The following is a 54,632-nucleotide window of genomic DNA, read 5'->3' as shown; positions in this document are numbered from 1 at the left end:
TACGGCTGCGCCGTCTGCTGGGACCGGCGCTGCTCATCACCGTCGGCATCGAGATCCTCAAGACGCTCGGCCAGTTCTTCCTCAACCTCACCGCGGCCAACCCCGCTTACCAGGTGGTCGCCGGCGCCGTCGGCATGCTGTTGTTCCTCAAGGTCGCCAACCAGCTCGTCCTGTTCGCCGCCGCCGTGGCCGCCACCAGCAGGCGTGGCCGCGTCGTCGACCTGGCCATCCGCTCGTCGCGGCTGTGAAACCGAAACGCCGGCACCGTGACGCGAGCCTGAGAGCGCACCCGTCATCGTCTCCGGTGATGAGGCTTGCTGCGATCGGCCGTTTCCGATAGCTCCCGTCCAGCCTTCACTGGGAAGTGACCAGTCGGCGCACACGGCGTCGACGTCACCGTGAGGGGGTCGTCATGACCCTGAACACAGGAGACCTGACCACGGCCGCCACCGGCGTCCGTTCCAACGGGCAGGCCCCACGCTGCACCCACGCCGACGAACTCCCGCTCGTGGACCGGGGAGCGCCCGAATGCGCGGCGTGCCTCAGTCTCGGCTGGACCTGGCGGCGGCTGGTGGCCTGCCTGATCTGCGGATGGGTCGCGTGCTCCGATGACTCACCCGGCGCCCACGCCCGGGCGCACTACCGCGAAACCGACCACGCCGTGGTCGGCTCGCTGGAGCCATGGTCGACATGGCGCTGGTGTTACGAGCACGACCGAGTCGTCTAGGAAGGCGAAAGAGACCGATGACTGTTTCCGAACCACCGGTGAAGAGCCGGTCCACCTACGACGGCGAATCCCCGTTCCCCGGGGCCCAGGAGCGCGACCCGGTCGGCAGGACCCAGGCGGGACTGACCGCCTCGATCGTGGTGGTCCCGTTCCTCGCGCTCGGCGTCGCGATCTTCCTGGCGTGGGGGAGGGGGATCACCCTCCTCGACCTGATCCTGGCCGCGGTCTTCTACATCGTGACCGGGCTGGGGACCACCGTCGGATTCCACCGGCTGCTGACCCACGGCTCCTTCGTCGCCCGGCCGTGGTTGCGAGTGGTCCTCGGCGTGGCGGGCTCGATGAGCTTCCAGGGCAACCTGACCGACTGGGTGGCCATCCATCGCCGCCACCACGCCTTCACCGACCGTCCGGGCGACCCTCACTCGCCCTACCGGTACGGCACCAGCCTGCGCGGGCAGTTGCGGGGACTGGCCCACGCCCACCTCGGCTGGCTGTTCATCGACGATCGGACCTCGGCCGAGCGCTACGCCCCCGACCTGCTCGCCGACCCGGCCCTCGTGCGGGTGACGCGCGCCTTCCCCCTGCTCTGCGCCCTCTCCCTGGGCTTGCCGTTCGTGGCCGGCTGGGCGATCAGCGGCACCCTGTACGGCGGGCTGACCGCCTTCCTGTGGGCCGGTCTGATCCGGGTGGCGCTGCTGCAGCACGTCACCTGGAGCGTCAACTCCCTGTGCCACCTGATCGGCCGCCGGCCGTACAAGACCAGACAGCACGACCGGTCCACCAACCTGTGGCCGCTGGCCCTGCTGTCGTTCGGTGAGAGCTGGCACAACGGCCACCACAGCGAACCTGGGTGCGCGCGGCACGGCGTCGCCCGTGGCCAGCTCGACCCCTCCGCCGGGCTGATCCGGCTCTTCGAACGGCTCGGCCTGGCGACCGATGTGCGCTGGCCCGACCCCGCCCGCCTCCAGCGACGCAGCACCTCCGGCGGCCCCGGGACGTACGGCGGGGCGAGGACCTAGGCTGGGTGAGGACCAGCCGGCAAGGTGGGCCGCCCGGCGGGGAAGGGGTGGCGTCCATGGAGATCCGCCAGCTCCGCTACTTCGTCGTCCTGGCCGAGGAGTTGCACTTCGGCCGGGCGGCGGCGCGCGAACACATCGTGCAGTCCGCGATGAGCCAGCAGATCCAGCGGCTCGAACGCGAACTCGGCGTGCGGTTACTGAACCGCACCACCCACCACGTCGAACTCACCCCCGCCGGCGCGGCCTTCCTCGTGGAGGCCCGCCAGATCCTCGACCATCTCGGCCGGGCGGCCCACGCGGCACGAAACGCCGCCGCTGCCCCGCCCACCCTGCGGGTCGGCATCATCGACGCCGGCTACGACTCCATGCCGCAGATCCTGCGTGAGGTCCAGCGACGACACCCCGAGCTGACCATCCACCAGGTGGAGGCCGGTACCCCGGAGCAGTACCGGCAACTGGCGGACGGCCGCCTCGACGTCGGGATCGGCCGGGCTTCGCAGGTGCCGGCCGGCGTGGTCTCGGAGTTGATCAGGCTCGATCCCCTGGGCGTGCTCATCCCGGACGAGCACCGGTTTGCAGGCCTCGCCGCCGTCCCCGTCAGGGACCTCGCGGGCGAGTCGCTCCTGATGGGCGAGGACACCGAGACGCCGGAGTTCAACCAGTTCGTCGTCGAGCTGTGCCGTGAGGCCGGGTTCAGGCCGACCATCTACGAGGGGACCGTCGAGAGCACCCGGGCGGCAGCCGATCTCGTGCTCCAGCACCGATGCGTGCTCTGCGTCCCCTCCTCGTTCCGCACCTCCACCCGCCCCGGCACCACCTGGCGACCCCTGACCGAACCCGCCGCCACCTACCCCTGGTCCCTGCTGTGGCGCTCCGGAGAACCCACGGCGCACGTGGCTGCTGTGCTCGACGCCGCGAGACGGCTGGCCGACCACCTCGGCTGGCTGACCGTCGGCGGCTCGCACCCTGACCCTCCCTCCAGGCAGGAGACTGCCGAGGATCAGGCTCGTTGACCGCGTTCCATGAGTGCGTGATCGGCGTCGCTGCAGACCAACAACGCCGTGGTGGTGGACCAGCCGGGTTTCCGGTGAGTGAGCGTGTTTGAGCTCGCGCTAAATCATTGGACGCGTCCGGTGTGGCCGTGTTTGATCGCGGGATGACGGTCTTGTTGAGCACGCCGGGTGTCGGTGACCTGGACGAAGTGGTGCGCGCGCTGGCGGAGTGGCGGCGCGAGGGGACCTCGATGCAGTTGCATCCGGGGGATGTCGGGTTCTACTGGCAGTTCGGCCCGGAGAGGACCGCCGCGGCATTGCGAACATGGAGTCGTGAGGGCAGGATCCTCGGGGTCGGCCTGCTCGACGGGTCAGACCTGGTACGGCTGGCGGTCGACCCGGAAGCGCGCATGGACGAAGACCTCGCGCGGCAGATGGTCGACGACGTGTCGCGAGGCGAACGCGGCGTCCTGGCGGCGGGCAAGGCCCACGTCGAAGCGCTGTGGGGCGGCCGGTTCCGGGAGTTGCTGCTGGAGGGCGGCTGGGAACTGGATGAGCCGTGGATCCCCATGGCGCGTGGGCTGAGCGAATCCGTGGAGGACTGCGGCCTGCGCATCGAGGTGGTCGGCCCCGAACTGGTCGACGAGCGGGTCGCGGTGCACCGCGCGGCGTTCCAAGGGTCGAAGTTCAGCGCGGAGCGATGGCATGCCATGGCGGCCGGCACGCCGTACACCAGTGCCCGATGCCTTGTGGGGTACAACGACCAGGGCGTCGCCGTCGCGGCCACGACCGTCTGGTCCGCGGGTCCGGGCAGGCCCGGCCTGCTTGAACCCCTTGGCGTGCACGGCGATCACCAAGGGCACGGGTACGGCAAGGCGATGGCCGTCGGTGCCGCGGCGGCTCTGCGGGAGATGGGTGCGTCCAGCGCGACCGTGTGCGCCGAAGGCTCCAACGCCGCGGCCGTGGCCGCCTACCGCTCCGCCGGTTACCAGCCGCAGGCCGAGGTGCGGGACCTGCGCCGGGTGGAGTAGGGCGTGGCGGTGAGGGCGCCGTGGTGCGGCTTTGGAACGACTTCAAGGGATGGACTCGCTTTCCGTCGATGAGCTTCCCCCCGGAGCCTTCTTCGCCAAGTAGGTCCGATATGCGCTGGAGCACCCACCTTGATCAGACGGGATCCCGTCCATTCAGGCCCAGCCGTTCCAAGTGCAGCTCTGCGTGAAGGTGTTGGCCGATCTCCGGGAGCCCGCGCCCGTGCAGGTGCGTGAGTTCCGGAAGGCTTCCGCTGATCCCTCCGGACTGGCCGGCTTCACAGCGACCGCCCCGCCCCCTGCGATTGCGTGGTTCGCGCTACGAGCTCGTCAAGCATGAGGGCGACATTCTCGGCCGGATCGGCGCCCGGACATGGTCCTGGAAGTCGTCGACGAGGGTCAAGGCGACCGTCGCCGGTATGGCGACGACTTCCAGGTCGCCGAGGACCTGCCGCAGGTGCTGGTCGGCGCGGATGCCGCCCTGGATGCCCCTCGGCCAGGTCGCCGCGACCCTCGCCACCACCGCCGAGCGAAGCCTGTGCCGAAAACAGCTCAGCCCGCCGCCCCGACTCCGAGCTGCCCCGGCCGCCCAGGCGGCGGGGGGCCTGGGCGCGGTGATCGCGTTACGCCGTACTCCATCCCTGCCGCCACCTCGCTCCCGGTGACCGGACAGTCACGCCGACCAGCGGGTCCCACGTCGGACCGCCCGTGGACGGACGCGCGCACCGCTCCTGCTTCGACGGAGGTGAAACGGCAGGTTTCGGGATCTGGCCGAGGGGGAATCGTTGTCCGAGAAGTCCAGCAGAGGGCTTCGTCTCCGTTGAAAAACGGGAGGCGGGCCGCTGCGTGGGCGTGGTCGGCTGCGCCTCCTTCCCCCATAGAAGGAGCAGTCGATGGCTGCACACGACACGATCACTCCGGGCCTCACCGCTGAAGAGCTGCTCGCCGAGCTGGCGCAGCCGGATCTCGCCGATGCCCGCCGCGAGCAACTGCTCGAGCAGCTGACGCGGATGCACCGGGGCCTGATCATGGAGGCCGCCCGCCGCTACCGCTACCGCGGCGAGCCGTTCGACGACATCCTGCAGGCGGCCTACCTCGGGCTGATGAAGGCCATCCGCGGCTACGATCCGTCCCTCGGTCACGCCTTCAGCGGGTACGCGATGGTGACGATCAACGGCGAGGTCAAGCGGCACTTCCGCGACCGCACCTGGGCCATCCGCGTACCGCGCGTCTACCAGGACCGGCGCGCCGAGCTGAACGCGGTGACCGGCGAGCTCACCCAGGACCTGGGCCGATCGCCGACGGTGGCCGAACTGGCGCGGCGCATGAACATCTCCGAAGAGGACGTGCTGCTGACCATGGACGCCTCGGCGGCCTACCGGACCCTGTCCCTGGACGTTCCCACGGGCATGGACGACGACAGCACTGTGCTGGCCGATCTGATCGCCGCCGACGACAACTCCGTCGACCTGGTCATCGACAAGCACGCCCTGCGCCCCCTGGTGCGCGCCCTCCCCGAGCGGGAGCGGACCATCCTGAAGCTGCGCTTCTTCGACGACCGCACGCAGAAGGAGATCGCCGACGAGCTGGGGATCTCGCAGATGCACGTCTCGCGCATCCTCAGCAAAACCTTCGCGCACCTGCGGACCGAACTCCTGGCTCCGTGCTGACGAAGGACGCCCTACCTGTTCGGAAGTGCCGGTAACCGATGATCTACTCCGGCTGGGTCCCAACAGCGTCAAGGGTCTGGCCACGCTCGCGGGGCAGCAACCGTAAAGCAGCCCCCGGACGAAGAAGGCCCTGCGGCTAGTCCGCCCCAGCCAGTGCCGCCTCAGCATCGGTCACCTTTGCATAGTGGGTGAGAGCACGGTCCACTCCGGTGCGGTGCAGGAGCTGCCGGCAGATGCCCCGCGCGCCGCTGAGCACCAACCGCCCGCCCGCTTCATGGGCCTGCTTCCACACCCACACCAACCCGCCCAACCCGGACGATCGCAAAAGTCCACAGCGGACAGATCCATCACCACCCTTGGCGGCCGAAGACACCGCGCCAGGATGCGACTCACCTCCCGAACCATGCGCGCCGTGGTATGCGAACTCAGCTCGCCCGCCAACCCCACCACCACGCCACCCTGTAAGTCGCGCACCGTGACCAGCAAAGGCGGCGGCGGAGAGCTCTCCATAGGCTCCATCAAGCATTCCTCCCCTGCTGCCCCCTGCCCGCCACCGCCGCCATGATGCGAGCTAGCTGCAGTAATCGGGACGATCACGGCTTTTCGTGCCACCGCCGGTGGCTCGATGATCACCGAGGAGTTCGAGCCTTCGGTTCTCAACGCCCGCGCATCGAGGGCCGAAACCGCAGTTCAAGCCCGATCACCCAGTCCCGCTCAGGGGAGTCCGGCGCCGGCGGAGGCCGTCGGCGCCGGAGGCGGTCCTTAGTAGACGTCCGCCGTGAGGAACTTCCACGGGTCAGGGGTGCGGCTCTGGCCAGGGGTCCAGGTGCCCGCGCGCTGCAGGGTGACCGGCGTGCCGTCGGCGGTGCCGGTGGCGGCGATCAGCCACGTGGGGTCCTTCCGCGAGGCGTACCCGCCGCCGGTCGCGTTCCAGCGCATCGAGTTCGAGTACTGCCCGATGGCCGCCGAGCAGTTGGCCACCTGGATCGGCCGGCCCTGGGCCATCGTGCCGCCCTCGACGTCGGCGCACAGGCCGGGATCGGCCAGGTTGTGCACCTGACCGGAGACCGCGTTGAACGCCCAGAACTGGTCGGCGTTGCCGTCGCAGGTGTACAGGACCAGGTTCGCGCCGCCGGACGGCTTGGTGCCGGGCACGTCCAGGCACTTGCCGCCCAGCTTCAGCTGCGTGTAGGTCAGCGCCTGCTTGGTCTCCCAGGTGAACACCTGCCGCTGGTCCGCGCCGTCGCACGCGGCCAGGACCAGACCGTCGCCGAGGGCGCGGGCCGTACCCGGAAGGGTGGCGCACAGGGACGGCGCGTTCGCGGCGTGCAGTCGCGCGCCGTCATAGGTCCAGCGCTGGGCGGCGCCGGCGTTGCAGTCCCACACCTGTACGGCGGTGCCGGCGGTCAGGGCGCCGCCGTTGATGTCGGCGCAGCGGTCCTGCGACAGCTCGGTGTGCACGGCCTGGGTGGCCGGGTCGTACCAGAACGCCTGGTTGCGGGTGCCCTCGCACGGCCAGGAGACCAGCTTGCGGCCGTTGCGGGAGGAGTTGCCGTCGACGTCGAGGCAGTTGCCGGTGGCGGCGTGCCTGAGCTGCTTGAACTCCGGCAGTCCCGCGTACAGCTTCGGCGTGCGCGTGCCCGCCGGGTTCATGCAGGTCGCCTGGGCGGTGTCGGCGTGGAAGAACTGGGTCAGGCAGGCGCCGAACGCGGCGTGCCCGCTGCTGTTGGGGTGGAACGACTGGCGCACCGCGTTCGGCTCGAAGAAGTTGCCGTCGACGGCGTGCAGGCCCGTCACCCAGGTGGTGTCCTGGCAGACCTCGGTGCCGTGGTAGAGCCGGCTGGCGTCGAGGTAGCGGGCCCCGGCCTGGAGCGCGGCCCGGCGGATGCCCTGCTCGAACAGCGGGACGGCCTTGTTGCGCGCGAAGGCGAGGTCGGCCAGGTATCCCAGGCAACCGCCGTTGTACCAGCCGGGGAAGCTGGGGTTGTCCTCGACGTCGGGGCTGGCCGGGCCGGGGTAGGACATGGCGACGAGCTGGTAGTCGCCGGGCGCGTAGCCGGCCTCCGCCATGATCTGCTTGATGTCGGTCAGCGCCTTGGCCACCCGCGGCACGATGAAGTCGACGCGCTGCGCCCAGGTGGGGCTCTGGGCGGGCCAGCAGGCGCCCTGGAACAGCACCCGCCGCTGCACGCAGCTCGTCATGGTCGGCGCGAACTCCGGGCCGCCGGTGTCGTTGGCGCCGACCACCACGGTGATGAGCTTGATCCGGGTGTTGCGGGCCTTGACGGCCAGGTTCTCGCCCTGGTTGAGCTCCTGGTACTGGTGGGTGCCGCCGATGGTGATGTCGTTGGTCTGGGCGCCGGAGCAGGACAGGTTGTAGGTGAGGTCGGCGGGGATCGTGGTGACGTGGACCGCGGCCTTCGTCGAGCGGTGGCACCAGTTGTCGGGGCCGTCGGTGCCGGGCTCGTACAGCGAGCGGTCGACGGCGCCCTCGCCGGAGATCTCGCTGTCGCCGAGGGAGGTCAGGGCGGTCTTGCGCTGGTTCAGGGGGCGGATGGCGGCGTCGCCGTACAGGGTGACGGCTTCGGCTTGGCGGATGGTCTCGAGGTGCGGGGGGAGGGGGGTCGGGTCGCTGGTCCGGGCGGGGGTCGTGAGGAGGGTGAGCGCTGTCAGGAGAGCCAGGGGTAAGTGCACGGGGGGTGCCTCTCTCGCGTTTTCTGAGCAGTACTCATAAGTAACCCAGTTTTCGCGAGATGTGAATAGGGCTCATGTTGGGAGCTTGTGGCCGCGCAAGGTCCGGAGCGTAGGTCGGGGGTGCCGGCGGTGTCAACGGGTTGACATCGTCCGATCTATGGGACTACTAAATGCATTGAGTAACTCGGCAGAGAGGCGGAGAACCATGGACGGTCCAGGAGGTCCCGCTTCGGACACGCCGGGGAATCCTCCGACTATTGGCGACGTCGCCCGCCGAGCCGGGGTGTCCAAGGGAGCCGTTTCGCTGGCGCTCAACGGCAAGCCGGGCGTCAGCGAGGAGACCCGGCGACGCATCACGGAGGTCGCCGAGCAGCTCAACTGGCGGCCCAGCATCCACGCCCGGGCCATGCTCCGCTCCCGGGCGTTCGCGGTCGGGCTGGTGCTCGCCAGGGACACCCAGCACCTGGCCGTGGACCCGTTCTTCGCCGGGTTCCTCGGCGGGGTGGAGAGCGTGCTGGCCGGCAGCGGATCGGTGCTGGTCCTGCAGGTCGTGGGCGAGGATGCGGAGACCGAGGCCGAGAGCTATCGGCGGCTGGTCCGCGAACGCCGTATCGACGGAGCCTTCCTGCTGGACATCCGGGAGGGCGACCAGCGGCTCGACCTGCTGCCCCGCCTTCGGCTGCCCGCGGTCGCCGTCGGCCCGGCGGGCATGGACTGCGGGCGGATCCCCGTAGTCGGCATCCGCGACGGCGACGGCATCGGCGCGGCGGTCGAGCATCTCGCCGGGCTCGGTCATCGCCGGATCGGCTTCGTCGAGGGGGCGCCCGCCTACCGGCACTCCACGTCCCGCCTCGACGCCTGGCGGCAGGCGATGCTCTCCCGCGGCCTGCCGGCCGACCTGCACGACGCCGGGCACTTCACCGGCCAGGGCGGCGCGGCCGCGACCCGGCGGCTGCTGGACGGGCGGCCCACCGCGATCATCTACGCCAGCGACCTGATGGCCATCGCCGGCATGTCCGTCGCCCGCGAGGCGGGCCTGGAGCTGCCCGGCGACCTGTCGGTCACCGGTTTCGACGACAACCCCGAGGCGGCGCACCTGCACCCGCCGCTGACCACCGTCAAGCAGGACCCCGTCGCCGTCGGCGCGCTCGCCGCCGAGGTGCTCCTGGCCCAGATCGACGGCCGGCACATCACCCCGGAGCCTCCGGCACCCCAGCTGATCGTGCGCGCCTCCACCGCGCCCCCATCACCACGGCGCTGACCCCGCCGGGGCGCCGACCCCCATCCCCCCACCAACGGTAAGGAACGACACATGTCCAACAACCGTGACTTCGCCATGTCCCGGCGCAGCCTGCTGGCCGGTCTCGCCGGCGTCGGAGGACTGGCCGCGCTGACCGCCTGCGGCAGCCCGGGCAGCGGCCCCGCCTCCCCGGCCCGCAGCCCTCGCTGCGCAACCCGGCCACCATCCACGTCGTGCCCAAGCCCGTCACCCCCAGCTTCGAGGACATCTGCACCGGCCTGTACACCGGCCAGATCAAGGACATGCGCGCGGCGCTCACCAAGCTGAACGAGGACCTGGAGAAGGAGTTCGTCAAGGCGCTGGACAAGGCCGTCCAGGAAGGCCACAAGGTCAGCCGGGACGACTACGTCTTCGCCGACTGGGATCTCGGCAAGCCGTACAAGTGGGACATCCCCGAGTACCTCGGGGCCTGAGCCGCGATGCCGACCACGCAACTCGACCGGGCCCGTCCGGCGGGCCCGGCCGCCGAACCACCGCGCCGCCCTTCCGTGTGGCGCCGCGTCCGCGCCAACGGCTGGTCGTATGCGTACCTGCTGCCCTTCGCCGTGCTCACCGGCGCCTTCACCGTCTACCCGATCCTCGCCTCGCTCGGCTACACCCTCTACGACTGGGACGGGATCGGGGAACCGACCGACTTCGTCGGCCTCGCCAACTTCCAGGAGGTCGTCGCAGACTGCTACTTCTGGAACTCGCTGGCCAACGCCGCCCTCTACACGGTCGTCCTGGTCCCGGTCCAGCTCGTCCTCGCGCTCGCCCTGGCGCTGGTGCTGAACAACCCGAAGCTGCGCGGCTCCACGTTCTACCGGGCGATCTACTTCCTGCCGGCGGTCACCTCGATCGCGATCGTCGGCATCGTCCTCAAGCTGATGCTGGCCAACTTCGGCGACGCGCTCAGCGCGCCGCTGGCCGGGCTCGGCCTCATCGACCAGCCGCTGCAGTTCCTCGGCGACCCCGACACGGTGTTGTGGACGGTCATCGCCATCGGCATCTGGAACACCCTCGGCTACAACCTGATCTACTTCCTGGCCGGGCTGCAGACCATCCCGAAGGACCTGTACGAAGCCGCCCAGCTCGACGGCGCCGGCCGGTTCGCCCGGTTCGCGCACGTCACCGTGCCGGGGCTGCGCAACGTCGGCGTGGTGATCGTCTTCCTCGCGATCATCGGCAGCCTGCAGGTCTTCGACCTGGTCATGGTGCTGACCGGGGGCGGCCCCTTCTTCGCCTCCGACGTGGTCAACACCTACGTCTACCGCCAGGCGTTCGGCCAGGTCGGGACCGGCGTGGTCACCGAGCCGGACATCGGGCTGGCCTCGGCCGCGTCCTTCTTCTTCGGGCTGCTCCTGCTGGTCCTGACGGCCGGACAGATGCTGGCGATCAAGAAGCTGCGGGCCCGCAAGGAGCGCACATGACCACCTTCCGTACGGCTTCCGCACGCCGCGCGCTGACCCACATCCTGCTGCTCGGCTTCGGCTTCGCCTACCTCTACCCGTTCCTGTGGGCCGTGGGCAGCTCGCTGAAGTCGAAGCTCGACTTCCTCGACGGCGGGCTGAGCCTGATCCCGCCTGCTCCACGCTGGGAGAACTACACCCAGGCCTGGCAGGAGGCCAGCTTCGGCACCTACTTCATGAACACCCTGATCATCTCGGTGGTCAGCGTGTTCTTCACGCTGCTGTTCACCGCGATGGCCGGGTTCGCCCTGGCCAGGACCACCTTCCCGGGCAGGAAGATCGTGATCGGCGTCATCATGGTCACCTTCCTGCTGCCGCACGGATACACGATCATCCCGGTGTTCGACCTGGTGAACGCGCTCGGGCTGCTCAACACGCTGTGGTCGGTGATCATCGTGCAGGTGGGCGGCGGGCTGGTGTTCGGCACGTTCATGTTCATGGCCTACTTCTCCACCATGCCGCGCGAGCTGGAGGAGGCCGCGCGGGTGGACGGCGCCGGCTTCAACACGTTGTTCTTCCGCGTGATGCTGCCGCTGGCCAAACCGATGGCGGCGACGCTCGGGCTGTTCACCTTCATCAGCTCGTGGAACAACTTCTTCCTGCCGCTGGTGTTCACGCTGGGCAAGCCCGAGCTGCGCACCGTCGGCGTGGGCCTGTACGCCTTCACCAACCAGACCACCACCAACTGGACGCTGCTGTGCGCCGGGGCGATCATCTCGCTCGCCCCGATCGTGATCGTGTTCGTGGTCGCCCAGCGCTACATCGTCGAGGCCATCGCCGGGGCGGTGAAGGCGTGAGGCGGAAGGAGGTGGGCGAGCGAGGTGACGCCCACCGGCGACTCCACGGTGACGCACACCTGATCCGCGACCTCTACCTGCACGCCGACCGGCTGTCCGCCTGATCTGGAGGCACTGTGCACCTCATTCCCCGTCCCGCCCGCCTCACCACGACACCGGGCGTCTGGCGGCTCACGCAGGCCACCGGCCTCGTCGCGGACGCCGGCGCCGGCGAGGCCGCTGAACTCCTGCGCGAACTGATCGGCGGACCCGCGGGAAGCAAGCTCCTTCCGGCCACCGAGCCGGGCCCGGACACCATCCGGCTACGGGTCGGCCCGCAGCTCGCCGACGAGGCGTACCGCCTCTCGGTCTCCGCCGCGGGGGTCGTGCTCACCGGAGGCCGGCGCGGGCTTCCGCTTGCCGTACAGACCCTGAGACAACTGCTGCCGCCCGACATCTTCGCCGGTGGCCGGCCGGCCCGGGCCGAGTGGCCGGTGCCGCATGTGGAGATCGAGGACGCTCCCCGCTTCGGCTGGCGCGGCGTGCTGCTGGACGTGGCCCGCCACTGGTACCCGGTGGAGTTCCTGCATCGCCTGGTGGACCTGGCGGCGCTGCACAAGCTCAACCGCCTGCACCTCCACCTGACCGACGACCAGGGCTGGCGGATGGAGATCGAGCGCTACCCGCGGCTGACCGAGGTGGGCGCCTGGCGCGCGGAGACGATGCTCGGCCACTACACCGAGGGCCGCTACGACGGCGTCCCGCACGGCGGCCACTACACCAAGCGCGAGCTGCGCGACCTGGTGGCGCACGCGCGGGCCCGAGGCGTCACGATCGTCCCCGAGATCGACATGCCCGGGCACATGCGCGCGGCCATCGCCGCCTACCCCGAACTCGGCGACGACCCCGATCGCGCGCTGCCGGTGGCCACCGCCTGGGGCGTGCACGAGCAGGTCCTGAGGCTGTCGGAGGAGACACTCGAGTTCTGCCGGAACGTCCTGGAGGAGGTGCTGGAGGTCTTCCCGGGCGAGTGGATCCACCTGGGCGGCGACGAGTGCCCGACGAAGGAGTGGGAGCAGTCCCCCTGGACCCGGGCGCGCGTGCGGGAGCTGGGCCTGCCCGGCGTCGACGCCCTGCAGGGCTGGTTCACCGCTCGCATGGCCGCCTTCCTGGCCGGGCACGGGCGGCGGCTGATCGGCTGGGACGAGATCATCCAGGGCGGACTGCCGCCCGGCGCGATCGTGATGTCCTGGCAGAGCGAGCAGGGCGGCGTCGACGCCGCGCGCGCGGGACACGAGGCGGTGATGTGCCCGCACACGCCCACCTACTTCGACCACTACCAGGCCGATCCGGCCCGGGAGCCGCTGGCCATCGGTGGGCTGACCACCCTGGAGGACGTCTACGCCTACCGGCCGGTCCCCGCCGGGCTCGACGACGACGACGCCGAGCGGATCCTCGGCACGCAGGCCCAGTTGTGGAGCGAGTACCTGCCCACCGCGGCGCACGTCGAGTACATGGCCTTCCCCCGGCTGTGCGCCCTGGCCGAAGTGGCCTGGGGCACCGCGGGGGAGTACCCCGAGTTCGCCGCACGCCTGCTCGGCCACCGGGAACGACTGGATCACCTCGGCGTGGCCTACCGCCGCCCGGTGGAAGCGGAGGCAGGACGATGACGACGGTGCTGGTCGACGTGCGCTTCGCCGGCACGTTCACCGCCGAGGAGCGCTACACCCCCGCCACCGGCGAGGTGGGCGCCCTGCGCAGGCTCACCGGGCGGGAGGTGATCCGGCCCGGGCGCGGACTGCTGCTCGGCGGGGGCGACGAGGGCGTCGCCGCGGCGATCGAGCCCGATGGCCGCGCGCTGGCCGTGGAGGCGCGGTTCATCCCGCACGGCCGGACGGCCGAGCGGGTGCTGCTGCTGACACCGGAACAGGACCCCCCGGATGGGGTGAGGGTGAGCGGGGGAGAGGTGGTGGTGTCCGGACTAGCGGGCCTTCTCCTGCGGCTGCGTGTGGTCGCGTTCACCGGCGCGTTCGATCCCTCCCTGCTGGAGGAGTCGTCACCCGGCTGGCGGGTGCCGATCGGCCCGGGCGACGACGTGGTGGCACGGGCGGCGCTGGTACGGCCGGCCGAGCGGCAACTGGCCTGGCAAGCGCTGGAACGCACCGCGTTCCTGCACTTCGGCGTCAACACCTTCACCGGCCTGGAATGGGGCTACGGGGACGAAAACCCCGACCTCTTCCAGCCCGAGGATCTCGACACCGACCAGTGGGCACGCGCACTCAAGGCCGCGGGCTTCACCTTGGCCATCCTGACCGTCAAGCACCACGACGGGTTCGTCCTCTACCCCTCGGCCCTGACCCGGCACAGCGTGGCCTCCTCCTCGTGGCGCGGCGGCGAGGGCGACGTGCTGCGGGAGTTCGCCGACTCCATGCGGGCACACGGCCTGAAGGTCGGCGTCTACATCTCACCGGCCGACGAGCACGAGCCGTCCTACGCCAACGGCAGCGCCCGCACGCCCAGGCGGATCGGCGCACTGACCTTGCCGGCCACCGACTACGGCGCCTACATGCTGGGCCAGCTCCACGAGGTGCTGACCGGGTACGGCCCGATCGACGAGGTGTGGTTCGACGGCTCGCAGGGCCGTATCCCCGCAGGCCAGGTGGAGGACTACGACCTCGACAGCTGGTACGCGCTGATCCGGCACCTCGCGCCCGACGCGGTGATCGCCAACTGCGGGCCCGACGTGCGCTGGGTCGGCAACGAGAACGGCCTGGCCCGGCCGGACGAGTGGAACGTGGTCCCCGTCACCGTCGAGCGCGGTCGCGTCGACGTGGCCCAGTACGATGCCCCCGACCTCGGCGGGCGCGACTTCCTCGCCCGTACGGCAGGCGAGGTCCTGCAATGGTGGCCGGCCGAGGTGGACGTGAGCATCCGCCCCGGCTGGTTCTTCCACGCCGAGCAGGAGCCCAAGTCCGTCGACGAACTGATGACGATCTACTACGAGTCGGTCGGCCGCGGCGCGGTGCTGCTGCTGAACGTGCCACCGGACCGGCGCGGCCGGCTCGCCGAGGCCGACGTGGCGGTGTTGCGCGAGTGGTCGGCGCGGATCGATCGCGAGGTCGGCCACGACCTGGCCGCCACGGCCGTCCGGACGGTCCACGGCGATGGCCTGACGCTGGACCTGGGCAGCGCGGTCCGGGTCGAGCGGGTGATGCTGGCCGAGGACCTGCGCCACGGTCAGCTCATCGAGTCGCTGGTGATCGAGGCGGAGGAGGCCGGCGGCTGGCGGCGGGTCGCCGCCTGCGGGACCGTCGGCGCCAAGCGCATCCTCGCCCTCCCCGCCCCGGCCGAGGCGCGCCGCTTCCGGGCACGGGTGCTGCGCTCCCGCGCGCCGTTCCGGCTGCGGGAGTTCCGCTTGTTCGCCTCGCCGCCCCCCGGTCAGTCCTGAGACGGGAGGGGGCCGAGGTCGGTGCTGTTGCGTTCGAAGAGCTGGCGCCGATCTGCCGTTCCTGCTTCTGGATCGCCTGGGTGACGCGCGCGGTCGAGACGTGCAGCCGGGCGGCGGTGCGGCCGAAGTGCAGCTCCTCGGCCAGGGTCAGGAAGATCTCGATGTCGCGCAGTTCCAACACGGGAAGAGCCTTCGCGTGGGTCAGCTTCGCCGGTACGTCAGCCGGCGCAGGGCGGCCTCGGCCGGTTCCCGTAGCCAGCCCGGGTCCGCGCGCTGCCCCAGGCCGACGAGGAGTCCGATGATCGCCGCGTACGCGAGCCCGCCGGCAAGGCCGGTGGCGCGACGGACATGGCTGACCTCTCCCATTGAAGGGTGCTTCCGCGGATTTAAGATGACACCGGGGTCGAACAAGGGGCGACGAGTGGGAGAGCACAGCGGCCGGACGCGGCGGAGCGCCGAAGAAGTGGCCAGCGCCATCCACGCCGCGGTGCTGGAGGAGGTCTGGGAGGTCGGCGTCGGCCGGCTGACCATGGAAGGCATCGGCAGGCGGGCGGCAACCGCCCGCACCACGCTGTACCGTCGCTGGTCGGACCCGATCGAAGTGCTTCTCGACGCGCTCTACCACGCGCATCCGGTCGAGGAGCCCACCCCGGGAGCCGACGATCTGCGCGGCGACCTGATCCGGTCGCTCCAACTGATGCGGGCCTGGATGCTCAGCCCGGCCGGGCGGGCGGTCGCCGCCATCCTCACCGATCCCCTGGGCGCCGCGCAGGTCTCCGAGGCGCTCTTCGAGAAGGTCTTCGCCCGGCGGGGAGGCACGTTCACCAGCACGGTGCTGCGGCACTACGCCGACCGCGGCCACTTCCCCGCCGCACTGGTCACCCCCGTGGTCGCCGATATCGGCGAGGCACTGGTCACCAAGCGCCTGCTGGACGGCCGGCCTCCCAGCGACGCGGACCTGGCCGACATCGTCGACCAGGCCATCCTCCCGGCCATCGGGCTCGCCGCTGACAGCGGTTGACCCGCTGCTCGCTCCATCCGCGCACAAGTGGTCTCCAAGCGTGACCGATCACCATGCAGTCATGCACGCTCGCAAGATCCTTCAGTCGGCGGCGGTCCTCGCCCTCAGCGCCGCCCTCACCCTCCCCGCCGGTCCCGCTCAGGCGGCCGCCGGTCCGAACACCGACTTCAACGGCGACGGTTACAACGACCTGGCCGTCGGCAGCCCGAGCTATCCCGGCTATCCGGGCACCAAGAACTCGGGTCTGGTGGCCGTCCTGTTCGGCGGGCCGGACGGGCTGACCTACAACCGGCACATCATCCGCCCCGCGCCCGGCTGTACGGCAGGCGGGCTGCCCTGCGAGGCGTGGGGCGTGAACCTCAGCGCAGCCGACGTGGACGCCGACGGCAGGACCGACCTCATCTCCCGGGGACACTACGACCTGCAGGTCGACTCCTGGACCTCCCAGGGGACCGCCACGCTCGAGCGCCGCGTCTACGGTCACCGTACGGCTCCCTGGAGACTGATGAGCGGCCAGTTCGACGACCAGCCGGGAACCGACATCGTCGGACCGACGAGAGGCGGCTACTGGTTCAGCGTCGGCGGCTGGTACAACAGGTCCGCGAATCTTCTCTTCACCGACTTCGCGGATGACAGCTACCTCACCAAGGAGACGAGCGCCGCCTCCGGTGACCTCGACGGCGACGGCAAGCTGGAGATCGCGGTCGTCGCCGGCCGACACTCCGGCGCAGGGGAGCTGGGGCCCCACCTGTGGCTCATCGACGATCCGCACCGGCCCCAGGTGCAGCTCACCACGCTGGGCTCGCCGTCCACCTGCACCTCGCCTCCCTCCTACGGCCAGGGCTGCCCCAAGGCCGACTCCGAAGTGGCGATGGGCAACGTGAACGGCGACGGGCACGACGACCTGGTCATGCTCACCCCGAGCACGGCCTCGCTGCAGGTCTGGTACGGCAGAGCCACCGGCCCGTCCTCCGCCCCCGGCTACACCGTCGACCTGTCCTCGCTCGCCACCAGCGCCGAGCTCGGCCCAGGCCTGGCCGTGGGCGACGTCAACGGCGACGGCTGGGCCGAGATCGTCATCGGCGCCTCCAAGGCCACCGTCTCCGGCCACAGCGAAGCCGGCGCCGTCATGGTGATCCCCGGCTCCGCCACCGGCCCCGTGATCAAACGAGCTCAGCTCGTCACGCAGGACGGCATCGGGCCCGTCGGCGGAACCGCCCTGGCCGACCCGATCGCGGAGCAGTCCAAGCCCGGCGACCGCTTCGGGCAGGCCATCACGATCACCGACCTCACCGGCGACGGCAAGGGCGAGGTCATCGTCGGCGCACCCGCCAAGAACGGCGGCAGCGGCATGCTGGCCGTCCTGTTCGGCTCGGCCACCGGCGTCTTGACCAGTACGGCCCAGGCCGTCCACCCCAGCCGGTACGGCCTCAACTCGACTCAGGCCTACTTCGGCGGGGTTTTGCTGAAATAGGCGGCAGCCCAAGGGCCTGTTCAGCCCCCTCTCGCCCCTGAAGGACGACGCCTTCCCTGCCGTCATCGCCGAAGGGGAGGGGCAGACCTCGCCCGGATCGAGCAAGCTTCCATGACCGCAGCTTCAGACGCCCGCTCTGCTCGTGATCCCACAGGAGTCGGCGCGGCGGGGTGGTCGCCCTCGTCCCGTGAGGCGGTCCGGTGCTAGGGCACATTACTCCGGACGGCCGGGGGCCGCAGGGGTCACAGGTAACTGACGCCGGTAAGTTCCTCGGCCGCCGCCCAGAGCCGCTTGCCGACGGCCGGATCGGCCGCCTCCCGGCTGAGCCGGGCCTCGGCGACCGGCCCCCACGTCTCCCAGAGCCTGGACGGCCCGAAGAACTGGCCACCCCGCACGTCGGGATCGGTCGCGGCGCGCAACTGCGGCAGCGCGCCCTGCTCCACCGACTGGGTGGCCAGCAGGCCCAGTCGCGCGATCAGCTGCCCGAACCGGCCACGATGCTCCCAGGCACGTGGCGTCAGGTTGGTGCGGGTGACACCGGGGTGGGCCAGCGTGCTGGCGATCGGCGATCCGGCGGCGCGCAGGCGGCGGTCCAGCTCGACGCCGAAGATCGTGGTGGCGAGCTTGGACCGGCCGTAGGCGGCAGTGGCCCGGTAGTCGCGTTCGGACATCAGGTCGTCGAAGTCGAGGTGCGCGTTCTTGTGGGTGATCGAGCTGAGACTGACCACCCGGCTTCGCCTCGCCGCGGCGAGCGTGTCGAGCAGCAGGCCGGTCAGCGCGAAGTGGCCCAGCATGTTGGTGGCGAGCTGCAGCTCGAAGCCGTCGGCGGAGGTACGGCGCGGCCCGAGGAGCACCACGCCGGCGTTGTTGACCAGCAGGTCGATCGCCGGGTGGTCGGCGGCCAGCTTCGCGGCGAACGTGCGTACCGAGTCGAGGGAGGCCAGGTCCAGCTCGCGCACCTCGACATCGCCGCCGATCCGGCGCGCGGCCTCCTCCCCGGCGGCGGTGTTGCGTACGGCGAGCACGACCTGGGCGCCGCGGCGCGCCAGCTCGCTCGCGGTGATCAGGCCGAGGCCCGAGTTCGCGCCGGTCACGACGGCGATCCGGCCGTGCTGGTCGGGGATGCGGTCGGCGGTCCATCCGGTCATCTGCGGCTCCTGCGGTATCGGTGCGGTAGACCGGCGACGCTAGGCGCAGTGCGGGCCGCTTCGATCGTTCTCGGCCGCCTAGGTCTGCGGGACCTACCTTGGGCGCCCAGCGAGGCGGCACACTTACGGCATGAGCAATCCGTACGCCCGTGAGCTCGGAGATTTCCTGCGAGCCCGGCGCGGCAGGCTGCGTCCGCACGACGTCGGACTGGAACCGGGCGGCCGGCGCAAGGTCACCGGGCTGCGGCGCGAGGAACTGGCCTTGCTGGCCGGACTGAGCACCGACTACTACCAGCGGATGGAGCAGGGCCGGGAGGTGCGCCCGTCCGACGACGTCCTGGACGCGCTCGCCGGCGCGCTCGGCCTCGACCCCGATGAACGCCGCCACCTGTTCGCCCTGGCCCGCGCCGCCCGGCGCCCGCTACCCACCCGGGTGGACCGTGGACCGGAAAGCGTGCCGGACAGCACCCGGCGGCTGCTGCGGGTGATGCACACCCCGGCGGTCGTGCTCGGCCGGCACCTCGACCTGCTCGACTGGAACCCGATGGCGGAGGCGTTGCTCGGCTCCCCGGACGCTTACCCGCGCCACCGGCTCAACATGCTCCTGCTGATGTTCGACGACACGATGACCGGCGAGCGGAGCTGCCCGGACTGGGAGCGGCAGGCCCTGGACTACATCGGCATGATGCGTGCCGCCGTCGCCGCCGACCCCACTCACCCACGCGCCACCGCGATCGTCGGCGAGCTGAGCATCCGCAGCGCCGAGTTCCGGCGATTGTGGGCCCGGCACGACGTCCGCGCGTCGGTCAGCGGCACCAAGACCTTCCGGGTCCCCGCGGTCGGCGACATCGTCCTGGACTGGGACACCTACCCGCTGCTCGGCAACCCCGGCCCGGTCATGCTGGTCTTCACCGCCGAGCCGGGCACCGCCGACGCGGACCGGCTGCAGCTCCTGGGCTCATTGCACGCGACCCGCTCGTCGCTCCCCAACTAGTTCCACATCAGGCGGCGTAGGCATGGCGGTTGCGCTGGATGACGTGCGTCTCGGCCGGTCAGCGTGAGGCGGAGCAGCCCTCCGGTCAGGCGTACTGGAAGTGCTCGGCCAGCACGGACCCGAGCTTCTCCTTGATCGCGGCACCGTGTGGGAGCGCGACCGGTGTCGCATCTCGTCGTGTCCGCACCCCCTCTCCGGCCAGAATGTAGAGAACTCGCAGCGTGCGAATGGTGTTGGCAGCGTGGGCGGGGATCGGCCCTCGTGGCAGCGCGGCCAGGTCCGCCGCCACCGTCTCCAGCCAGCCGAGCGCCTCCACAACCGTCAGCTCCGGCCGGGTCAGGCATCGCGCGATGGCCTGCGCCAGGCGCTCGTCCTCCTGCTGCGCGAACACGTATGCGGTCGGAGCCAGGAGCCTCGCCGCCGCCAGTTCCAGCATCGCCGCCGGCCGCACCGCGGGATGCTGCCCGAAGGTGCCGAGCAGGTCGGCGCCGTGCGCCACGGCGTGCAGCCAGCCCAGCCGCTCGTCATACCCGCGCACGTCGGCTTCCGCGGGGAACCAGCGGGTGAAGGCCGCTTCCCAGCCGGAGGCGTAGTCGCCCTTGGAAACGATCATGTCGAGGATCAGCGGGGCGAAGGTTCGAGCCTGGATCTCGTGGTCGTCGAACCGGGCCGCCATCACCGACCCGATCTTGGCCCGCCGCTCGGCGTCGATCACATCCCGCTCGATCCACGTGGACAGCACCGCATACGCGTGCCCGTCGCGGATGATGGGATCGGGGTCTCGTACGGCCTGCACCAGTTCTTCCACGAGCTCGTCGAACGGCCGGTCAGCGGGGACGACACAGTCATTCGCGCGAACGGCTTCCCAATCGGTCATACGAGCATTGTCCCTGATCAGCGGTATGTCATCGCTGCCCGCGCGCGAACTGCCCCGGGTCGCGGCTGCCGTACAGGAAGACTCACCTCGGCGAGGATCGGATCGGCTTTTGGCGCTTGGCCTGACAGGGAGGTCCTTGTCCGCCAGTCGCCGGCGTGGCTGGTCGAGGGGCATGATGGTGGCGTGCTGATCCGCATCGAGGCGTCCGATCTGCCGGGCCGCGTCTGTGGGCGGGAACCCGGATTTCCCGGCTACGCCAACATCCACGTCGGTGTGCAACGGCGCCAGCGGCGCGAGGAATTGCTCGGGCTGACGCCCGGCGACGCCTCCTCGGCGGTCTGGGAGCTGGAGGTGACGCCGACCCGGACGGAGCCGGGTTGGGATCTGCGTGGCCCGTTCGTGCAGGGCGGACCCGGCGGCCGGTTCGTCTACCTGTCGTGGGGGACGGTCGATGATGCCGGGGCGATCGCGATGTTCCGGCGGGCCAAGCTGCACCTGGACGCGGTTCCCGCCCCGGTGCTGGAGGACGCCGTGGCCGGCGGTGTCCTGGTGGCGCGGCTGGGGTTGACCGACGCCAAGGGGCAGCCGTTGTGCGCGGCGGTCCGCCCGCCGCTGGTGGAGTGGTCGGCCCGCTCTGGTTGACGGCCGCCGTTCGCGGTGCGGGGTGGACGGGCCGGTCGGGATGTTGCACACGCAGCCCACGTTTGACCTTCCAGCGCACTCCGTCCCACCGTGAACGGAACCATCCAGGACCCGATCCCCGCCGCCCTCCGACAAGGGCAAGCGGTGCGGCCCTTCGGTGGCCGGCGCCTCCTGGGTCCTCGCCGAGGGCCGCGCGGGGTGTCGTCAGGCTCCGCCCGGGCTTGCACCGGTTCCTTGGCCCGGCTGGTTCAGGTCGAGGTCAGCGAGGAAGGCCAGGATCGCCTTGGTGGTCTCGCCGGGGTGGGTGAGCAGGCCGCCGTGTGCGGCGCCGGGGATCTGCGTGAACTGCCCTCTGGGGAGCGCGTCGGCGGCGATCTGCCCGCAGGAGGGCGGGAAGTACAGGTCGTGTTCGTAGGCGAGCACCAGCACCGGCGCGGTGATCTGGCCGAGGGCGGCCATGCGGTGCTCGTCGCGAAGCCATCGGTCCGAGGCCGCCGACTGGCCGTTCTCGCCCTCGGTGGAGGTCCACACCGCTTCCTGGGCGCCGAGGAGCGTCTGCAGCCGCATGAAGGCGGGCGAGAGCCGGCCGGTGGTGGCGATGAGCTCGGTCTCGGCCTCCAGCACGGCGTCCAGCACGCCGGTCAACGGCCCGGCCCCGGCCAGCAAGACGGCCGCACGTACCAGGTCGGGGCGGGTACGGGCGAGGAGCTCGGCGGTGAAGCTGCCCAGGGAGTAGCCGACCACGACGCTCGGGCCCAGTTCGAGTGCCTCGATCAGGCCCGCGACATCGGCGGCCAGGTCGTCGACGGTGTAGGGGGCGGCCGACCAGCACCACCGCGGGCCCCGAACCGGCCCGCTCGTAGCCGAGCCGGACGCCGTTCACCACTACCGAGTCCATACCGTCTCCCTGCGCGCCGCCCGCCGCGCGGAAGTTCCACGCCCGGGTCTGCTGGATCAACGCACCATGTGGGGCGATAGATCCCCGACGGCTCCTCGTCGACGCTAGGAGATCCGGGCGAGCGCGATGGCCGCCACAGCGGGGATGCACTCAGGGCCGCCGCCTTCGGAGCCCTCATGGTGGTCCGAGAAGCCGGCGCTCCCCGGCAGTGCCACAGGGCTCACAAAAGCGCAGATGTCACACCCCTTACTCACCAAACGGCAAGACTCGCCTTACCTCCGATACCCCTTATGAAAGACATGCGGAAACCCTCCAGCCATGGGGCCAGAGTGTGCCTTGTCATGACCTCAAGGCGAGCTGAGAGGCGATATCCGGATGGCGCGAGCTGAGGGCATGCCCCTGGGCGTGCGGCCGCTCACGGTGGGAGATCCGGTCATCATCGGCCGGTACCTGCTGCTCGGACGGCTCGGTTCGGGCGGCATGGGTGTGGTGTACCTCGCCGAGCATCCGCGCGGCGGGCTCGTGGCGCTGAAGACGCCGCACGCGGTCCACTTGAACGACGCGACGCTGCGGGCGCGGTTCGCCGAGGAGGTGACGCTCTCGCGGCGCGTGGTGCCCTTCTGCACGGCCGCGGTGATCGAGGACGGGGTGGACAACAACCGCCCCTACCTGGTGAGCGAGTACATCCGCGGGCCGGCGCTGTCGTCGGTGGTGGCCGCGCGCGGGCCGCTCACGCCGGATCTCGCCTACGGGGTGGCGCTGGGCGCGGCTGCCGCGCTGGTGGCGGCGCATGACGCGGGGCTGGTGCATCGCGATCTCAAGCCGGGCAACGTGCTGTTGTCGCCGCAGGGGCCGTGTGTCATCGACTTCGGCATCGCCCGTGACGTGGACACGGCGACGGCGCATACCCAGGCTGGGCAGGTCATGGGCAGTCCGGGGTGGGTCGCGCCCGAGCGGTTGACCGGGGGGCCTGCCGTACCGGCGTCGGACATCTTCGCGTGGGGCTGCCTGGTGGCCTATTCGGCGACCGGCCATCACCCGTTCGGGTCGGGCGAGGCCGATGTGGTGACGCGGCGGATCCTGCTGGAGCAGCCGCGGCTGGAGGGGGTGCCGGCGCTGCTGCGGCCCGCGGTGGCCGCCGCGCTGGTCAAGGAGCCGGCCGAGCGGCCCAAGGCGGCCGACCTGCTGCGGGCGCTGCTGGCGGCCGGTGGCGTCGGGGACCCGTGGGACCTGCGCGAAGCCGTACGGCGGGTGCTCGACGAGATCTGGACCGCCGTGCCGTACCCGCCGGCGGGGGAGCGGCGGCCCGAACGCCGGCCGCCGCCCGAGACCTCGCCCCGGCGGCGCCGCGCCCGCCAGGGCGCGCACCTGTCGCACGCCAGCTTCGCGGCGCTGGCGACGGTGTCCATCGCCGCGCTCACCGTGGCCGCCGCAGGAGGGGGCGGCACGGCCTTCGGCGGCGCTCAGGCGCCGGAGACCGTGCCGATCATCCGCAACCACGGGAGCGCGGCCTCGACCATCCGGCCCACGGTGGCCGGGACCTCCGGGGTGGCCACGCCGCCGGCGGTCGAGCCGACGCGGCCGACCGTGATCGTCACCCGGACGCGGGAGGCCAAGCCGCCGAACGTCGCCGCAGTGCGGACCACTCCGCCGCAGGTCACCGAGGAGATCCGGCCCGACCCGCCCGGGTCGAGGCCCGGCGACTGCGTCAACCCGGCCGGGCGCAAGCGCGGCAAGTCGAAGCACTGCCCGGAGCCGTCGTCGGGGATCTCCACGATCCCGCAGGAGGGTCCGGGGGAGACCGAGACGCCGACGCCCACGCCGAGCCAGACGCCGACCCAGATCCCGCAGGAGGGGCCGGGCGAGGAGCAGCCCAGCGCGTCACCGTCGACAAGCGGCGCTTAGGGCCCCAGGAACAGGCTGAGAGGCCGGACCCGGGAGAGGTCCGGCCTCGATCAACAGGGTTCGCCTGTTGCCTTCCCGCCGGCCCGTTCCCTGGAAGAGCCCGCGGAAAGCGTCCTAGTGGGCCGTGGCGAACTGCTCCTCCTCCGTCGAGCCGCGCAGCGCGGTGGTCGAGGAGTCGGGCGAGATGGCCGTGCTGACCAGGTCGAAGTAGCCGGTGCCGACCTCGCGCTGGTGCCGGGTGGCGGTGTAGCCGCGCGACTCGGCGGCGAACTCGGCCTCCTGCAGCTCGACGTAGGCGGTCATGCCCTCGCCGGCGTAGCCCTGGGCCAGGTCGAACATCGAGTAGTTGAGCGAGTGGAAGCCCGCCAGCGTGATGAACTGGAACTTGTACCCCATGTGCCCGAGTTCCTTCTGGAACTTGGCGATCGTGGAGTCGTCGAGGTGCTTCTTCCAGTTGAACGACGGCGAGCAGTTGTAGGCCAGCATCTGGTCGGGGTACTCGGCCTTGATCGCCTCGGCGAACTCGCGGGCGACGTCGAGGTCGGGCGTGGAGGTCTCCATCCAGAGCAGGTCGGAGTGCGGCGAGTAGGCCAGGCCGCGGGCGATGCAGGCGTCGACGCCGTTGCGCACCCGGTAGAAGCCCTCGGCGGTGCGCTCGCCGTTGGTGAAACGCTGGTCGCGGGGGTCCACGTCGCTGGTCAGGAGCGTCGCGGCCTGGGCGTCGGTCCGCGCGATGATCAGGGTCGGGACGCCGGAGACGTCGGCGGCCAGGCGGGCGGCGTTGAGCGTCTTGATGTGCTGCCCGGTCGGGATGAGGACCTTCCCGCCGAGGTGGCCGCACTTCTTCTCGGAGGCGAGCTGGTCCTCCCAGTGCACGCCCGCCGCGCCCGCGGCGATCATGCCCTTCATCAGCTCGAAAGCGTTGAGCACGCCGCCGAAGCCGGCTTCGGCGTCGGCCACGATCGGGGCGAGCCACTCCCGCTCCTCGCCCTCCGACCAGGTGATCTGGTCGGCGCGCAGCAGCGCGTTGTTGATGCGGCGCACGACGGCCGGCACCGAGTTGGCCGGGTACAGCGACTGGTCGGGGTAGGTCTGCGCGCCGAGGTTGGCGTCCGCGGCCACCTGCCAGCCGGAGAGGTAGATCGCCTTCAGCCCGGCCCTGACCTGCTGCACCGCCTGGTTGCCGGTGAGCGCGCCGAGGGCGTGGACGTAGTCTTCGGTGTGCAGGAGGTCCCAGAGCCGCTCGGCGCCTCGGCGGGCGAGCGTGTGCTCCTCCTGGACGCTGCCGCGCAGCTTCACCACGTCTTCGGCGGTGTAGGTGCGCTCCACGCCCTTCCATCGGGGATTGGTGTCCCACTCCTGCTGCAGCTGCTCGGCAGCTCCCTTGAGGCGATCGCTCATCGTTCACTCCTTTTGTCGTCCCCTGGGTGCTTGTGCCGAGTGTGTGCCCGGAATCAACCCATGGGCAGCCCCTCTGCGGCAGCGAAGAACGAAGAAAATTCGCTATGGGAAAATACTGACAGGTATTCCAAAGAGAAAATTTCGCAAGTTTTCCAGTTGGCCTAGACCAATCCGGTACGGCAGGCGCAGCCGGGCACCCCGGCCGACACGGGCTGCCGCAGGGAGTAGAAGAAGTACAGAATTTCTGTCTAAGATGCCGACATGGCCTCCTTGCTGAGCGAAGAACCGCTGTCTTTGACGCAGGAGCTGGATCTGATCGCCTTCGGGCAGCGCCTGCGCCACCTGCGCAAACAGCGCGGGCTGACACTCTCCGACCTCGGCGAGCGGGTGGGCCGCGCCCCCTCGCAGCTCTCGCTCCTGGAGAACGGCAAGCGCGAACCGAAGCTCACCCTGCTCAAGGGCCTGGCCTCGGCCCTCGGCGTACCGGTGGAGGAGCTCCTGCGCCGCCAGGCGCCCAACCGCCGCGCCCAGCTCGAGATCGAACTGGAGGAGGCCCAGCGCGATCCCATCTACGCCGCGCTCGGCCTGCCCAAGCTCAAGGTCTCCGCCCGCGTCCCCAACGACGTCCTCGAACACATCCTCGGCCTCTACGGCGAACTGCGCTCCCGGCAGGCCAGAGGCACCGCCACCCCCGAGGAGGCCAGGGCGGCCAACGCCGAGCTGCGCCGCCGCCAGCGCGAGCTGGGCAACTACTTCCCCGACATCGAGCAGGCCGCCGCCGAGGCCCTGGCCGCCGTCGGCTACCGCACCGGCGCCCTGTCGCAGTCGACCGTCCAGGCGCTGGTCACGCACTTCGGCTACACCGTGCACACCGCCCAGGACCTGCCGCGCTCGGTGCGCTCCATCGCCGACACCCGCAACCGGCGCATCTACGTGAAGAACGAGCAGCTCGGCATGCACACCCCGCGCACCATCCTGCTCCAGACCATCGGCCACCTGGCCCTCGGCCACGGCAAGCCGCGCGACTTCGCCGACTTCCTGCGCCAGCGCACCGAGGCCAACTACTTCGCCGCCGCCGTCCTGGTGCCGGAGAAGACCGCCGCGACCTTCCTCCAGGAGGCCAAGCAGGCCCGCGCGCTGTCGGTCGAGGACCTGCGCGACGTCTTCGCCGTCTCCTACGAGATGGCCGCCCACCGCTTCACCAACCTGGCCACCACCCATCTCGGGCTGGTCTGCCACTTCGTGCGCAACGACGCCGGCGGGATCATCTACAAGGCCTACGAGAACGACGGCATCGTCTTCCCCGCCGACGAGCAGGGCGCGATCGAGGGCCAGCGGATGTGCCAGCAGTGGTCGGGCCGGCAGGTCTTCCTCTCGCCCGACCGGTTCTCGGTGTTCTACCAGTACTCCGACTCGCCGACCGGCACGTACTTCTGCGTCGCGCACGTGGACCCCTCGCGCGAGCGCGACTTCGCCATCACGCTCGGCGTGCCGTACCGGGAGTCGCGCTGGTTCCGCGGGCGCGAGACGACCAACCGCACCAAGTCGGGCTGCCCGACGGGGGACTGCTGCCGCCGCCCGCCGACCGAGCTGGCCCAGCGCTGGGACGGCTTCGCCTGGCCCTCCGCCCGGGCCAACTCCCACGTGCTCGCCGCGCTGCCGCCCGGTTCCTTCCCCGGCGTGGACGAGGCCGACGTCTACACCTTCCTCGAACGGCATGCCGTACGGGGCTGAACTAGGCTTTCGGGGGAACGATCGTGACGGGGGAGACGAATGGGTGAAGCCATGCTGCCCGCGGTGGAGGCCTGGCTGACCAGCCGTACCTCGTCGGCGGGGGACTGGCCGCCGGCGCGGCTGCTGGAGTTGAAGCAGGACACCACGGTCAGCGTCGTGCTGCCCGCGCGCGACGAGCGGGAGACCGTGGGGGAGATCGTCCGGGTGGTGCTGGACGAGCTGGCCGGGCTGGTGGACGAGGTGGTCGTCATCGACTCGCGCTCGGCCGACGACACCGCGGTGGTCGCCGCCGAGGCGGGGGCCGCGGTGTTCGCGCAGGACGAGATCCTGCCCGGCCTCAAGCCGCTCGACGGCAAGGGCGAGGCGTTGTGGAAGTCGCTGGCCGTGACGTCCGGGGATCTCGTGGTGTTCGTAGACGCCGATATCCGGAAATTTCGGGCGGAGTTTGTCAGTGGCCTGCTCGGGCCGCTCCTCGACGACCCTTCGGTGGTCTACGTGAAGGGCTGCTACGACCGCCCCCTCGACGGCGCCCCCACCGGCGGCGGCCGCGTCACCGAACTCGTCGCCCGCCCGCTCATCAACCTGCACTGGCCGCTGCTGTCCGGCTTCATCCAGCCCCTGTCCGGCGAGTACGCCGGCCGCCGCAGCGCCCTGGAGCGGGTGCCGTTCATCTCCGGCTACGGCGTCGAGCTCGGCCTGCTCGTCGACCTGCTCGACCTCGCCGGCCTCGATGCCCTCGCCCAGGTCGACCTCGGCTCGCGCGCCCACTCCCACCAGTCCACCGAGGCCCTCGGCGGCATGGCCGCCCAGATCATGCTCGCCGCCTGGTCCCGTCTGGAACGCCAGGGCAAGATGGTCGCCGTCGAGGAGCCCGCCACCCGCCTCACTCAGTTCCGCCGCGCCGGCTCCGGCCACGAACTGCGCATCCGCGACATCTCCATCGCCGAACGCCCCCCGATGCTCAGTCTCTAGGGACTCGGGGGACCAGCCCGCCCAGGGTCTCGTCCAGCAGGGGTTCGCAGCGTTCCGGTGGCACGCCCATCGAGTGGGTGAGCGAGCACAGCCACAACCCCAGGTCGTCGGTCTGCCCGTTCAGGTCGAGGCGGGCCCGGAACGTCCCGGACTGGGCGTCGTAGGCGTTCGCGGCGTTGTTGAGCGCGGCGGGGGCGGTGTCGAGGAAGGTGGCGAGCGCCGCGCGATGCTCGTCGAGCAGCTTGCTGAGCCGCGCCAGGTCGCGCGTGCCGGCGGCGACCTCGTCGCGGTTGTCCTCCACGAAATGCGCCACCTGCGTCAGGGTGCCCGACAGGGTCCTGAGCACGGCGCGGAGCTGTTCGCGGTCGTCGTGGAGGTGGCCGGTCACCTCGGCGACGCCGTCCAGGAAGCGACGGACCGCCGCGTCGTCCTCGGCCAGGCCGCTGGTGACCGTGGCCAGGTCGCGGACGGTGCCGGCGACCTCGTCCCGATTGCCGGCGAGCACCTCGGCCGCCGCGCCCAGCCCCTCGACCGTGTCGGCGATCTTGCCGCCCTGGCCGTCGAAGGTGCGCGCCGAGATCCGCAGCAGCTCGGCCAGCGCGCCCTCGCGGTTGGCCCCCCGCGGACCGAGCGCCACCGCCAGCTCGTCGAAGCTCGCCATCGCCTCGTCGATCTCCACCGGCACCCGGGTATCGGTGATCGTCGCGCCGTCGGCCAGCGAAGGCCCCGTCGTGTACGGCGGAGCAAGCTGGACGAACCGGTCGGCCACCACCGACCTGGACACCAGCACCGCCTGGACCCGGGCCGGCACCTTCGCCTGGACCGCCATCCGCACCCGCACCCGGGACCCCTCCGGCACGACCGCCTCGACCTCGCCGACCTTCACGCCGAGCACCCGCACGTCCGACCCCGGATACAGCCCGACCGTCCGGTCGAACAGCGCGGTGACGCGCGTGGCGGGCGCGGGCCGCAGCAGCAGGTACCCGGCCAGGGCGGCGAGCGTGGCGAGCACGGCGAGCGTCCAGCGGTTCATGGGTGACGGCCACGCTACCGAACGTGAGGCCGCCGGGCGGGCTTCACCCGAAAGCTACCGACCGGTAAGGTGTTACCGGAGGTAACACATGGACGGCAGCTTCTCCCTGGACCTGAGTCCGGACGTGATCGAGGTCCGCGACTGGGTCCGCAGCTTCTCCCGCGACGTCATCCGCCCGGCCGGCGCCGAATGGGACGAGCGTGAGGAAACCCCCTGGCCCGTCCTCCAGGAAGCCGCCAAGATCGGGCTCTACTCGCTCGACTTCTTCGCCACCCAGTGGTTCGAGCCCTCCGGCCTGGCGCTGCCGGTCGCGTTTGAGGAGATCTTCTGGGGCGACGCCGGCATCGGCCTGTCCCTCGTCGGCACCGGCCTGGCCGCTGCCGCCCTGTCGGCCAACGGCACGCCGGAGCAGATGGGCGAGTGGCTGCCCCAGATGTTCGGCACCGAGAACGACGTTAAGCTCGGCGCGTTCTGCGCCTCCGAGCCCGACGCCGGCTCCGACGTCGGGGCCATCCGGACGCGTGCCGTACGCGACGGATCCGACTGGATCATCGACGGCGTCAAGACCTGGGCCACCAACGGCGGCATCGCCGAGGTGCACGTCGTCGTCGCCTCCGTCGACCCCGCCCTCGGCACCCGCGGCCAGGCCACCTTCGTCATCCCGCCCGGCACCCCGGGCCTGTCCATGGGGCAGAAGTTCCGCAAGCACGGCATCCGCGCCTCGCACACCGCCGAGGTCGTCCTCGACCGGGTCCGCGTGCCCGCCTCCTGCCTGCTCGGCGGCCAGGACAAGCTCGACGCCCGCCTCGCCCGGGCCCGTGCCGGCGAGCGCACCGGCCAGCAGGGCGCGATGCGCACCTTCGAGACCACCCGGCCCACCGTCGCCGCCATGGCCGTCGGCATCGCCCGCGCCGCCTTCGAGTACGCCCGCGACTACGCCCGCGAACGCGAGCAGTTCGGCCGCAAGATCGGCGAGAACCAGGCGATCGCCTTCCTGCTGGCCGACATGGCCACCCGGGTGGACATCGCTCGGCTGATGACCTGGCGCGCCGCCTGGATGGCCCGCAACGGCCGCACCTTCGACCAGGCCGAGGGCTCGATGTCCAAGCTCGTCGCGGGGGAGACGGCGGTGTGGGTCACCGAGCAGGCGATCCAGGTCCTCGGCGGGGCGGGGTACACGCGGGAGCATCCGGTGGAGCGGTTCCACCGGGACGCGAAGATCTACACCATCTTCGAGGGGACCAGCGAGATCCAGCGGTTGATCATCGGGCGGGCGGTCACCGGGCTGCCGGTGCGCTGACCTCCTCACCCTGCAGTCGTAGCGTGCCGAGTTCCGTCATGCGCTCGGCCGCGTAGGACGGGTCGATCAGGGCTTCGGGGGTGTACAGGCCCGGTGGCACTGGGTCGCCGCGCAGGCCGAGCAGGCGTTCCAAGCCCAGGGCGATGCCGAGGGCGGTCAGCGGGCGCTGGCCTGCGGGGTGGACGAGCCATTGGCTGGTGCTGAGCGGGGTGCCTGCCGGCCCGCTGCCTTGCAGGTCGAGGTGGAGCTCGAGGGAAGGGGCGTCGCCGCGGCGGCGGCCGGTGGACTCGCCGACGGCGAAGTCGAAGCGGACGTTGGGGGCGCCGGTCGCGAGGGCGAGGCTCGGGACGTCGAGGGTGGCGATGGTCTGGCCGGGCAGGACGGACCCGTCCATGCTGGGCACGTCCACCTGGGCGGCGGTGCCGGTGGCCCAGGTGAAGACGCCGTCGCGGCGGATCAGGCCGGCGGAGGTGACCTCCATCAGGCGCTCCAGGTCCTCCAGAGCCGCGGGGCCGCCGGCGTCGTGCTCGTCCAGCACCGCGGCCACCCGGATCGTGTCGAGGCGATCGAAGTCGCGGGCGGCGTCCATCGCGGCCAGCACGACGAGTCCGGCCAGGAAGTGGCTGGCCAGGAGGATCGGGGCGGCCGTCGTGCGCTGGGCGCCGGCGATGACCTCCGGGGTGATGTCCACCAGGCCGTTGGAGATGCTCAAGTACGGCACGCCGCGATCCTGCGCGAAGCGCAGCCCGTTCAGGTGGGAGTCCCGCACCGCTGCCACCACCGCCGTGAAGCCTGGTTCGGGCGGCAGGCCGAGGTCGGCGCGCCGCAGGTCGAGGGTGGCGGGGGTGGCGTTGCCGAGGTCGGCGGCGACCCGCCCGGCGCGTTCGAGGTCGCGGCCCGCGACGGTCAGCGGCAGGGCCGGGTACCACCGCCGCAGGAGCGCGGCCGTGCCCGCCCCTGCCTGGCCCGATCCGCCCATGATCAGTACTGACTGGTCCATGGCTGAGCTCCTTTCAGCTAAGCTACATTTTGTAGCCTACATTTTGTAGCTTAAGCTGGAGTCCTCACGCAAGGGAGGAAAAGTGGGCACTCCGCCGACCCGGCTGTCCAAGGAGGCCAGGCGCGAGCAACTGCTCGACGCGGCTCTGACGATCGTGCGTACTCGGGGGGCCGACGAGCTGACCTTGCCCACGCTCGCCGAGGTCGCCCGGGTGAGCCGGCCGATCGTGTACGACCACTTCGCCACCCGTGCCGGGCTGTTGCTGGCGCTCTATCTACGGCTGGATGAGCAATACCGGGACCGGCTGGCTCAGGCGTTGCGGGACGCCGAGCCGGCCGCCTCGCGGGTGGCTCGCGTCATGAGCGAGGCGTACTTCACCTGCGCCACCGACCTGCCGGAGTTCACCGCCGTGTCCGCCGCGCTGAAGGGCAGTCCGGCGCTGGAGGCCACGCAGCGCGACATGGTCGAGCACTACGCCACGCTGATGGCTACGGCTCTACGGCCGCACTCGGGCCTCGACGGCGAGGCGCTGCGGCTGCGCTGCGTGGGGGTGCTCGGGGCGGCGGAGGCCGTGGCCGCCGAGCTCAATCGCGGGCGAGCTACTGCCGAGGACGCTGTCGCCGCGTTGACCGATCTCATTCTGGGCACGCTGCGTCACTGACGGCAGGCCGCCGAGCGGAGGGTGCGATGGAGGTGCTGGGGCAGGGGGCCGCCCTGGTCGAGCCAGTCCTCGACGGAGAGCCGCACGGCCGCCATGACCAGGGCCGCGATCAACCGGGGGCCGGCGTCGGTTTCGGTGAGGCGCGGGGTGATCAGGTCGGCGATGGTCTGCTCGTAGCGCTGGTGGTGGCTCAAGGTCCAGGCGGACAGGGTGGCCGAGGCGCGGGTGAGTTCGGCGGCCTCGCGCGTCTGGGTGCACGCGGCCTCGTCGAAGGCGGCGAGGATCGCTTCGATCGCGGGCAGGTGGGACGGCTGGCGGGCCAGGGCGTCGATGACGGGGTCGAGGAAGGGACGGGTGAGGCCGTCGGCGACGGCGCACTCCTTGCTCGGGAAGTAGCGGAAGAACGTCGCGCGCGAGACCCGGGCGTCCTCGGCGATCCGGTCGACAGTCGTCGCCACGAGCCCCTGCTCGACCGCCAGTTTTGCGGCGGATAAGGCGATACGCGCCATGGTGTCGCGTCTCTTGCGGTCTCTCCAGCCATCGGCTTCACTACGAGACATAGTCTCATTTTAGGCCTCGTCTCATGTCGAGCCCAGAGTGTCTGGAGGCGCGATGCCGCTGACCGGCGAATACGAACCGAGCCCTGCCGACTTCGTCGCCAAGCAGGTCGAGCTCTACGAACGCACCGGGGGCGCGGAGGGCAACACCCTGCGCGACCGGCCGGTCATCATCCTCACCACCAAGGGCGCGAAGTCGGGGAAGATCCGCAAGACGCCGCTGATGCGGGTGACCGACGGCACGGCCTACGCGGTCGTGGCCTCCCAGGGCGGGGCGCCGACGAACCCGCTGTGGTACCACAACATCGTGGCCGACCCGCACGTGACCTTGCAGGACGGCCCGGAGCCGCGCGACTACACCGCCCGCCAGGTCGAGGGCGAGGAGCGGGCGCGGTGGTGGGACCGGGCGGTGGAGGCCTGGCCCGACTACGCCGAGTACCAGAAGAAGACCGACCGGGAGATCCCGGTCTTCGTGCTCGAACCGTCCGCCTGAGCGGCCCGGGTCAGGCCTGGCGCGCGGCCTCGGGCTCGTCGTGCGTGATGTGCAGCAACTGCCGCCAGAGCGCCACCACGAAGACCGCCGAGCCGGCGAAGGCGAACCAGAACGGCGCGGTCACCCCGTAGTGCGAGGCCAGCGCGCCGCCGATCAGCGAGCCCACGACCAGGCCGCCGAAGACGCAGAGGGTGTTGACGCTGCCGACCCGGCCCTGCAGCTCGTCCGGTACGGCGCGCTGGCGTACGGTGACCGAGGTGGCGCCCCAGATGAAGGCGTGCGCGCCGAAGAGCAGGAAGATCACCGACGCCATCCACGGCGAGGTGGTGAGCGCGAGCCCCAGATGGGTGAGCGTCTCCAGGATCAGCCCCACGCGCATGATCACCCCGAGGCTGAACCGGCGGGTGATCGCCCCGTACAGGCCGGTGCCGACGAGCCCGCCGACCGCGCCGACCGTGGTGATCAGGCCGAACCCGATCGAGCCCAGGCCGAGCCGCTCGGTGGTGTAGAGCACCAGCACCGACCAGGCGGCGCCGAAGGTGAAGTTGAAGATCAGGATGGTGAGGACCAGCGTCCGCACCGCGGCGTGCCGTACCGTCCAGCCGAACCCCTCCTTGAGGTCCTGCCACAGTCCCGCGCCGCCGGTGCCGTTGCGCCGCCCGTGCGGCGGCAGCTTGATCCGCGAGATCATGACCAGCCCGGCCGCGACCAGCAGCGCCTGCCCGGCGAACGGCCACGCCGCGCCGACGGTGAACAACAGCGCGCCCAGGGGCGGCCCGGCGAGCTGGTTGAACGTGATGAACCCGGTCTGCAGCCGGGCGTTGGCGACCAGGAGATCGTCCCGGGAGACCAGCATCGGGGTGAGCGTCGAGGTGGTGTTGTCGGCGAACACCTCGGTGACCCCGATCAGCGCGAGGGCGACCAGGGCCAGGGTCACCGTGACGCTGCCGGTGGCGATCATCGCGATCAGCGCGGCCACGAGCGCCAGCCGTACCACGTTGGCCACGAGCACGATGCGCCGCCGGTCGAGCCGGTCCGACAGCACGCCCGCGTAGAGGCTGAACACCAGCGGCGGGGCCCAGCCGATCAGCGCGCCGAGCGAGATCAGGAACGGATCTCGGGTCAGTGAGAGGATGAGCAGCGGTGCCGCCGCCATCGCCACGCCGTCGCCGAAGTTGGTCGCCCAGCTCGAACCGAGCAACCAGCGAAACGATGACCCCAGTCGTTCGGGCATGAAACGCCCCATAACCCCGCGCAGCACAAACACAGGAGCTTACGGCGGGGCCCGGGTGGCGGCAACGGAATATGTGCCCGCCGGAACCTTCCGGCGACCGTCTCGGTAGGGAGGGGTGGGGGTGCGTGATGGAGGAGCCGCGCGGCGAGGTGCTGGAGAACGGCCGGCCGGGTCTGGGCCGGTGGGGGCGGGCCGGGGTGGTGGCCGCCGTGCTCGCGCTGGGCGCCGGCGCACTGACCTGGCCCCAGGCGGCCGACCCGGCACCACTCCCGGTGGCCGCCGCAGCCACCACCCCGCCATCCGGTACGGCAGGCAGGCCGTACCAGGCGGGGCTGACCGAAGACCGGCGGATCCGCCTGGGTCCGCCGGTCGAGGCCGAAGGGCGGCTGCCCCGGTTGCCCACGGCCCTGCCCGGCCGGCTGTCGCCGGACGGCGCGGTCCCGCTGGGCGAGGACCCGGTGGCCAGGGCGCTGCTGCTGATCCAGGAGACCCGGGAGGTTCAGACGACCGGGCCGGTGTTCGCGCTGGGTGACGACGGCCGGTTCCGCGAGCTCGACACCACCTCGTTGCGCCCCGTCGCCGACCGCCACGGCAACGTGCAGACGCTCCTGGACGACACCGCGCTGAGCCCCGACGGCAGACGGGCCGCCTTCGCGCAACGCGACGAGGTGGCCGTCCTCGACCTGACCACGGCAAGGCTCCACCGCTGGCGGCTCCCCGGCTACAACGAGGTCGTCTCGTGGCTGCCGGACTCGGCCACCCTGCTGGTCGAACAGGAGGAGCACGCCTACCTGCTCGACCTCACGACCGGCGAGGCACGGCGGCAGCCGTACCCGGGCTTCGGCACCGTCGCGGGCAGCCCCGGCCTGCACCGGCTGGCCGGAGCCGACCTGACCGCGTGGGACCGGGCGGGCCGGCGGCTGAGCCGTACGGTGGCCAGGCCGGTGGTCGGGGTGAGCCCGGCGTGGGCGAAGGCGGCGGGCCCGGAGTGGATGGGGCCGGGGTGGGCGCGTGGCGGCCGGATCGCTCGGGACGTGTTCGGCGCCGGGCAGCCGAGGCCCTACACCGACGTCTTCGAGGCCGAGGCGCTGGTGGTCCTGGACGCGGCCACCGGACGGCTGGACGCGGCGCTCGTGCACCAGGGCGTCGACCGGATGAAGGGCTGCTGCGGGGTGCTGGGCTGGTACGACGCCGGCACCGTGATGTTCACCAGCTCGTCGGCGGCGGCGCATCGGCTGCTGGCCTGGCGGGTGGGGACCGGGGAGGTGTTCCGGGTGACGGAGCTGCCGCTCGGGACCGTGGTGGCTCTCGGCCCGCTCTGACCCCGTCCCAGGCGCCCATAATGGGCGGCCCGTAAAGGTTGACAGAGGCGCACACCAAGGACGATTCTTCGCAGAAGATCTTGGTGTGACCGCACGACGAAAGCGCGGGAGCACGATGAGAACGCGGGAGCACGATGAAGCTGATCGCCGGTGCGTTGTTCGTTCTCGTGGCGGCGTCAGCGGGCGCCCTGTGGGCCCGCCGGCGCCTGCTGGTGGTGACCGTACGGGGCGCGAGCATGGCCCCGACGCTGAACGACGGTGACCGCGTCCTGGTGCGAAGGCGCCGGATCGACCAGGTGAACCGGGGCGACGTCGTGGTGCTGGAGCCCCCGGCGGGCCCGGCGGGGCAAGACATCCTCGAAGCACCGCCCGGCGACGACGGCCGCCGGTGGAACATCAAACGCGCGATCGCCCTGCCGGGCGACCCGGTGCCGCCGGGCGTCGCCGATCCGGCCGCCACGGTGCCCGCCGGCGCGCTGGTGGTCTACGGCGACAACCCCACCAGCCTCGACTCCCGCCAGCGCGGCTTCTTCCACGCCGACCACCTGTTCGGCGTGGCGCTGCGCCGGCTGGGCGGACCCCCGCTCTGACCGCCGGGCGAACGTGAGATTCCGGCTTCTCGGGCCGCTGCGGATCGAGGCCGACGGGCCGCCGGTCCGGATCACCGCGCCCAAGCAACGCACCATCCTCGGGCTGCTGCTGGCCCGGGCGGGACACGTCGTGCCCACCCGGTCCCTGGTCACGGAGGTGTGGGACCGGCCGCCGCGCTCGGCGGTGGCGAACCTGCGCACCTACCTGATGCAACTGCGCAAGCAGATCCCCTCCGTGGCCGAGCGGCTGACCACCTCGGGGGCCGGGTACCTGCTGCGGGTGGAGCCGCACGAGCTCGACCTCGTGCAGTTCGAGGCCCTGGCCGCGCACGGACGGCAGGCCCTCGCCCGGCGTGACCTGGCCGCCGCCGGGGCGGCCTTCGCCTCGGCGCTGGAGCTGTGGGACGGGACGGCGGCCGAGGACGTGCCGCTCGGTCCCACGCTGCGTGAGGTGGTCGCCCGGCTCACCACCGGCTACCTGGGCGTGGTGGAGCAGTACGCGGAGATCCAGCTCGCGCTGGGCGGGCACGCTGCGGTGGCCAAGCACCTGCGCGAGGTGCTGGGGCAGCATCCCCTGCACGAGCGGCTGTACGGGCAGCTCATGGTGGCGCTCTACCGGGGCGGGGACATGGCCGGGGCGCTGGAGGCGTTCGCGGCGGCCCGGCGGGTGCTGGCCGACGAGCTCGGCATCGACCCCGGGCCGGAGCTGGGGCGGTTGCAGCAGGCGATCCTGCGCCGCGACCCCAGCCTGCTCGCCACAGAACCACCCAGCCCGCCCGGCCCGCCCGGGAGAGCCATCGGAGGCTCCGCCGTACCCGCCGGGAAGGCCGCCGAGGCCGTGCACCCCGCCGGGACCGGTGAACCGGGTGGTCCCGGCGGGCGGCCCAGGCAACTGCCCAGGCCCCCGGCGGTGTTCGTGGGCCGCACGGCCGAGCTCGCCCTGCTCCGCGCCCTGGGCGACGACACCGGCGGGCCCCGGGTGCTGGCGCTGCACGGGCCAGGAGGGGTGGGCAAGTCGGCCCTCGCCCTGACCGCCGCGCACGCGGTCGCCGACCGGTTCCCCGACGGCCAGTTCTACGTCGACCTCCAGGGCGCCACCTCCGGCCTGACACCCTTACGGCCCGCGGAGGTGCTCGGGCGGTTCCTGCGCGCCCTGGACGTGCCGGCCGGCGAGGTCCCGGCCGGTCCGGCCGAGGCCGCCACCCGCTACCAGTCGCTGCTGGCCGACCGCCGCATCCTGGTCGTCCTCGACAACGCCGCCGACGCCGCCCAGGTGGCCCCGCTGCTGCCGGCCGGCCCCGGCTGCGCGGCGCTGGTCACCAGCCGGTCCGCGCTGACCACGATGGACGCCGTCCCGATCGCCGTCGGCCTGCTGGAGGAAGAGCAGGCCAGGGCGATGCTGGCCGCGCTGGCCGGACCCGAACGGGTGGCCGCGGAGCCGCGGGCGGCGGCCGAGATCGTCCGCTGGTGCGGCAACCACCCGCTGGCGCTGCGCATCGCCGGCGCGCGGCTGGCCGGGCGGCCCGACTGGTCGCTGGCCCGGTTCGGCGAGCGGCTCGGGAACCGGCAGCGGCGGCTCGACGAGCTCCAAGTGGCCGAGTTGCGGGTGCGCTCCTGCTTCGAGGTCAGCTACGGGCTGCTGTCGCGCACCGCCAAGACCCTGTTCCGCCTGCTCGGCGTCCTGGAGGTGCCCGAGGTCAGCGTCGAGCTGGCCGCCGCGCTCGCCGACGTCGGCCCGGGCCCGGCCGAGGCCGCGCTCGACGAGCTGGTCGAGGCGCGGCTGCTGGAGCCGGCCGCCGAAGGCCGCTTCCGCGGCCACGACCTGCTCCGGCTCTTCGCCGCCGAACTGGCCGAGGCCTACGACGCGCCGCAGGAGCGCGAGCAGGCGGTACGGCGCGCCCTCAACTGGTACCTCGGCCTGTGCCACCAGGCGCACGGCCTGCTGCAGCCGCACCTCGGCGCGGGAACGGCCGGCGACGGCTCCGGCGTGCTCCTGCGCGACCCGGCCGAGGCCGCGCGCTGGCTCGACACCGAGCTGCCCTGCCTGGTCGCCGCCGCCACGCAGGCCGCCAGGGGCGAGCCGGAACAGGCCCGCTTCGTCACCGAGCTGATGCGCCACGTCAAGGCCATGGCGATGAAGGGCGGCTACTGGCGGGAGCTGGAGGCCGTCGCCCGGCTGGCCATCGAGGTCGCGCGGCGCGACGGCGACCGCGCGGGGGAGGCGGTCACGCTCACCTCGCTGGGCCTGCTGGAGTGGCGGAGCGGCCAGGTCGAGGCGGCACGGACCCTGCTGCGGCGGGCCCTGGAGCTGCGCCAGGAGCTCGGCGACCCCGGCGAGGAGGGCCTGGCGCTGCACAACCTCGGCTGGCTGAGCATGCAGACCGGCGACCTGGACGCCGCGCTCGCGCACATGCGCGCCGGGCTGGCCCTGCTGGCCGGGCACGAGCGGCTGGGGCTGGTCACGCACAACGTGGGCGAGGTGCTGCTGCGGCTGGGCCGGGCCGCCGAGGCGGCGGCCACCTTCGGCCGCTGCCTCGCCCTGCGGCGCGCCGACGGCGACGTGTACGGCGAGAGCATCACCCTGGCCGCGCTGGGCCGCGCCCACGCCCTGCTCGACCAGCGCGTCCAGGCCCTGGCGACGCTGGAGCGGGCGCTGGCCCGCTGCCTGGAGACCGGCAACAAGGAGGACCAGTGGGAGGTCCTGCTCAGCCGCTCGGAGATCCTGCTGCGCCAGGGCGACCCGGCCGGGGCCGAGGCCGCCCTGCTGCCGGCCGTGGAGCTGAGCGCCCGCATCGGCGACGCGTACGGCGAGGCCGCCTGCACCCGGCAGCTCGCCCGCGCCCGCACCGTCCTGGGCGACCCGCGCGCCACGGCCGACGCCCGCCGCGCCGAGACGCTCTTCGCCGATCCGCGCCTGCGCCGCGACCCGGTGCTGGAACGCCTGGTCACCTCGGGTTATAGCGCCGATGTACGGCCTGCTGTATGCCCCGCTACTAGCGTTTCGGCCTGACCGCATCGGGACGAAAGGTTGAACCCATGAACGTGTTCAGCAGGCTCGGCGACCGGATCCTCGAAAGGCTCGTGCCCAAGGCGTCCGCCCAGGCGGCCGAGTGGTACGTGCACTGCTACTGCCGGGAGCGCTCCGGCTTCCGCAAGCTGTGCGGCAACTACGGCGGCCAGACGCTGTGCGGTGCCTGCTACGCCTACAAGATCTGCTAACCAGGCCGCGACCGGCCTGGCGGTGCCCCCTCGCCGCCAGGCCCTGCCCGGGGGTGACGAAATGACCTATCTCGTGCTCGCCTGCCAGGTGTTGCTCGCCGCGGTTTTCCTGATCGCGCTCGTGGGCAAGGTGCGCGGCCGTGCGGCCTACGCCGAGTTCGCCGCCTCGATCGGGGCGCTCGGGATCCTGCCGGGGCGCTGGTCCGGGCCGGCCGCCGCCGCTCTGGTCGTGGCGGAGGGGGTGGTGCTCGTCCTGCTGGTGGTGCCGCCTGCCGTACCGCTGGGGCTGCTGGGAGCGGTGGGCACGCTCGCGGTGCTGACCGGCGGCATCCTGGTCGCGCTGGGCCGGGGGGAGCGGGCGCCGTGCCGGTGCTTCGGGGCCTCGGCCACGCCGCTCGGCCGGCCGCACGTCATTCGCAACCTCTTCCTCATCGCCGTCGCCGGAACCGGGCTGGCCGCCTCGATCCCCGTGGACGCCGCCGCAGCGCACCCGGCCGGTGTCGCGCTCGCCGTCGCGGGCGCGGCCGTGGGCGCCGCGCTCGTGGTCCGGCTCGACGACCTGATCGCACTGTTCGCCGGATGAACCCGACAGGTCCTGATCGCCGTGTTCTTCGCCTGAAATGAGGTTGGCCGATGCCCTTCCTGATCGCCGCAGTCGTCTTCGTCGGCGTGTTGTGCCTGCTCAACCTGGTGCTGACCCTGGGCGTGCTGCGCCGGCTGCGTGAGCACACCGCCGAGCTGGAGCGCCTGGCCGGCCAGCGGATGTTCCTGCCGTACGACCCGGCCGTCCTGGTCGGGCGCTCGCTGCCGGAGGCGCTGACCGGGGCCCGGCTGGTGGGCTTCTTCGACGTGGACTGCAGCACGTGCCACGAGAAGGCACCGCGATTCGCCGCCGCGGCCAAGGACGAGCCGGCCCTGGCGATCGTCACCGGGAGCGCCTCGAAGGTCGGCGACCTGCTGGAGGTGGTGGGCGGCACGGCCGACGTGATCACCGGCGAGGACGCCGGGCTGATCGCGCACGCGCTCGGCGTGGAGGCCTTCCCGACCTTCCTGCGGGCCACCGCGGACGGCACGATCGAGGCCGCCGACACCGAACTGGCCGCCCTCGGCAGCCCGGCCACGGCTCCGTGACCCCGGGGCTCCGCCGCACCGCCATCCTGGCGGCGTTGTGCTGGCGGGCCGGCCCACTCCTGACGGTGGCCCAGCTCGTGGTCACCGTCGCGGCCGGGCTGCTGCCGATGGCGACCGTCTGGGCGACCAAGCTGCTCATCGACGCCCTGACCGAGGGCCGGCCGGAGGCCGTGCTCGGGCCGGTGGCCGGGCTGCTCGCGCTCGGGCTGGCCACCGGGGTGCTGCCGCACCTGACCGGCTACCTGCGGGCCGAGTCCGACCGGCGGCTGGACCTGCTGCTGCAGGACCGCCTGTACACGACGGTCAACGGGTTCCAGGGCTTGTCGCGCTTCGAGAACCCGGCCTTCCTCGACGAGCTGCGGATGGCCGCCCAGGCCACCGGCGGCGCGCTGGGCCCGATCACCTCCGGGGTGTTCGACCTGGGACGCAACCTCATCTCCCTGGCCGGGCTGCTCGGCGCGCTGGCGGTGCTGAGCCCGCTGATGGCGCTGCTGGTCGCGGTCGCGGCGGTGCCCACCCTGGTCGCCAGGATGTCGCTGGAGAAGCGGCGCGCCCAGATGATCGCCGGCCAGTCGGCCGCCGCCCGGCGGCAGATCTTCTACGCCTCGCTGATCACCGACGTCCAGGCGGCCAAGGAGGTGCGGCTGTTCGGGCTCGGCGACTTCCTGCGCGGGCGGGTGCTCGGCGAGCTGGCCGGCATGCAGGCCGGGGAGCGCCGGCTGGACCGCCGCGAGGCGCTCACCCAGTCGCTGCTCGCCGCCCTGTCGGCCGTGATCAGCGGCGCGGCCCTGCTCTGGGCGGTTTACTCGGCCCTGAACGGCCGGCTGACCCTCGGCGACGTGGCTGCCTTCGCCGGCGCGGTGGCCGGCACCCAGGCCGCGCTCATCGCGACGGTCGAGAACGCCGCCAACGCCCGGCACGCGCTGCTGCTGTTCGACCACCACGAGCGGGTGATGTCCCTGCCCGACGACCTGCCGCTGGCGGTCCGGCCGACCGCGCTGCCGGCGCTTCGCCGCGGCATCGAGCTGCGGGACGTGTGGTTCCGCTACGACGACAACCACCCGTGGGTACTGCGGGGCGTCGACCTGACCATCCCGCACGGCTCCTCCGTCGCCCTGGTCGGGCTGAACGGGGCGGGCAAGAGCACGCTGATCAAGCTGCTGTGCCGCTTCTACGACCCGACGCGGGGGAGCATCCGCTGGGACGGGGTGGACCTGCGCGACGTGCCGCCGGCCGAGCTGCGCGCCCGGCTGGGCGTGCTGTTCCAGGACTACATGAGCTACGACCTGACCGCCGCGGAGAACATCGCGATCGGCGAGCTCGCCGCCCTGTCCGACCACGACCGCATCCGCCGGGCCGCCGGGCTGGCGAACGCCCACGAGCTGGTGGAGGCGCTGCCGCGCGGTTACGACACGATGCTGAGCCGGATCTTCTTCGGCCCCGAGGACGAGGACGACCCCCAGGCCGGGGTGGTGCTCTCCGGCGGCCAGTGGCAGCGGCTGGCGCTGGCCCGCGCGCTCGTGCGCGAGCAGCGTGACCTGCTCATCCTCGACGAGCCCAGCTCGGGGCTGGACGCGCAGGCCGAGTACGAGGTGCACCGGCGGCTGCGCGAGCACCGGGCGGGACGCACCAGCCTGCTCGTCTCGCACCGCCTCAGCGCCGTCCGCGACGCGGACCTCATCGTGGTGCTGAGCGAGGGGCGGATCGCCGAGCAGGGCTCGCACCAGGAGCTCATGGCCGCCGCCGGGCGGTACGCCGGGTTGTTCGACACCCAGGCCCGGGGGTATCGCGAGGAGGCCGGGACGCACTGAGCCGGGCGAAGGATCAAGAAACGACATGATCTGCGAGAGCGGTCCGCCCTGGCCTGGACGCTCGTCCCCCGCTGCCCGCCACCGGGCCGGCCGGACGACTCCGGCACCGGTGGGATCTGGCGCGTGCGCTGAGCGCGATCCACACTCGAATCATGACCGGGCGCGGACGGCCGACGGCGGGACTGGCGTTGCTCTGCGTGCTCCTGCTGCTGGGCGCGTGCGGCGTCGCGCGGCAGGACTCGCTCGTGGACAAGGACGAGGTGGTCGTGGCCATCCGCTCCGACGTGCCGCTGATCAGCTTCCGCGGCCAGGACGGCGGCTACGACGGCTTCAACATCGACGTCGCCGAATACCTGATGGCCCGGCTCGGCAAGCGCATCCGCTGGCTGGAGATCAAGGCCGGTGACCAGCTAACCGTGCTCACCGACGGCCGAGCCGACGCGGTCTTCGCGCACATGTCGGTCACCCCCGAGCGCAAGCAGGTCATCGACTTCGCCGGGCCGTACCACGTGGACCTGCAGGACATCGCGGTACGGCCGGCCGACCGTGAGGCCGTCCGCGACGTGTACGACCTGGCCGGCCGGCGCATCTGCCTGGTGAAGGGCACCAACATCGCGCAACGCATCATCGACGAGCGCCGCGTCAAGGCCGTCCCGGTCGAGGCGCCCGACTACGACGCCTGCCTGCGGATGATCGCCGAGGGCGGCATCGACGCCATCTCCACCAACAGCCAGATCCTCGCCGGCCTGCTCACCCGGCCCGGCGTGGACCTGCACCTGGTCGGCTCGACCTTCAACGAGCAGCGCACCTCGATCGGCGTGCGCAAGGGCGACGTGGACGGCTGCGAGGAGCTCAACCGCGCGATCACCGCGATGTACCAGGACGGTACGGCCCGCCGCCTGCTGGAGAAGTGGTTCGGCGCCGCCGGCCTCGACCTGTCGGTGATCGCCGTCCCGCAGTTCGAGGGCTGCTCGTGAACCGCCGCGCGGAGCGCCCGGCAACGGGGTAAGGAGAGGTGGACACCTGCTGTCCACCGAGTCCTGGAGCCGGCCCATGCCCGTCAAGCCCTTCGCCTCCGCCGCCGACCTGGAGGCCAAGCGGGAGACCCTGGAGATCGTCGCCGACGGCGTCTACGCGCTGACCGCCGAGGGCGATCCGAACGTCGGCGCGATCGAGGGCGAGGACTTCCTGGTCTGCTTCGAGGCCCGGGCCACTCCCGTGGCCGCCCGCGAGTGGCTCACGCTGCTGCGGGAGCACACGGACAAGCCGGTGCGCTACCTGGTGCTGTCGCACTACCACGCGGTGCGCGTGCTGGGCGCCTCCGCCTTCGACGCCGGGGTGATCGTCGCGCACGAGAACACCAAGGCGCTGATCGCCGAGCGCGGCCTCCAGGACTGGGCCTCGGAGCTGGGCCGCATGCCGCGGCTGTTCAAGGAACCGGACTCGGTGCCGGGTCTGACCTGGCCCACCCTCACCTTCTCCGACCGGCTGGTCATCGACCTGGGCGGCGAGCGGGGCGAGCTCGTGCTGCAGCACTGCGGGCGCGGCCACACCGAGGGGGACATCGTGGCGTGGCTGCCCCGGCAGCGGGTGCTGTTCGCCGGCGATCTCGTCGAGGCGCAGGCCGCGCTGTACACCGGCGACGCCTTCCACCGGGAGTGGGCCGCCACGACGCTCGACCGGGTGGCGGCGCTGGAGGCCGATGCGCTGATCGGTGGCCGGGGCGCGGTGGCGCACGGGCGCGAGGCGGTGGCGGCGGCGATCGGCCAGACCCGGCACTTCCTGGAGGTGATGCTCGCGGAGGTCGGGGCGGTCCACGGCCGCGGCGGCACGCTGAAGGAGGCCTTCCAGGCCGCGCACGCCGCGCTCGAACCGCGTTACGGTCGCTGGCCGATCTTCGAGCACTGCCTGCCGTTCAACGTTTCACGCCTGTGGGACGAACTGGCCGGGATCGAGCGCCCGGTGATCTGGACCGCCGAGAGGGACCGAGAGGTATGGAACGCACTTCAGTCGTGATCGTCGGCGCCGGACCGGTCGGCGTCGCGCTCGCGTTGCTGCTGGCCCGGCAGCGGGTGCCCAGCGTGGTGCTCGACGCCCAGCCGTACCGCGACCCGGTCGGCTCCAAGGCGATCTGCTTCCAGCGCGACGTGCTGGACATCCTCGACCGGATCGGCGTCGCCGAGCAACTGGTCGCCGAAGGGGTGACCTGGACGACCGGGCGCACCTACTACCGCGAGCACGAGCTGTTCGCCGTCACCTTCCCCGACCCGGGCAAGAGCGTCTTCCCGCCGTGGATCAACGTCTCGCAGGCGCGGATGGAGGAGCTGCTGCTGGCGAAGGCCGCCACCGAGCCGCTGGTCGACGTGCGCTTCGGGCACCCGGTCATCGGCCTGCGCGAGGACGCCTCGGGAGTGGAGGTGGAGGCCGGTCGGGCGAGCGTGCGAGGCGAGTTCGTGGTCGGTGCGGACGGGGCGCACAGCATGGTCAGGCGCCTGGCCGGGATCGGCTTTCCGGGCCGCTCCTTCGAGGATCGGTTCCTCATCCGCGACATCAAGGCCGACCTGCCCTTCCCCAGCGAGCGGCGCTTCTTCTTCGACCCGCCGTGGAACCCCGGCCGGCAGGTCCTGGTCCACCAGTGCCCGGACTCGGTGTGGCGGATCGACTGGCAGGTGCCGCCCAGTTTCGACCTCGGCAGCGCGGACCTCGACGGCATGGTCCGGCAGATCACCGGGGACCGGCCGTACGAGGTCGTGTGGCAGACGCTCTACCGGTTCCATTCGCGCGTCGCCGATGCCTTCCGCAAGGGGAGGGTGTTCCTGGCCGGGGACGCCGCGCACGTGTTCGCGCCGTTCGGCGCCCGCGGGCTCAACTCCGGCCTGCAGGACGCCGAGAACCTGGCGTGGAAGCTCGCCCTCGGCGGCGAGGCGCTGCTGGACACCTATGCGGTGGAGCGGCGGGCCGCGGCGCTGGAGAATCTGCGGGTCACCGCGAACACGATGGAGTTCCTGGTGCCGCAGAGCCCGGAACAGTGGCAGTGGCGGCGCTCGGTGCTGGAGCAGGCGGTGACCGAGCCGGAGGCGCGCAAGCTGATCGACTCGGGCAAGCTGGCGGAGCCGTACTGGTACGTCGACTCCCCGCTGACCACCTTCGGCGGCCAGGTGCCGGGCGGGCCGGGAGTCGCGCGTCCGCCGGTGCCCGGCGTGCTGTGCCCCGACGCTCCGGTCGTGGTCGAGGGGAGCCGCACGAGACTGCGGCGCCTGTTCGGGACGGGTTTCGTGGTGCTGACCGCCCGTGCCGGGCACGTCCTGCCGGGAGTGACGGTGTACGGCCTGCCGGACATCGACGTCGAAGGCGTGGCGACCCGGGCCTTGCACGCGGGCGACGACAGCGTCCATCTCGTCCGCCCCGACGGGCACCTGGCCGCGGTGCTCGACACCTTCGATGAGGAAGCGGTACGGCGAGCACTGCGGCGGGCCTCCGGCGGCTGAAGACCGGCGGTGCCGATAGGGATGCATCCGATCGGGCGCCCGCCACGAAAGCAGGGCCAGATGCCGTCGCCGGGTCTGGATGGGGAGGCGCGATGGGAAGGCCGGGGGAGACCGCCTCCCGCGAACCGGGGCGGGGAGCGTCAGCCCGTCAGGGGGTCGGCGCCGTCCCAGGTGCCCTCGCTGCTGTAGGGGCGGAACCGGGCGAACAGCTCCTCGCTGTACCAGTTCCCGGCCCGCGTGCGCTCGATCACCTGCCGGTGCTCCCGGGCGGCGTAAGCGAAGCGGTTGGCGGCGTCCCGGTCGCGCCAGAGCGAGAAGGTCGCCTGGCGGGCCACCGGCCACTCACCGACGGCGACCGAGGCCAGCAGGCCCTCCTGCGCGCCCAGCGAGGCGTCGACGGCGGGCACCGAGCGGTAGAACGCCACCAGCCGCGCCGGCCGGATGGCGGCCCTGGTCAGGACGGCCAGCGGTCCGGCTTCAAGAACACCCACTTGGCCCGGGAAGGGGTCGATACCGCCCCATCGGCCCCGCGAGGCGAGCGGCGCCAGGCGCACGTGCCAGCTCTCCACCGCTTCGGCCCGCCAGCGGGCCGCGATCGGCGAGCCGGCCAGGAACGCGTCGAGATCCGCCTCCCGCCGCCACACCGCGAGCAGCGCCCAGCGCCGCAGGTCGGCCCCGAGGGTCATGGCCCGCCCCCGGCCGGTGCCGAGCAGCCGCCAGAACGTCAGCCCGGTCGTGCGCCGCAGGACCGGCCGGTCGAAAGCCATGTAACGCATCGCGCCCGCGGTGCCGTACCTGATGAGGTGGAAAGAAGCGATGCTCACCGAAATCCTGCCGGTCGTCGTGTCGGTCATCGTCGGCTACCTTCTCGGCTCGGTGCCGGTCGCGGTGCTGGTCGCGCGGCGGCACGGGTTCGACCCGCGCGGCGTCGGCGATCGCAATCCCGGGTTCTGGAACGTGAAGGAGCGGCTGGGGTGGAAGGCCGCCGCGCCGGTGTTCGCCGGTGACCTGCTCAAGGGCACGGCGGCCGGCCTGGCCGCGCTGGCCGTGTCCTCGGCGGCGGACGGCCCGCGCCTGGTCTGCCTGTACGCGGCGGTGGCGGCGGCCATGATCGGACACGCCTGGCCGGTGTTCGCGCGCTTCCGTGGCGGGCGGTCGATTCTGACGTTCGCCGGGGGGATGGCGGTGATCAGCCCGCCGGCCTTCGCGCTGGCCCTGGTCGCGCTGGTGGCGGTGGCGCTGGTGACCAGGTCGTTCGCCATCGGGGCCCGGGTGGGGGTGTTCGGGCTGCCGGTGCTGCAACTGCTGTTCGACCCCGCTCTGCAGGTGGCGGCCACGGGTGCGCTCATGTGCCTGATCGGGTTGCGGTTCGGGCAGGCTGCGCTGGCCTCGCGGGCGTGAGATACGTGCGGCCCCGCCAGGTCCGCGTCGGACGGAACGTCGCCTGCGTCAGCCGTACCGCGGAGGCCACGTCCAGCAGGGGCGACAGGGCCAGGCCCAGTCCCGGCCGGTCGTAGCTGCGGCGGAAGGCCGCGGTCAGCAGCCAGCGCTGGAGCAGCAGGCCCAGATCCAGCGGCGTCGGCCGGCCCAGCAGCAGCCGGAGCGAGGGCAGCCCCATCGTCAGCCAGACGACGGCCAGGTCGGCCGCCTGCCACCCGCGAGAGGTCACGTCGGAGAGCGGCAGCGATCGTCCCCACTCCCGCCAGACCTCGGCCACCGAGTCGTGCATGTCGACTTCCAGCAGGTCGGCCGCGTCGAGGAAGCCCACCCGCCAGCCGCGCCCGGCCAGGTGGCGGGCGAGGGCCACGTCGTCGGTCATGGCGCTCCTGACGGCGGCGAAACCGTCGGCGGCCAGCATCCGGTCGCGGCGGAAGGCGGTGCACTGGCCGTTGGCGAGGGTGCGGTGCGGCGGTGGCACGGTGCGCGTGCTCGACGGGCCGAAGCGGTAGACCAGGGTGGCCAGCATCGAGGCGTGCAGGGCCTGCTCGGCGCCGCTGCCGCAGTCGAAGCGGGGAGCCGCGGTCACCAGGTCGTGGCCGGACAGGGCGGCGGCCATCGCCCCCACCAGGCCGGGCACGGGCCGGGTGTCGGCGTCGAGCGTCACGACGATGGGGTGGGTGGCCGCCGCGACGCCCTGGCGCAGGGCCCACTGCTTGCCCACCCAGCCCGGTGGCAGCGGGTCCGCGGCGATCACGCGGGCGCCGAGTGCGGCGGCGAGCTCGGCGGTGGCGTCGCGGGAGGCGTCGTCGATCACGATCACCTCGGCGGCGGCCGGGTCGGTGAGCACCGCCCGCAGGCAGGGGGCGAGCCTGGCCTCCTCGTCCCGCGCCGGGATGACCACAGAGACGCGAGGGCCGTCATCCGCCGGTGCTGGTCGCAGGGGCGGCGGGCGGTGGCGACCACGGGCGAGGCGGGCCGCGACCACCGCGGCGGCGGCCGCCTGAGCGAGCGTCAGCACCTTCATGACCGCACCTTCCGCTCGGCCGGGAAGTCCTGGCCGACCAGTCCGGCCACGATGTGCGCGCCCAAGGTCACCATCGGCAGCCCGCCCCCGGGATGCGCCGAGCCGCCGACCAGGTACAGGCCGCGGCGTGGCCCCCGGTTGCCGGGCCGGCGCAGCGAGGCCAGCCGGCCGTGGGTGGCCGAGCCGTAGATCGCGCCGCCCCACGAGCCGTACCGCTCGCGAAGGTCGGCCGGCGTGAACAGGTCCACGAACCGCAACCGTCCCGCCAGGTCGTGGCCGCGCGCGGCCAGGCGTTCCAGCACCACGTCCCGGTAGGACTCGGGGCTCAGCGGCCAGCGGGCGGGATCGCGCGCGGGGACGTTGACCAGCATCACCCAGTTCTCCGCCCCCGGCGGCGCCTGGGACGGATCGTCGACCGCGGAGCAGCCGACGTAGACGGTCGGGTCGAGGGGCGGCCGGCCGCGGTCGAAGAGGTCGCCGAACTCGGCCGCGTAGTCGGCGGAGAAGATCACGGAGTGGTGCGGCAGCCCGGGCGTGCGGCCTTCCACCCCGGCGAGGAGAAGCAACGCCGAGGAGGAGCGGCCCAGCCGGGCCTCGGCGCGCAGTCGCCGCCGGTGCGGCAGCAGGCGCCCGTACAACTCGGCGCTGTCGGTGTTGGCCACCACGACCTCGGCCGACGCCTGCTCGCCCGACTCCAGCCGGACCCCGGTGACGCGCTCGCCGTCGGCGAGCACCCGCTCGACGCCCACGCCGGTGCTGACCTCGACGCCGGCCTCGGTCAGGAGCAGCGCCAGCTCGTCGGCCAGCCGCGCCAGCCCGCCCGGCACGTACCAGCCGCCCTGGCCGTGCTCCAGGGCCGGGATGCAGCCGAGCGCGGCCGGGGCCAGGTACGGGGAGGACCCGGCGTAGGTGGCGTAACGCCCCACGTACTGGCGCAGCCGTGGATCGGTGAAGAAGTGCCGGGCCAGCCCGTCCAGGGTCCGCGCCGGGGACACGGCGAGCAGGTCGGACAGGCGGGCCTCCTCCGGCCGCCGCAGCGGCGGGCCCGCGAAGACCGTCCGCTCGGCGGCCCGCAGGCAGCCCTCGGCCCAGCGGTGGAACGCGCGCCAGGCGGTGCCCTGGCCGGGGGAGAAGGACTCCACCGCCCGTGCCATGCGCTCGGGGTCACGGCTCGTCGTGAGCCGCGTGCCGTCGGCGAACCGGTAGCGGCACAGCTCGGCGGGCTCGACGAACTCCTGGCGCAGTCCCAGCCGCCGGAACAGGTGCGGCATGGTCAGCAGGGACGGCCCGAGCGAGAAGGTGAACCCGTCGCGCCGGTGCTCGGCCAGCTTGCCGCCGAGCCGTTCATGCCGCTCGATCAGGCGTACCTCGTGCCCCTGCCGGGCCAGCAGCAGCGCCGCCGCCATGCCGCCCATGCCGCCGCCGATCACGATCACTTCTGCCACGCGGGGCTCCTGTTCGGGTCGCGCATCCGGATCCAGGCGGCCGTGGCCAGGCCGCCCATGGCCAGGCCGCCGGTCACGGCGACCAGGGGGTCGGTGGGCCGGAAGACCGCCGCGAAGGCGACGGTCTCCATCACCGCCATGGCCGTGTACAGCGTCACCAGCGCCCGCCCGGGCGTCGGCAGCAGGCGCTCGAACAGCAGCATGAGCAGCGCGGAGACGAGCAGCCACCCGGCGAAGTTGGTCAGGGGCACGTCCCGGTAGGGGCCGGGGTGTTCCCAGACCCACAGGCCCATGCGCAGCATCTGGGGATCCAGGAACAGGTCCCAGGCCGTCAGGGCCACCGCCCCGGCCGCGATCCGCCGCCAGCCCGGGGCCGCGATCGCGGCGGCCACCGCGTGCGCGGCCAGGCCCATGCCGCCCCAGGCGAGTGCCACCGCCACCGGTACCCCGGCGACCTGCGGCTGCAGGAGGCCGGTGTAGTGGTAGGCGCCGAACGGGAAGCCGGTGGTGACCCCGACCAGCTCGGCCATGTATCCGACGGCGACGGCTCCGGCCAGCGCGGCCACCGCCCGGCGCGGGCCCGCCGTCGCGGCGGCGAAGCAGGTGGCGCACGTCGCCAGCGCCACCACGATCGCGGTGGTGTAGGCGGCGGGCCGCTCGCTGAGGCCGGAGACCACCTGCAGAGTGACCATGGCCGCGAGGAACGCCGTGCCCAGCTTGGTCATGAGGCCGCCGTCCCGGCCACGACGCAGGCCCGGGCGATCGTGGCCGCCGAGGAGGAGCCGTGGGCGACGATCACCGGTCCGCGCAGGCCGAGCAGCGCCGCGCCGCCGTGCGTCTCGGGGTCGTAGCGGCGGGCGACCTCGCGCAGCGCTCCCGGCGCGGCGATCCCGGCCTGCGCCACCATCGCCAGGGTGGTGCGCACGCAGCCCTCGATGTTCTTCAGCACGACGTTGCCGGTGAAGCCGTCGGCGACCAGCACCTCGACCTGCCCGGAGAGCACGTCGGAGCCTTCGACGGGCCCGGCGAAGCGGATCGGCGCCTGCTCCAGCAACTGCTCGGCCTGCCGGGTGAGCCGGTTGCCCTTGCCCCGCTCCGCCCCGATCGACAGCAGTCCGACCAGCGGGTCGGCGACCGCGAGCACCGAGCGGGCGTAGCCGGAGCCGAGTTCGGCGAACTGGGCCAGCATGGCGGCGGTGGGATCGGCGGTGGCGCCCGCGTCGACCAGTACGGTCGCCCCGCCGTCGAGGGTGGGCAGCGCCACGGCCAGCGCCGGGCGCAGGACGCCGTCGGCCCGGCCGATGCGCCGCACCGCGCAGGCCACGATGGCGCCGGTCGAGCCGGCCGACACCAGGGCCGCGCCGCCCTGCCGTACCAGATCGCAGCCGACAGCGAGGCTGGAGTGGGAATTCAGCGCGGCCCCAGGGCCCCGCTCGGTCATCGGGACCGCCTCCGGCGCGTGCACGATCTCCAGCTCGCCGCCCTGCCGGTCCAGTTCCTTGCGCAGCTCCGGCTCGCGTCCGGCCAGGATCACGGCCACGCCGTGCTCGCGGTGCGCCAGGAGGGCTCCGGCGACGGTCTCGGCCGGGCCGAGGTCGCCGCCCATGGCGTCGAGGACGACCCGCCTGCTCACAGCACCTCCACGCGGACGCGGCGCTCGGCCCGGCCCGCGGTGGCCGAGGCGGCCAGGTGCCGGGTGAAGACGGCGAGTCTGCGGCGGACCGGCACGCGGGCCCGGCCGGCGAGCACCTCGTGGCCGGACTGCTCGATCACGGTCAGGATGTCCCCGTACAGCTCGAACGCCGCCCTGATGCACGGCCTCGACGAGGGCACCAGCAGCTCGATCCCCGCCCGCGCGGCGGCGTAGTGCTCACGGGCGCGGGCCGTCTCGAAGGCGACCAGGTTCCGTACGGCGGAGCCGGACCGCGGCCGGCGCAGCTCGTCCTCCTCGACACCGAAGGCGGCCAGGTCCTCCTGAGGCAGGTAGATCCGGCCACGCGCCAGGTCCTCGGCGATGTCGCGGATGAAGTTGGTGAGCTGGAAGGCCAGCCCGAGCTGGCGCGCGGGCTCGCGGGCCGCCGTCTCGGCGCCGGGTTCGGCCTCCAGCACGGGCAGCATCATGGTGCCGATAACCGCGGCCGAGCCCTCCATGTAGCCGAGCAGGTCGTCGTAGGTGCGGTAGCGCGTCACCGACAGATCGGCCGTCATCGCCGCCAGGAAGGCGGTGACGTCGCCGCGATCGATGCCGAAGGAGCGCACGGTGTGCGCGAAGGCGGGCAGCACCGGGTCGGTCACCGGCCGGCCGGCCAGCGCCTCGGCGGTGTCGTCCGCCAGGGCGCACAGCGCCTGCGCCCGGTCGCCGGTGGCGGTGAAGGAGTCGACGATCTCGTCGGCGTAGCGGGCGAAGCCGTACAGCGCGTGCACGTGCCGGCGTTTCCAGGCCGGCAGCAGCCGCGTGGCCAGGTAGTAGGAGCGCCCGTAGGCGGCGTGCAGCCTGCGGCAGCGTTCGTAGCTCGCGGTCAGGGTCATGGCGTCTCTCTCAGGATGCGGCGGGCGGCCAGGCGGCCGGAGACGAGCACCGGCGGCACGCCCACGCCGGGGGCGGTGTGCATGCCGGCGAAGTGCAGGCCGGGCACGCGGGAGGCGGCCGAGGGACGGAACCAGGCGGTCTGGGCGAAGCGGTGGTCGAGGGCGAAGGGGGTGCCCGCGGTGTGGCCGAGCCGGTGCCAGGCGGGCGGGTCGAACACCAGCCGGGGCGCGCCCGACAGGTCGCCGTAGCCGAGCGCCTCCAGCCGGCCCAGCAGCCGCTCCTCCAGCCGGGGCCGCAGCTTCCGCCAGTCGGCGTCGATCAGGTTGGGGGCGGGTTCGAGCACGCTCAGCTTCGGCCGGTCGTCGTCCGGGCAGGTGAGCAGGATGCTGGGGTCGGGCTGGGGCTGCCCGCGCTCCAGCGCGGTGAAGGTGCTCGCCCAGGCGTGGCCGAAGTGCAGCGTGTGATGGGCCTGACCGGGCGGGCGGCGGTCGAGCGCGAGGTGCAGCACCAGGCAGGAGGGGGAGAAGCGGGGCCGGCGCGTCCGCCAGTCGGCGCTCTGGCCGGGCAGGATCGAGCGGGCGGCGAACCGGTCGCCGGCCATGACGACGTGCGAGGCGGGCAGGTGCCGCCCGGTGTCCAGGCGCACGCCGGAGACGCCGGAGACGCCGGTCGTCACCTGTACGGCACGCGTGCCGTACAGGATGGGGACCTGCAGCTTCTCCAGCAGCGCCGCCAGCGCGGCGGGTACGGCCCGCATGCCGCCGGAGCGGGGGAAGTAGACCCCGCCGACGGTGTCCATGTGCGCGATGACGGCGTAGATGCCCAAGGCCCGCTGCGGCGACAGCCCGGCGTACAGCGCCTGGAAGGTGTGCGCCCTGATGAGCCGCTCGTCGGTCAGGTGGGCGGCGGCCAGCCGGTCCAGGCGGCGGAACCCGCCCATCGCGGCCAGTTTGAGCAGGGCCGCCGGCCGGGCCAGCGCGCGCAGCCGGGTCATGTCGGCGTCGATGAAGACCGGCCACTCGGCCCGGAACATGCGCTCCAGCAGGTCGCGGTAGCGCAGGTAGCGCCGCGCCTCGGCGGGCCCGCACAGGGCGCGCACCTGCCCGGCCATCGCCTCGCGCTCCGGCACCACGTCCAGGCGCGAGCCGTCGGCGAAGGCCAGCCGGTAGGACGGGTCCAGCCGGCGCAGGGGCAGCCAGCTCTCCATGTCCTCGCCGGCCGCGCCGAAGACCTCGGCCAGCAGGCCCGGCATGGTGAGCACCGACGGCCCGACGTCGAACCGGTGGGAGCCGAGCGTGGCCACCGCGCAGCAGCCGCCCGGCTCGTCGCGCGCCTCGACCACGACCACCTCGCGGCCCGCCGCGGCCAGGTGCACCGCCGCCGAGAGCCCGGCCAGTCCCGCTCCGATGACGACGACCGGCTTCACCGCTCCCTCCTCGCCGCCCGCACGGCCAGGTCGGCCAGCGCCTCGACGGCGTCGGGCGGCAGGCCCGGCGGCCGTTCCAGCGCACGGAGCCCGTGCTCGACCAGCGTGTCGATGCGTGCTTCCACCTCCTCCAGCGCGCCGCAGGACCGGATGAACGCCCGCGCCCGGCCCAGGTCGTTCCCGGCGGTCTCCAGCAGCAGTTCGCCGTCGGCGTCCGCGCGTTCCCTGGCCAGTTCCAGCAGCATGCTGTTGCGGTGGAGCCGCAGGTCCCCGCCGGCGGGCTTGCCGGTCACGGCCGGGTCGCCGAAGACGTCGAGGATGTCGTCGCGCAACTGGAAGGCCTCCCCGACCGGCAGCGCGTACTCCGAGAGCAGGCGCCGGGTGCGCTCGTCGCCCGCGGCCAGCGCGTGCCCCAGGTGCAGCGGGCGTTCGACGGTGTACTTGGCCGACTTGTACCTGGCCACCGTGCGCGGGGCGGCGGTGCCGGTCAGGTCGAGGTACTGCCCGCCGACCGCCTCCACCCGCAGCAGGGTGAGCACCTCCAGCGCCGGCCCCAGCCGCGGCCCGACCTCCAGCAGGGCGGCGTCGGCCCAGGTCAGCGCCAGCATGCCGAGCAACGTCGCCGCGGACTCGCCGAAGCGGGCATCGCCGTGCCGCGCGAGCGTCAGATGCGCCGCCGGCCGGCCCCGCCGCAGCTCCGCCTGGTCCATCACGTCGTCGAGCAGGAGCGCCGCGGTGTGCACCAGTTCCACGGCGCAGC

51 protein-coding genes and 2 pseudogenes (2 of these 53 only partly in view) are annotated in these 54,632 nt (G+C 72.4%); 33 read left to right on the top strand and 20 right to left on the bottom strand.

Annotated elements, in window-relative coordinates:
* The 5 genes from ACIBG7_RS35875 to ACIBG7_RS35855 form a co-directional block, all read left to right on the top strand.
* A protein-coding gene (locus ACIBG7_RS35875) for a YihY/virulence factor BrkB family protein (RefSeq protein WP_357934440.1) crosses the window boundary here: on the top strand, positions 1-248 show its 3' end. Its footprint begins 646 nt before the window's first position; the window shows 248 of its 894 coding nt (coding positions 647-894); its start codon lies off the left edge, out of view; the stop codon is at positions 246-248.
* 164 nt (positions 249-412) lie between these two features.
* Positions 413-727: a UBP-type zinc finger domain-containing protein gene (locus tag ACIBG7_RS35870; protein WP_397339146.1), complete on the top strand. Its 315-nt coding sequence runs from the start codon at positions 413-415 to the stop codon at positions 725-727.
* 17 nt (positions 728-744) lie between these two features.
* A complete protein-coding gene (locus tag ACIBG7_RS35865) occupies positions 745-1,746 on the top strand; it encodes an acyl-CoA desaturase (RefSeq protein ID WP_397339145.1) in 1,002 nt (333 codons plus the stop codon).
* A gap of 56 nt (positions 1,747-1,802) precedes the next feature.
* Positions 1,803-2,759 carry a LysR family transcriptional regulator gene (locus ACIBG7_RS35860; protein WP_397339144.1) on the top strand — a complete coding sequence of 319 codons (957 nt, stop codon included), beginning with the start codon at positions 1,803-1,805 and terminating at the stop codon, positions 2,757-2,759.
* 143 nt (positions 2,760-2,902) lie between these two features.
* Entirely contained in the window at positions 2,903-3,769 is an 867-nt protein-coding gene (locus ACIBG7_RS35855) for a GNAT family N-acetyltransferase (protein ID WP_397339143.1), read from the top strand.
* 316 nt (positions 3,770-4,085) lie between these two features.
* Here the strand turns inward: ACIBG7_RS35855 and ACIBG7_RS35850 are convergent, their stop codons facing one another.
* Positions 4,086-4,286 carry a hypothetical protein gene (locus ACIBG7_RS35850; protein ID WP_397339142.1) on the bottom strand — a complete coding sequence of 67 codons (201 nt, stop codon included), beginning with the start codon at positions 4,284-4,286 and terminating at the stop codon, positions 4,086-4,088.
* 373 nt (positions 4,287-4,659) lie between these two features.
* Here ACIBG7_RS35850 and ACIBG7_RS35845 point away from each other — a divergent pair, with 373 nt between their 5' ends.
* Positions 4,660-5,436: a SigB/SigF/SigG family RNA polymerase sigma factor gene (locus ACIBG7_RS35845; RefSeq protein ID WP_397339141.1), complete on the top strand. Its 777-nt coding sequence runs from the start codon at positions 4,660-4,662 to the stop codon at positions 5,434-5,436.
* Positions 5,437-6,198: 762 nt separating this feature from the next.
* On the opposite strand, the gene ACIBG7_RS35840 is transcribed toward ACIBG7_RS35845, so the two are convergent.
* Positions 6,199-8,130 carry a ricin-type beta-trefoil lectin domain protein gene (locus tag ACIBG7_RS35840; protein ID WP_397339140.1) on the bottom strand — a complete coding sequence of 644 codons (1,932 nt, stop codon included), beginning with the start codon at positions 8,128-8,130 and terminating at the stop codon, positions 6,199-6,201.
* Between the two features lie 157 nt (positions 8,131-8,287).
* Here ACIBG7_RS35840 and ACIBG7_RS35835 point away from each other — a divergent pair, with 157 nt between their 5' ends.
* From ACIBG7_RS35835 to ACIBG7_RS35810, 6 genes are all read left to right on the top strand, one after another.
* On the top strand, positions 8,288-9,391 hold the full coding sequence (locus tag ACIBG7_RS35835; protein ID WP_397339139.1) for a LacI family DNA-binding transcriptional regulator: 1,104 nt from the start codon (positions 8,288-8,290) through the stop codon (positions 9,389-9,391).
* A 212-nt stretch (positions 9,392-9,603) separates the two neighbouring features.
* Positions 9,604-9,843 (top strand): hypothetical protein, encoded by a 240-nt coding sequence (locus tag ACIBG7_RS35830; RefSeq protein ID WP_397339138.1) that lies wholly within the window; start codon positions 9,604-9,606, stop codon positions 9,841-9,843.
* Between the two features lie 6 nt (positions 9,844-9,849).
* Positions 9,850-10,839 carry a carbohydrate ABC transporter permease gene (locus tag ACIBG7_RS35825; protein WP_397339137.1) on the top strand — a complete coding sequence of 330 codons (990 nt, stop codon included), beginning with the start codon at positions 9,850-9,852 and terminating at the stop codon, positions 10,837-10,839.
* Complete coding sequence (locus tag ACIBG7_RS35820; RefSeq protein ID WP_357934407.1) at positions 10,836-11,675, top strand: carbohydrate ABC transporter permease; 840 nt, start codon at positions 10,836-10,838, stop codon at positions 11,673-11,675. The genes ACIBG7_RS35825 and ACIBG7_RS35820 overlap by 4 nt, the downstream gene beginning before the upstream one ends.
* Positions 11,676-11,791: 116 nt before the next feature.
* On the top strand, positions 11,792-13,324 hold the full coding sequence (locus tag ACIBG7_RS35815) for a beta-N-acetylhexosaminidase (protein ID WP_397339136.1): 1,533 nt from the start codon (positions 11,792-11,794) through the stop codon (positions 13,322-13,324).
* Positions 13,321-15,102: an alpha-L-fucosidase gene (locus ACIBG7_RS35810; protein ID WP_397339135.1), complete on the top strand. Its 1,782-nt coding sequence runs from the start codon at positions 13,321-13,323 to the stop codon at positions 15,100-15,102. Before ACIBG7_RS35815 ends, ACIBG7_RS35810 begins: the two co-directional genes overlap by 4 nt.
* Positions 15,103-15,205: 103 nt before the next feature.
* Here ACIBG7_RS35810 and ACIBG7_RS35805 read toward each other — a convergent pair.
* Positions 15,206-15,283: pseudogene (locus ACIBG7_RS35805) on the bottom strand (hypothetical protein); the annotation flags it as partial.
* 20 nt (positions 15,284-15,303) lie between these two features.
* Positions 15,304-15,468, bottom strand: a complete 165-nt coding sequence (locus tag ACIBG7_RS35800; RefSeq protein WP_397339134.1) for a hypothetical protein — start codon at positions 15,466-15,468, stop codon at positions 15,304-15,306.
* Between the two features lie 55 nt (positions 15,469-15,523).
* Here ACIBG7_RS35800 and ACIBG7_RS35795 point away from each other — a divergent pair, with 55 nt between their 5' ends.
* Together ACIBG7_RS35795 and ACIBG7_RS35790 are read left to right on the top strand one after the other, a co-directional pair.
* Positions 15,524-16,123, top strand: a complete 600-nt coding sequence (locus ACIBG7_RS35795) for a TetR/AcrR family transcriptional regulator C-terminal ligand-binding domain-containing protein (RefSeq protein ID WP_397339133.1) — start codon at positions 15,524-15,526, stop codon at positions 16,121-16,123.
* A 61-nt stretch (positions 16,124-16,184) separates the two neighbouring features.
* Positions 16,185-17,597, top strand: coding sequence for an FG-GAP-like repeat-containing protein (locus tag ACIBG7_RS35790; RefSeq protein ID WP_397339132.1), 1,413 nt, complete (start codon positions 16,185-16,187; stop codon positions 17,595-17,597).
* Positions 17,598-17,839: 242 nt separating this feature from the next.
* Here the strand turns inward: ACIBG7_RS35790 and ACIBG7_RS35785 are convergent, their stop codons facing one another.
* Positions 17,840-18,745, bottom strand: a complete 906-nt coding sequence (locus ACIBG7_RS35785) for an oxidoreductase (protein WP_397339131.1) — start codon at positions 18,743-18,745, stop codon at positions 17,840-17,842.
* A gap of 130 nt (positions 18,746-18,875) precedes the next feature.
* Here ACIBG7_RS35785 and ACIBG7_RS35780 point away from each other — a divergent pair, with 130 nt between their 5' ends.
* Positions 18,876-19,739 carry a helix-turn-helix transcriptional regulator gene (locus tag ACIBG7_RS35780; RefSeq protein ID WP_397339130.1) on the top strand — a complete coding sequence of 288 codons (864 nt, stop codon included), beginning with the start codon at positions 18,876-18,878 and terminating at the stop codon, positions 19,737-19,739.
* A gap of 85 nt (positions 19,740-19,824) precedes the next feature.
* Here ACIBG7_RS35780 and ACIBG7_RS35775 read toward each other — a convergent pair whose 3' ends face one another.
* On the bottom strand, positions 19,825-20,616 hold the full coding sequence (locus tag ACIBG7_RS35775; protein ID WP_357934387.1) for a DUF2785 domain-containing protein: 792 nt from the start codon (positions 20,614-20,616) through the stop codon (positions 19,825-19,827).
* Positions 20,617-20,799: 183 nt separating this feature from the next.
* Here ACIBG7_RS35775 and ACIBG7_RS35770 point away from each other — a divergent pair, with 183 nt between their 5' ends.
* Positions 20,800-21,258, top strand: a complete 459-nt coding sequence (locus tag ACIBG7_RS35770) for a DUF5990 family protein (protein ID WP_397339129.1) — start codon at positions 20,800-20,802, stop codon at positions 21,256-21,258.
* Positions 21,259-21,462: 204 nt separating this feature from the next.
* Here the strand turns inward: ACIBG7_RS35770 and ACIBG7_RS35765 are convergent.
* Positions 21,463-22,077: pseudogene (locus ACIBG7_RS35765) on the bottom strand (alpha/beta fold hydrolase); the annotation flags it as partial.
* Positions 22,078-22,531: 454 nt separating this feature from the next.
* On the opposite strand from ACIBG7_RS35765, the gene ACIBG7_RS35760 reads away from it, so the two are divergent.
* A complete protein-coding gene (locus ACIBG7_RS35760) occupies positions 22,532-24,061 on the top strand; it encodes a protein kinase (protein ID WP_397339128.1) in 1,530 nt (509 codons plus the stop codon).
* Between the two features lie 114 nt (positions 24,062-24,175).
* Here the strand turns inward: ACIBG7_RS35760 and aceA are convergent, their stop codons facing one another.
* Entirely contained in the window at positions 24,176-25,462 is a 1,287-nt protein-coding gene (gene aceA / locus ACIBG7_RS35755; protein ID WP_397339127.1) for an isocitrate lyase, read from the bottom strand.
* Positions 25,463-25,723: 261 nt separating this feature from the next.
* Between aceA and ACIBG7_RS35750 the strand changes: the two genes are divergently transcribed.
* Both ACIBG7_RS35750 and ACIBG7_RS35745 read left to right on the top strand, forming a co-directional pair.
* Positions 25,724-27,196 carry a helix-turn-helix domain-containing protein gene (locus ACIBG7_RS35750; protein WP_397339126.1) on the top strand — a complete coding sequence of 491 codons (1,473 nt, stop codon included), beginning with the start codon at positions 25,724-25,726 and terminating at the stop codon, positions 27,194-27,196.
* A 51-nt stretch (positions 27,197-27,247) separates the two neighbouring features.
* The gene (locus ACIBG7_RS35745; RefSeq protein WP_397339220.1) at positions 27,248-28,168 is read left to right on the top strand and encodes a glucosyl-3-phosphoglycerate synthase; all 921 of its coding nucleotides are present in this window, start codon (positions 27,248-27,250) and stop codon (positions 28,166-28,168) included.
* Here ACIBG7_RS35745 and ACIBG7_RS35740 read toward each other — a convergent pair.
* Positions 28,158-29,201 (bottom strand): MCE family protein, encoded by a 1,044-nt coding sequence (locus ACIBG7_RS35740; protein WP_397339125.1) that lies wholly within the window; start codon positions 29,199-29,201, stop codon positions 28,158-28,160. The genes ACIBG7_RS35745 and ACIBG7_RS35740 overlap by 11 nt on opposite strands.
* An 88-nt stretch (positions 29,202-29,289) precedes the next feature.
* Between ACIBG7_RS35740 and ACIBG7_RS35735 the strand changes: the two genes are divergently transcribed.
* On the top strand, positions 29,290-30,501 hold the full coding sequence (locus ACIBG7_RS35735) for an acyl-CoA dehydrogenase family protein (RefSeq protein WP_397339124.1): 1,212 nt from the start codon (positions 29,290-29,292) through the stop codon (positions 30,499-30,501).
* On the opposite strand, the gene ACIBG7_RS35730 is transcribed toward ACIBG7_RS35735, so the two are convergent.
* A complete protein-coding gene (locus ACIBG7_RS35730; RefSeq protein ID WP_397339123.1) occupies positions 30,479-31,501 on the bottom strand; it encodes a hypothetical protein in 1,023 nt (340 codons plus the stop codon). The two genes, ACIBG7_RS35735 and ACIBG7_RS35730, sit on opposite strands and share 23 nt — an antisense overlap.
* 82 nt (positions 31,502-31,583) lie before the next feature.
* On the opposite strand from ACIBG7_RS35730, the gene ACIBG7_RS35725 reads away from it, so the two are divergent.
* Complete coding sequence (locus ACIBG7_RS35725; protein WP_397339122.1) at positions 31,584-32,162, top strand: TetR/AcrR family transcriptional regulator; 579 nt, start codon at positions 31,584-31,586, stop codon at positions 32,160-32,162.
* Here the strand turns inward: ACIBG7_RS35725 and ACIBG7_RS35720 are convergent.
* Entirely contained in the window at positions 32,156-32,671 is a 516-nt protein-coding gene (locus ACIBG7_RS35720) for a TetR family transcriptional regulator (protein ID WP_357934510.1), read from the bottom strand. The genes ACIBG7_RS35725 and ACIBG7_RS35720 overlap by 7 nt on opposite strands.
* 103 nt (positions 32,672-32,774) lie before the next feature.
* Between ACIBG7_RS35720 and ACIBG7_RS35715 the strand changes: the two genes are divergently transcribed.
* A complete protein-coding gene (locus tag ACIBG7_RS35715; protein WP_357934362.1) occupies positions 32,775-33,212 on the top strand; it encodes a nitroreductase family deazaflavin-dependent oxidoreductase in 438 nt (145 codons plus the stop codon).
* A gap of 10 nt (positions 33,213-33,222) precedes the next feature.
* Here ACIBG7_RS35715 and ACIBG7_RS35710 read toward each other — a convergent pair whose 3' ends face one another.
* The gene (locus ACIBG7_RS35710; protein WP_357934360.1) at positions 33,223-34,446 is read right to left on the bottom strand and encodes an MFS transporter; all 1,224 of its coding nucleotides are present in this window, start codon (positions 34,444-34,446) and stop codon (positions 33,223-33,225) included.
* A gap of 128 nt (positions 34,447-34,574) precedes the next feature.
* On the opposite strand from ACIBG7_RS35710, the gene ACIBG7_RS35705 reads away from it, so the two are divergent.
* From ACIBG7_RS35705 to ACIBG7_RS35660, 10 genes are all read left to right on the top strand, one after another.
* Positions 34,575-35,768, top strand: a complete 1,194-nt coding sequence (locus tag ACIBG7_RS35705) for a hypothetical protein (RefSeq protein WP_397339121.1) — start codon at positions 34,575-34,577, stop codon at positions 35,766-35,768.
* 134 nt (positions 35,769-35,902) lie between these two features.
* A complete protein-coding gene (gene lepB, locus ACIBG7_RS35700) occupies positions 35,903-36,358 on the top strand; it encodes a signal peptidase I (RefSeq protein WP_357934354.1) in 456 nt (151 codons plus the stop codon).
* 13 nt (positions 36,359-36,371) lie between these two features.
* Positions 36,372-39,368, top strand: a complete 2,997-nt coding sequence (locus ACIBG7_RS35695) for an AfsR/SARP family transcriptional regulator (protein WP_397339120.1) — start codon at positions 36,372-36,374, stop codon at positions 39,366-39,368.
* 26 nt (positions 39,369-39,394) lie between these two features.
* Complete coding sequence (locus ACIBG7_RS35690) at positions 39,395-39,577, top strand: hypothetical protein (RefSeq protein ID WP_357934348.1); 183 nt, start codon at positions 39,395-39,397, stop codon at positions 39,575-39,577.
* Between the two features lie 61 nt (positions 39,578-39,638).
* Positions 39,639-40,160 carry a MauE/DoxX family redox-associated membrane protein gene (locus tag ACIBG7_RS35685; RefSeq protein WP_397339119.1) on the top strand — a complete coding sequence of 174 codons (522 nt, stop codon included), beginning with the start codon at positions 39,639-39,641 and terminating at the stop codon, positions 40,158-40,160.
* Between the two features lie 50 nt (positions 40,161-40,210).
* Positions 40,211-40,708 (top strand): hypothetical protein, encoded by a 498-nt coding sequence (locus ACIBG7_RS35680; protein WP_357934342.1) that lies wholly within the window; start codon positions 40,211-40,213, stop codon positions 40,706-40,708.
* Positions 40,705-42,519: an ABC transporter ATP-binding protein gene (locus ACIBG7_RS35675; RefSeq protein WP_397339118.1), complete on the top strand. Its 1,815-nt coding sequence runs from the start codon at positions 40,705-40,707 to the stop codon at positions 42,517-42,519. The genes ACIBG7_RS35680 and ACIBG7_RS35675 overlap by 4 nt, the downstream gene beginning before the upstream one ends.
* Positions 42,520-42,671: 152 nt before the next feature.
* Positions 42,672-43,496: a transporter substrate-binding domain-containing protein gene (locus tag ACIBG7_RS35670; protein ID WP_357934336.1), complete on the top strand. Its 825-nt coding sequence runs from the start codon at positions 42,672-42,674 to the stop codon at positions 43,494-43,496.
* A gap of 76 nt (positions 43,497-43,572) precedes the next feature.
* The gene (locus ACIBG7_RS35665; RefSeq protein ID WP_397339117.1) at positions 43,573-44,535 is read left to right on the top strand and encodes an MBL fold metallo-hydrolase; all 963 of its coding nucleotides are present in this window, start codon (positions 43,573-43,575) and stop codon (positions 44,533-44,535) included.
* Positions 44,514-46,007, top strand: a complete 1,494-nt coding sequence (locus ACIBG7_RS35660) for an FAD-dependent monooxygenase (protein ID WP_357934330.1) — start codon at positions 44,514-44,516, stop codon at positions 46,005-46,007. The genes ACIBG7_RS35665 and ACIBG7_RS35660 overlap by 22 nt, the downstream gene beginning before the upstream one ends.
* 140 nt (positions 46,008-46,147) lie before the next feature.
* Here ACIBG7_RS35660 and ACIBG7_RS35655 read toward each other — a convergent pair whose 3' ends face one another.
* Complete coding sequence (locus ACIBG7_RS35655; protein WP_397339116.1) at positions 46,148-46,831, bottom strand: spheroidene monooxygenase; 684 nt, start codon at positions 46,829-46,831, stop codon at positions 46,148-46,150.
* Between ACIBG7_RS35655 and ACIBG7_RS35650 the strand changes: the two genes are divergently transcribed.
* Positions 46,824-47,408, top strand: a complete 585-nt coding sequence (locus ACIBG7_RS35650) for a glycerol-3-phosphate acyltransferase (protein WP_357934326.1) — start codon at positions 46,824-46,826, stop codon at positions 47,406-47,408. The two genes, ACIBG7_RS35655 and ACIBG7_RS35650, sit on opposite strands and share 8 nt — an antisense overlap.
* Here ACIBG7_RS35650 and ACIBG7_RS35645 read toward each other — a convergent pair.
* The 7 genes in view from ACIBG7_RS35645 to ACIBG7_RS35615 are tightly spaced (each overlapping or abutting the next) and all read right to left on the bottom strand, a layout consistent with a single transcriptional unit that may run on beyond the window.
* The gene (locus ACIBG7_RS35645) at positions 47,353-48,471 is read right to left on the bottom strand and encodes a glycosyltransferase (RefSeq protein ID WP_397339115.1); all 1,119 of its coding nucleotides are present in this window, start codon (positions 48,469-48,471) and stop codon (positions 47,353-47,355) included. The two genes, ACIBG7_RS35650 and ACIBG7_RS35645, sit on opposite strands and share 56 nt — an antisense overlap.
* The gene (locus ACIBG7_RS35640) at positions 48,468-49,916 is read right to left on the bottom strand and encodes a phytoene desaturase family protein (protein WP_397339114.1); all 1,449 of its coding nucleotides are present in this window, start codon (positions 49,914-49,916) and stop codon (positions 48,468-48,470) included. The genes ACIBG7_RS35645 and ACIBG7_RS35640 overlap by 4 nt, the downstream gene beginning before the upstream one ends.
* On the bottom strand, positions 49,904-50,641 hold the full coding sequence (locus ACIBG7_RS35635; protein WP_397339113.1) for a carotenoid biosynthesis protein: 738 nt from the start codon (positions 50,639-50,641) through the stop codon (positions 49,904-49,906). The genes ACIBG7_RS35640 and ACIBG7_RS35635 overlap by 13 nt, the downstream gene beginning before the upstream one ends.
* On the bottom strand, positions 50,638-51,549 hold the full coding sequence (gene plsX, locus ACIBG7_RS35630) for a phosphate acyltransferase PlsX (protein ID WP_357934314.1): 912 nt from the start codon (positions 51,547-51,549) through the stop codon (positions 50,638-50,640). The genes ACIBG7_RS35635 and plsX overlap by 4 nt, the downstream gene beginning before the upstream one ends.
* Positions 51,546-52,445 (bottom strand): phytoene/squalene synthase family protein, encoded by a 900-nt coding sequence (locus ACIBG7_RS35625; RefSeq protein ID WP_357934311.1) that lies wholly within the window; start codon positions 52,443-52,445, stop codon positions 51,546-51,548. The genes plsX and ACIBG7_RS35625 overlap by 4 nt, the downstream gene beginning before the upstream one ends.
* Positions 52,442-53,872 carry a phytoene desaturase family protein gene (locus ACIBG7_RS35620; protein ID WP_397339112.1) on the bottom strand — a complete coding sequence of 477 codons (1,431 nt, stop codon included), beginning with the start codon at positions 53,870-53,872 and terminating at the stop codon, positions 52,442-52,444. The genes ACIBG7_RS35625 and ACIBG7_RS35620 overlap by 4 nt, the downstream gene beginning before the upstream one ends.
* Positions 53,869-54,632 carry the 3' portion of a polyprenyl synthetase family protein gene (locus tag ACIBG7_RS35615; protein WP_397339111.1) on the bottom strand. 244 nt of this gene lie beyond the right edge of the window, so 764 of the gene's 1,008 nt are visible here — the last part of the coding sequence; the start codon falls outside the window, past its right edge; the stop codon is at positions 53,869-53,871. Before ACIBG7_RS35615 ends, ACIBG7_RS35620 begins: the two co-directional genes overlap by 4 nt.

The organism is Nonomuraea sp. NPDC050328 (assembly GCF_044459405.1).
Taxonomy (GTDB): Bacteria; Actinomycetota; Actinomycetes; order Streptosporangiales; family Streptosporangiaceae; genus Nonomuraea.
This window is presented reverse-complemented; position numbering and strand designations above follow the sequence as displayed.

Excerpts from the sequence above, each read along its gene's own strand:
- ACIBG7_RS35870 (WP_397339146.1), top strand. The coding sequence starts at position 413 with ATGACCCTGAACACAGGAGACCTGACCACGGCCGCCACCGGCGTCCGT.
- ACIBG7_RS35865 (WP_397339145.1), top strand. The coding sequence starts at position 745 with ATGACTGTTTCCGAACCACCGGTGAAGAGCCGGTCCACCTACGACGGC.
- ACIBG7_RS35860 (WP_397339144.1), top strand. The coding sequence starts at position 1,803 with ATGGAGATCCGCCAGCTCCGCTACTTCGTCGTCCTGGCCGAGGAGTTG.
- ACIBG7_RS35855 (WP_397339143.1), top strand. The coding sequence starts at position 2,903 with ATGACGGTCTTGTTGAGCACGCCGGGTGTCGGTGACCTGGACGAAGTG.
- ACIBG7_RS35845 (WP_397339141.1), top strand. The coding sequence starts at position 4,660 with ATGGCTGCACACGACACGATCACTCCGGGCCTCACCGCTGAAGAGCTG.
- ACIBG7_RS35835 (WP_397339139.1), top strand. The coding sequence starts at position 8,288 with ATGGGACTACTAAATGCATTGAGTAACTCGGCAGAGAGGCGGAGAACC.
- ACIBG7_RS35825 (WP_397339137.1), top strand. The coding sequence starts at position 9,850 with ATGCCGACCACGCAACTCGACCGGGCCCGTCCGGCGGGCCCGGCCGCC.
- ACIBG7_RS35820 (WP_357934407.1), top strand. The coding sequence starts at position 10,836 with ATGACCACCTTCCGTACGGCTTCCGCACGCCGCGCGCTGACCCACATC.
- ACIBG7_RS35810 (WP_397339135.1), top strand. The coding sequence starts at position 13,321 with ATGACGACGGTGCTGGTCGACGTGCGCTTCGCCGGCACGTTCACCGCC.
- ACIBG7_RS35800 (WP_397339134.1), bottom strand. The coding sequence starts at position 15,468 with ATGGGAGAGGTCAGCCATGTCCGTCGCGCCACCGGCCTTGCCGGCGGG.
- ACIBG7_RS35790 (WP_397339132.1), top strand. The coding sequence starts at position 16,185 with ATGCACGCTCGCAAGATCCTTCAGTCGGCGGCGGTCCTCGCCCTCAGC.
- ACIBG7_RS35785 (WP_397339131.1), bottom strand. The coding sequence starts at position 18,745 with ATGACCGGATGGACCGCCGACCGCATCCCCGACCAGCACGGCCGGATC.
- ACIBG7_RS35780 (WP_397339130.1), top strand. The coding sequence starts at position 18,876 with ATGAGCAATCCGTACGCCCGTGAGCTCGGAGATTTCCTGCGAGCCCGG.
- ACIBG7_RS35775 (WP_357934387.1), bottom strand. The coding sequence starts at position 20,616 with ATGACCGATTGGGAAGCCGTTCGCGCGAATGACTGTGTCGTCCCCGCT.
- ACIBG7_RS35760 (WP_397339128.1), top strand. The coding sequence starts at position 22,532 with ATGGCGCGAGCTGAGGGCATGCCCCTGGGCGTGCGGCCGCTCACGGTG.
- aceA (WP_397339127.1), bottom strand. The coding sequence starts at position 25,462 with ATGAGCGATCGCCTCAAGGGAGCTGCCGAGCAGCTGCAGCAGGAGTGG.
- ACIBG7_RS35750 (WP_397339126.1), top strand. The coding sequence starts at position 25,724 with ATGGCCTCCTTGCTGAGCGAAGAACCGCTGTCTTTGACGCAGGAGCTG.
- ACIBG7_RS35745 (WP_397339220.1), top strand. The coding sequence starts at position 27,248 with ATGCTGCCCGCGGTGGAGGCCTGGCTGACCAGCCGTACCTCGTCGGCG.
- ACIBG7_RS35740 (WP_397339125.1), bottom strand. The coding sequence starts at position 29,201 with ATGAACCGCTGGACGCTCGCCGTGCTCGCCACGCTCGCCGCCCTGGCC.
- ACIBG7_RS35735 (WP_397339124.1), top strand. The coding sequence starts at position 29,290 with ATGGACGGCAGCTTCTCCCTGGACCTGAGTCCGGACGTGATCGAGGTC.
- ACIBG7_RS35730 (WP_397339123.1), bottom strand. The coding sequence starts at position 31,501 with ATGGACCAGTCAGTACTGATCATGGGCGGATCGGGCCAGGCAGGGGCG.
- ACIBG7_RS35720 (WP_357934510.1), bottom strand. The coding sequence starts at position 32,671 with ATGGCGCGTATCGCCTTATCCGCCGCAAAACTGGCGGTCGAGCAGGGG.
- ACIBG7_RS35715 (WP_357934362.1), top strand. The coding sequence starts at position 32,775 with ATGCCGCTGACCGGCGAATACGAACCGAGCCCTGCCGACTTCGTCGCC.
- ACIBG7_RS35710 (WP_357934360.1), bottom strand. The coding sequence starts at position 34,446 with ATGCCCGAACGACTGGGGTCATCGTTTCGCTGGTTGCTCGGTTCGAGC.
- ACIBG7_RS35705 (WP_397339121.1), top strand. The coding sequence starts at position 34,575 with ATGGAGGAGCCGCGCGGCGAGGTGCTGGAGAACGGCCGGCCGGGTCTG.
- lepB (WP_357934354.1), top strand. The coding sequence starts at position 35,903 with ATGAAGCTGATCGCCGGTGCGTTGTTCGTTCTCGTGGCGGCGTCAGCG.
- ACIBG7_RS35690 (WP_357934348.1), top strand. The coding sequence starts at position 39,395 with ATGAACGTGTTCAGCAGGCTCGGCGACCGGATCCTCGAAAGGCTCGTG.
- ACIBG7_RS35685 (WP_397339119.1), top strand. The coding sequence starts at position 39,639 with ATGACCTATCTCGTGCTCGCCTGCCAGGTGTTGCTCGCCGCGGTTTTC.
- ACIBG7_RS35680 (WP_357934342.1), top strand. The coding sequence starts at position 40,211 with ATGCCCTTCCTGATCGCCGCAGTCGTCTTCGTCGGCGTGTTGTGCCTG.
- ACIBG7_RS35670 (WP_357934336.1), top strand. The coding sequence starts at position 42,672 with ATGACCGGGCGCGGACGGCCGACGGCGGGACTGGCGTTGCTCTGCGTG.
- ACIBG7_RS35665 (WP_397339117.1), top strand. The coding sequence starts at position 43,573 with ATGCCCGTCAAGCCCTTCGCCTCCGCCGCCGACCTGGAGGCCAAGCGG.
- ACIBG7_RS35660 (WP_357934330.1), top strand. The coding sequence starts at position 44,514 with ATGGAACGCACTTCAGTCGTGATCGTCGGCGCCGGACCGGTCGGCGTC.
- ACIBG7_RS35650 (WP_357934326.1), top strand. The coding sequence starts at position 46,824 with ATGCTCACCGAAATCCTGCCGGTCGTCGTGTCGGTCATCGTCGGCTAC.
- ACIBG7_RS35645 (WP_397339115.1), bottom strand. The coding sequence starts at position 48,471 with ATGAAGGTGCTGACGCTCGCTCAGGCGGCCGCCGCCGCGGTGGTCGCG.
- ACIBG7_RS35635 (WP_397339113.1), bottom strand. The coding sequence starts at position 50,641 with ATGACCAAGCTGGGCACGGCGTTCCTCGCGGCCATGGTCACTCTGCAG.
- ACIBG7_RS35625 (WP_357934311.1), bottom strand. The coding sequence starts at position 52,445 with ATGACCCTGACCGCGAGCTACGAACGCTGCCGCAGGCTGCACGCCGCC.